Here is a 41833-nt window from a genome sequence, read left to right as displayed (position 1 = left end):
ACCCCCCGCCGACCGCCACCTCCACCACCAAACCCACCGCCGCCAAATACGCCGCGGCCGCCGGAAAAGTCGCCGAAAATGATGGGAGGAACCATACCCCCGCCAAAGCCCCGGTTGCGGCGCCCGCCGCCACCGCCGCCCCGGTTGCGGAGCAGAATGAAGAGTAGCAAGATGCCGATGACAATCCAGAACGTCCAGCTAGAATCTCCGCTGTCTTGGGCACGTGGCCGGTTCTGGGTAGTAGCATCAGCCTTATATTCCCCTTTCGCTAAGGCAATAAGCTGATCCGTTGCGCGGTCTAGTCCTTCATAATACCGCTGTTCTTTGAAAGCAGGTACAACCGTGTTAGAAATAATGCGCTTAGATAGGGCATCGGTTATTGCGCCTTCTAAGCCGTAGCCGGTATGAATTCGGGCCTTGCGCTCCTGCTCTGCTACTAGTAGCAAAATACCATTGTTGCGGCCCTTGTTACCAATACCCCAGGCTTCGCCCAGCTTCTGCGCGTAGTCTACAATATCGTAGTCGCCAATGCTGGGCACCGTCACGATGGCAATCTGGGAAGAAGTACTATCGTCGTAAGCCACCAGCTTCTGTTCTAGGGCGGCTACTTGCTCTGGGGTCAGCATCCCGGCCACGTCGTTGACAAGGCGCGGCGGGTTTGGGCGCGGTGGTATGTCTTGAGCCAGGGCGCTACCCAGGCCAAGTAACACACATACAGCTAGTAGAAAGGGGCGAAGCCAGGTGCGAACTATAGGAAGGGAAGGGGATGTCATACGCGAGGAGGCTGGGATTCGCCACCACCAAAAGAGATAGAGTCGTCGAGCTCATTCTTGTCAGTAGCAGCGTCGTAGGGGAAGTAGCGCCGGAGCTGCTCGCCTACGCGCCGGATGCCTTGCTCTAGGCCTGGCACGTACCGCGAAGCACGAAACTCTTGTAGCACTGTTTCCTTAGTAGTTTCCCAGAAGTCGTCGGGCACGGCAGCATTGATGCCCGCGTCGCCGATGACAGCAAACTGTCGGCTCTGCCACGCCAGGTAAAATAGCACACCATTGCGCTGGGCAGTACGGTGCATATTTAGCTCAGCAAATACCTGGGCCGCCCGGTCGAGTGGTTCGGGGGTGGGGCAGTGGTCTTCCAGATGTACCCGAATTTCGCCAGATGTCCGCAGTTCGGCCTGCCGAATGGCGGCTACCAGTGCTGCTTCTTGCTCGGGAGTGAGAAGGTTATTCATATTCAGTTGCCGATGGCCAGTGGCCAGCTACCGGCCGCGGAAACAAACCGGTAGCTGGCAGCTGGCAACTGAGTTAGAACTGAACGGTAGGTGCTTTTTGCGAAGCAGCATCGGCTTCGAAGTATGCTTTCTCCTTGAAGCCAAACACACCCGCAAACAGGTTGTTAGGGAAGGATTTTACAAAACCGTTGTAGTCGTTGGTTACGGTGTTGAACTTGTTCCGCTCTACGTTGATGCGGTTTTCAGTTCCTTCAATTTGGGATTGCAACTCCTGGAAGTTGGCGTTGGCCTTCAACTCAGGGTAGTTTTCGGATACGGCCAGCAAGCGGCCCAGGCCGCTGCTCAATTGGCTTTGGGCCTCTTGGAAGCGCTGAATGTTCTCGGGAGTTAGCTGATCGGCATTCAGCTGAACGCTCGAGGCCTTAGCCCGTGCATTTACTACATCGGTCAGGGTAGTTTTCTCAAAATTGGCGGCGCCTTTCACCGTGTTCACCAAGTTCGGGATAAGGTCGGAGCGACGCTGGTAGGCGCTTTGCACGTTAGCCCACTGTGCCTTCACGGCTTGGTCACGGCTAACCATGCCGTTGTACCCGCAGGAAGATTGCGAGAGCAGCAGCAGTATACCGGCGAAATAGAGCAGAAAACGTTTCATGTGTGCAGGAAGAATAAGTAGTTGGGAAAAAGGAGAAACAATGGATGACACCAAACCCTAGCCAGGGTGCGCCGGTTTACGCTCGGTGCGCTGCAAAGTACGAATTCAGGCCACAGCGGTTGTGTCGGATGCAGCTCCGGCCCCGATTCACTATTTTGCGTGCTTAGTTACGCTTCTTCTACATGAAAGCAGTCATTCCAGTTGCCGGCATTGGGTCGCGCCTGCGTCCGCACACGCATACCCAGCCTAAATCGCTGGTGCCCGTGGCCGGCAATACCATCTTGGGTCACATCATCGACCGCCTCGTGGAAGCCGGCGTGAGAGAGTTCGTTTTTATCATTGGCTACCTCGGTGAAAAGATTGAGCGCTACGTGCGCCGGCAGTACCCGGAGCTGCTAGCTTCATTCGTGGTGCAGGAGCCGCGCGAGGGTATTGCCCACGCGCTCTGGCTGGCCCGCGACCAGTTCAGGACTGAGAAAGAGGGTATTCTGATTTTGCTGGGCGACACCATTGTGGATGTAGACCTGCAGGAGATGATGCGCACCCCCGGCAACGTGCTCGGCGTGAAAGAGGTGAAAACACCGTCTATGTTTGGCTTGGTGGAGACGAGTGCTACCGGCCGCGTGACCAAGGTGGTAGAAAAGCCGCGCATCCCGAAGTCTAACTACGCCATGGTGGGCCTATACAAAATAGCCAATGCCGATTGGCTAGCCACGGCCCTCGAACGCATCATCGACCAGAACCAGCGTACCCACGGGGAATTTCAGCTCACCGATGCCTGATGCTCATGATTCAGGATGGCGCGGAAATGACCACTACTTCCGTAGATAATTGGTTTGACTGCGGCCGCAAGGAAAGCCTGCTGGAAGCGAATGCGCGGCTACTCAATTTGCCGGAGTTCTTGAAGCGCCGAGAATATCCCGAGTTTCCGGATACCATCATCATTCCACCCGTCAGCATTGGGAATGATTGCCAGATCAGTGGTTCCATCATTGGTCCCAACGTAGCTATCGGCGACCGGACCATTGTTAAGAATACCATTCTGAGTGACTCCATCATTGGGTCGTACAGTGAACTACGCTCAGCCGTTATGCACGACTGCATTGTGGGTTCTGATGCGCTCTTCAAGGGTACTCGTCACAGCCTCAACATCGGCGACAACACCGAGATTGACTACAGCTAAGCGGGGCTATGTTCAACTCCCTGAAGAAACTGCTTGGTTTAGCGGCAAGCACACCAGCAGAGCAGCAAGCCAATTCGTTGCCGACTGAGCATATAACCGAGCAGTTTCGTCAGGGTGTTAAAACTGATTCTGAGGCAAAAGTGCTGGCGCTCGGTGGCCGCATCTGCGACTGGCTGCCGCTGCTAGATGCACCAGAACTACGTGAAGTAGCAGAAGTTTGTGGCCGCATGAGTGTGTTAAATGCACTGATCAATATTTCCTTTCAGGCGCCCGTTGCAGTCATAAGCGCATGGCTCGCGCAAGAAAATCTGCTCGGCCACCTTTCGCCGGAAGAGGCGGCTATACTAGCAAAGGATAATGAGCAACTCACGGAGCAGGAGTTAACAAACCTACGCTGGAGTATGGAGAGCTTGTGGGCTATGATGTGGGCTACGCGTATGGTGCCTACGTTGGACCCCGTGAAGTGGTGCGGCGATAATATGGCGTCGCTGTTACCCAACTTAGAGCGAGGGGAGAGCAATGAAAAGCTTGCGAAACTTCAAGCCCTAAGACCGGCGGCTGAACTGTACCAGATGCTGGACTATTATTATCGGCTACACTGGTACTGTGTAGATGAGCGGCTGCATGGCCGGGCCGCCATCGTATCGGAGTCACTAATATATGAGAGGCGCAAAGCGCTGGAGTGGATTTACAACCGACAGTATGCATGGGACGATGTGGAAATGAGTACGTAACTCTCTTAAGCCGAAGGGTAATACCATCAACTTTAGACAAGGGAAACAGGTAGGCTACAACTTCTCAACCACAAGATGTATCCGGCGCGGGCAGAATGTCGTTACTTTAGCCCGATGCGCTACCTGACTTCCTTTTCCCGTCTTTGGCCCGCGCTGGGCCTCTCGCTTGCCCTGTTGCCCGGCTGCTACTCCCGCTCCGATATGAAAACGGAGGCGGGAACCGCTGCCGGAACCCCTACTGCTGTACCACCCGCTGAGGTTCCTGCGGCGGTGTCGCCTAATACGGCTACCCATACGGAAGCTGCAAACTCCACGCAGCCCCTACAGGCCGTGAACGTGTTTCTGGAAGTGTCGGGGTCGATGGAAGCTTTATGCCCAAAACGGGAGCGAGCGGCGAGAATACTAAGTTTCAGCAGCATGTAGCCCAGTTTCTGTCGGAAGTGAACCGCACCGCTACAGTTCGCCAGAAAGCGTTTTACCGCATCAAGGAAAAGCCCTACGAAGATTCTTACCAAGGCATTTCCAGCACCGTGCGCAGCGGAATTCAGCAGCCCGCAAAAAGCACCGACATCCCCTCGGTGCTTGATACACTGATGAGCAATTACTACCAGCCTGGTACTGTAAGCGTGCTGATTTCGGACTTTATCTACTCGCCGAAAAATGCGGGTGCCATTCCCTACATCAAAACCGACATTACGGACGCGCTGAGCCGCAGTGGTAGCCACCCCGAACTTGGTGTTTCAGTGTACGGGTACACCTCTGATTTCCGCGGTACATACTACCCCGCCCTAAAAGCGGCCGGTAAGAAAACTAACTGCTGCGACACGGAAATTCCTTACTACATCTGGGTGCTAGGGCCAGCCGACGCGGTACGCCGCTTCGATGCCGCCTTATTGGAGCAACAGCCAGCGAAACAGGCTCACTTCGGCGTCACATACCCGCGTCCTCACTACTCCTTACTCAATAAATTTCAGAACAAGGGTAGCTGGTATTACGGCGACGCAGGGGCTAGCAAGCAAACTGCCGATGCCTACCGCGTGGTAGCTGTAAGTGAAGCATCAGCCCAGCAACCCGTCGAGTTTGTCATCGGCATCGACCTAAGTAGGTTGCCCGGCCAGTACCGCGATGTTGCCTACCTCAAGCAGAACTTAAAGCTTCAAGGTGTAGACACCGACGCCACATTGCTGGATGTAATGGCCGCTACCGACCAAACCAAAGCGAGCAGCGGACCGGAAAGTAAGTTCACGCACTTTGCCAAAGTTCGCCTGACTAGACAGCCCAAAGCCGCTCGTCCGCTGGTGCTCCGCCTACAAGACCAGCGCCCCGCTTGGGTAGCGCAATGGACAACCAAAAACGATGCAACACCGGCGTCCAAAACCTTTGCGCTTAGCTCACTGCTAGACGGCTTAGCACCTTCACAAGAAGGCGGTGCCCGGCAGATTTTTGAGTTGCCACTGACCTTACAGCCAGGCGAGTAAGCCTTTGCTTCGTTGCCGCTAACCCTAGCGAACAGCCTGTTTCGGTTCAATCTGGAATGGTTTTCGTTCATTCGGTAGTGGTTGTACCTCTACTTCCCAGTTGTGGGTTCGACTACAATTTCGTTCTGCCCTTATCGTTCAACGATTCGCGAAGTATCTCTTCGCCCTATCTCCTTCCATGAAAGCACTGTTCCGTTCCATTTACGAACTCATCGGCTCGCCCCAACCGCCCGCTGATACCCCCGTGTATCGCGACGTAGTGTTCCCTAACATTGGGTTGCTCAACTTGGGTATTTCGCTGGCCTTAGTGGTAATATTCTACTATGTCATCAACCGGGCAATGGGTGTGGCTACCTTTAATAAAGGCCGGCATTGGGCTATTTTCTTAGTAATGAACGCCCTCATTGCTTTTGGAGTGGCTATTGGGCAAGCCCACGCCCAGCAGGTCACGGATCACAGCTACATCTACTGGCTGGCCACCTGGAACGCCATTCTAGGTATCTTCTGGTTCTTTATCTTCTCCCTGATTCTGCGCAAAGGCTCCACCAACGCGAGTACTACACCGTTCTAGAGTTTAAAAACTAGTTCCTCTTCCCAGATGATGTTGCGCATCAAGCAAGGAGGGGGCAGGGGTGGTTGACCAGGGCGTTGAACGTTACTACTACGGATTGTTCAACCAAATAACATCAGCAATAAGCCAATCACCCCAGTTCAGCTTTGCGGCTGAACAGCTCCTCCTTAGCCAAGGAGGGGAGTTTCGTTCAACATCAGCAACTCATGGCTAAACTCTTTTTATTCGGTATTGGCGGCACGGGCTCTCGCGTGATTCGCTCGCTCACCATGCTGCTGGCCGCGGGCGTAGATTTGCCCAACTGCGACCGGGTAGTGCCCATCATCATCGACCCCGATGCCCACAACGGCGACATGAACCGAACGGTGCAGTTGCTGCAGAGCTACCAGCAGATTTATAAGCGCCTCGGCCCCCGCGAAGAAGGGTTCTTCAAGACTGATATCAGCACTCTGAGCGGTATTTCGCAAGATGTAAACGGCTCGGTGAAGGATACCTTTATCTTCGACTTCGGGGGCATTAACCAGAGCTTCCGGCAGTACCTGAGCTACGATGGCCTATCCGTTGACTCCAAGGGGCTAGTAGATCTGCTCTTCACGCAGGATAACCTCGAAAGCCCCCTGACCATTGGCTTCCGCGGCTCCCCGAACGTGGGCAGCATTGTGCTGAACAAGCTAGTGGAAAGCCCCGAAATGCGGTTTTTCGCCGATAACTTCCAGGATGGCGACCGAGTGTTCTTCGTGTCAAGCATCTTCGGTGGTACGGGGGCGGCGGGTTTCCCGCTCATGCTCAAGAACCTGAAGGACACCAACACGCGCCTCAGCAATGCCCGCTATCTGCGTGATGCACCCACCGGCGCCGTGACGGTGATGCCCTACTTCGCTCTGCAGAGCGAGGACAACGCCGTCATCGACTCCAACAACTTCCTTACGAAAACCAAGGCGGCGCTCAGCTACTACGAGCACAACCTCCAGGGCCTCGACGCGCTGTACTACCTCGCCGATACGCCAGATACGCCCTACGAAAACCAGCCCGGCGGCACCCAGCAGAAGAACAAGGCCCACGTAATTGAGCTGCTGGCGGCCCTAAGCATTGTAGACTTCATGCGCTACTCGCCCGCTGAGCTGCGCACCGGTGGCCCGCACTTCCACGAGTATGGCCTACAAGCGACGCGCCGGAAATTCAGTTCAGCCACCTGCCCGATGAGTCGCGCGAAATCATTGCCAAGCAGCTCACGCAGTTCCTGTACTTCACGCGCTACCACAAGCAGCATCTGCCCACCGACAAAGCGCCCTACGCCGACAACCTGAAGCTGGACTACGCCATGCGTAACGAGCCCATCTTCCGGGAGCTAAACACCTTCCTGCACAGTCAGGACTCGGGCGTAGATCAGTGGCTGCAGGAACTGGCCCAGAACCGTCGTTCCTTCCGCCCCTTCGACCTGCAAACTGACGACTTCAACGCCATGATCCTCGGCAAGCCCGTCGAGAAGAAGTGGAATGACTTTTTCAACAAAGGTCTCAGCCACAACTACCTCCTCGACAACCTCAACAAAACCGAGAAGTCCATCCAGGAGCCCGACAACTTCCGCAAGATGCTGGAGCTGTTCTATGATGTGACCGACAAGGCGTTTGAGGAGAAGATAAAAGTGGTGTAAGAACGAAACCTCCCCTCCTCAGATGAGGAGGGGATGCGGCGGCTTAAGCCGCCGCTGGGGTGGTTGACCTCGTTGCTGATGTTGTTTGGTTGAACTACCCACACTCCTCCGTTCAAGGAGTATCAACCACCCCTAACCCCTCCTCAGCTGAGGAGGGGAACTAGCTCTCTAGTTGTAGTTTCTAGTCTCAAAAGTCACCCCGAATGACCTTCGTCTGGCTCTCCCTCTTCCCAAGGGGAGAGGGCCGGGGGGTGGGGTTCCGATATGGCCAAAGTCCTTCGCTTACATAATAATGGCTCCCAGCAGGTTCAAGGCTGGCAGAAAACGGCGCCGGTAACGAGCACCGAAATCAATACCGTAACGGACCCGGCGGGCGGCAAATCCCGCAACTTGGCCGTGAGCATCCCGACGCCGTTTGCGCGGATGCACCTGTTTGAAACGGCTTTCGACTTCCTGGCCCGCGAAGGGCAGCGCAACCCCGGCTCGGTGTACCACGAGCTGACGACGCACTTCTGGGACTTGCTGGAGCTGCTCTACAACTACCACCTCTACACCCAGGCCGGCCGCAAAATCACGCTACGCCGCTGGAATGCCGAGGCGGAAATCCGCCGGATGCGGCAGGAGGAGGGTACGCGCCTGCTGGGCGAAACCCTGCAGCTCTACATGCAAGACGAACGTTTCCGCGACTTCACCGACATGTACCTGGTGTACTATGAGTCGCCGGAGCTGGCGGGCGGTACGCGCCTGCTGGGCGGCACCTCACCGTTGACGATCCTGTTCACGGGTCCCGAGGTGAAGCCCTTGGATTTGGAGCGTCCGCAGGCCCGCGGCCACTACTTCGATAAGCAAACCGTTCTGCTCGAAGACCGTGACCCGCAGTTCCGGGAGTTCGTGTATGAGCTGTTCCTGGCCTACCCGCAGCTGCAGCGCCGCGAGTTTGCCGGCAGCGTGTACGCCGGCCTCGACCGTAGCAAAATCAACCAGCTTCAGATGCAGGGCGACCGGAGCGCGCAGCAGTTCGCGGCCCGCTACCCCGCGCTGGTAGATGTGCATGGCAACCTGGTGAGTGTGAAAGGCGTGCCGCTGCCCGGCCGCGCCGACCAGTCGGCTGTGACCAGCTCCGACTTGTTCATTCAGCCCACGCGAGAGGCCATTGCTGGTCGGCCTAGGCCACTGGTGCTGCGCCCCAACCTGACCATGCCCGGCGCTAACTACCTCAACGGCCAGCCTTGGGACGACCGCACGCCGGTTCCTTACTATGACGAAGTAGCGCTGGAAAGCCGCGTGCTGCCCGGCAAAGGCTTCAAGTACCCTTATCTGACGGTAGGCGACTTGCTGGAAGACTCGCTGGTGGAGCTGCCCTACGAGTTGAACACCCAGCGTTTCCATACCGGAAAAGTCACGTTCCAGTACGGCGCTGACGGTCAGGGCCGCGCCCGTTTCCCCTACCTGTTGCCGCTGAAACAGGCGTTTTTCGAGTATTTCACGGAGAACGAGCTGGCCGAGCTACTCACCTTTACCATCGACCTAAGTCACGTGCGCGTGCAGCTGCGGGTGCCGGTGCAGGCGGGGCGCTTCATTACGTTTGAACGCAGCTACTACACCAATCCGCAGAACCCGAAGGATGCCCAGGGCCGCGAGATTCTGGAGAAGGGCCGTATTGTGAAGGCTACTGTAGGCGTGGGCGTGTTCCCCTTCTACAAGGTGCGCTATCAGCCTGAGTACAACGACCTCTACAAGGTGATGCTGGTGGATGCGGACAACTCGCCCACTATGCTCAGCCGCCGCTACGACCTGCAGTTCTTCGTGAATGGGGAGCGAATCACGGAGCAGGGTGCCGCCCGCCGCGCTACCCGCTACGAGCGCACCCAGAAGAGCATGGCCACCGCCGGCAGCACCTACTACGAAGTTACCGGTACGCACTTCGACCTCGTGGAGCTGACCTGCCCGCCTGCTACCATTGGCGCCGAGCCAGCCCGTGGCCTGTTCGTGCCGCGCTGGCGCGAGCTGGACCGCGGTACCCGCCGCTTCACCTTCGCGGTGGACTTCGGTACTACTAACACCCACATTGCCTACGCTGACTCGCCCACCGCGCACCCACGCCCGCTGACTATTGGTGAGGCCGATGTGCAGGTGGAGTGGCTGCATGCACCGGTAGCCGATGCAGGCCTATCGGCCGCCCAGCGCTACCGTACCGGCGCCGGCCAGATCTGGACCTACATTGCCACTCTGCAAAACCGCGAGTTTGTGCCCTCATTCGTGGGAGAAGGCGGTTCGGTGTATGAATTCCCGATTCGTACCGCCGTTTGCGAAACCACGTCGTTTGCCAATGAGCCCGCCAAGGTGCTTAGCAACATTAACATTGGCTTCAGCATCAATACCGAAAATGCTTCGGAGCTGCCCCAGAACCGCTTCATCACCAACCTGAAGTGGTCGGCGGAGCTAGACCCCCAGGGCGTTTCGCGCATTGAGGCCTTCTTCAAGGAAATTCTGCTGCTGCTCCGCCACAAAGCGGCGCTGCATGGCGGTATTCTGGAAGATACCCGCGTAGTGTGGTTTGCGCCGCTAAGCTTCGATGGCTTTCTGCGCAACCAGTTCCAGCAGGTTTGGGACGAGTCGTTCCAGCAGGTGTTCAAGACGCGCCGTGCCACCATCTGCCTCACCGAGTCGGTGGCGCCGTACTACTACCTCACGGCCACCAACCAGGTAGTACCCAACCGGGACGAAAACGTGGTGAACATCGACATCGGCGGCGGCACCACTGACTTGCTACTCTTCGCCGACCAGAAACCGGCCTACAGCACTTCATTCCGCTTCGCCGGCGACGACCTGTGGGGCGACGGGTACGCCCGCGTACAAGGCGCGCCCAAGCAGAACGGTCTGCTCCGACTCGGCGTAGGCCACGTGGAAAGCCTGCCCGATTCCGAGCAAAACCAGGAGTACAAAGGCTACCTGCGTGCCGCTCTCAGCAACACCGACTTTGGCTCTGCTGACGTGACTAGCTTGCTGTTTAAATACGATGAAGCGTTGCGCTTTACCCAGGCCCTGGGCCTAGGCAAAGGCCGGCAGCTGCGGGTGCTCTTCTACCTGCATTACACCAGCATCATCTACCACACGGCGCAGCTTACCAAGCACCTCGGCCTGAAAACGCCGCGCTACCTCTGCTTCTCCGGCAAAGGTAGCCTCTACCTGCGTCTGCTGGCCGGCGGCAGCTCCCTGGTAGCCATCGAGAAGATTACGAAAGCCATCTTCCAAGCCGTAACCGGTACGGAGCCGCCGCATAACTTCCGCGTTATCTTGGCCGATAATCCCAAGGAAGCTACTACCAACGGTGGCGTGCTCTTCGAGGAGAAGTCGAATACGGCTGATTACGACAGTATTAAACCCGTGAAGTATAGTGGCGCCGTAGAAGGAACCGAGCTGAATCAACAGCGCCTGAAGCTAAACCAGGTGGACGCCACACTGAAAGACACGGTGCTGGAAAACGTGCGCAACTACCTCACCCTCGTACTGGAAGGCGACGAAGTAGCGCCCTACCTACGTGAAGTAGGTGTAGACGTGGACCGTCAGCGCGTGAAGGACATTCTGCAGCGCGAAATCGAGGATAGCTTGAGCCTAGGCCTGCACCAGTTCCAGCGCCAGCTTTCCTCCGATGAAACCCTGCCGGAAACCCTGTTCTTCCTGCCGCTGAAACAGGCGCTCTACAACCTGAGCCGCGAGTTGTAATTGTGCTAACCAGTAGCCCAGGGCTGCAGCCCTGGGCTACATAGTGCTTGTGCATTGAGGAGTCTTATGATATTCACTCATAGATCCTATGCAGAGCGGCTCTAAAATTAGTGGCTATTTGTAGTCAAATAGCTAGTTACGGTTAGCGTTTTTCTGTCCATACGCTGGCTGAACTAAGGGTTTGACCCTGAGGCCTGCGTTTGCTTTCTCCCCCTACCCAACACCCTATGACCCTTTCCCGCCTTGCTGCTTCTTTACTCGCTGGCTTGCTGCTTATGGCGGCAGGCAGCCATGCCCAAACGCCGCTAGGCCAGCCTACGCTGGATGAGCAGAAGGTGCAGATTTGGTGCGCTACAGTGCGCTACGTGTACGACGACAATGGACGCTCCAACTTGAAGAATAGGCTGCAGTGCGGCAGCTCGTTGAAAGCGTTTGAAAACAGCATCAAGGCCGATAGTCAAAAGGTATACAGCCTGTTGTATCAACCTTTGGAGGGTAGAGGAACCATGTACAAGGGGCTTGGTACCAACCAGTCGAGGTTGCAGAAGCTGACTACGGAAATCATTAACCGGCTGAAGTCATCCGCGGCCCGCCGGGCCGACCCAGTTCGTATGCAGCGGTTGGCTACGCTGGAAAGCTCGCTGAACAACTACGTGGCAAACGGCACGCCCATCAGTGAGCAAAGTACAGACGAGGTAGCCACCGCCGAAACCGTAGACACTACTGCTACCAGTGACGAGGCGACGGCGGCCGCGCCCGGCGATGCTGGCTTGGATGAAGCAGGCGTGGCTACTGCTGCCTCCTCAACCAACAGCGGAGCAGGAGAGAGCCTAATAAACAAATTCTTCGGGCCGCTAGCCCTGATTATGTCTTTGCTAAGCCTAGTGCTCTACTATCTGCTGCGCAAGAACATTGATGGCTTTCAAAAGGAGCTAGGTGCCCGCATTGATAAGCGCCGCGACGAAATCCTGGCCTTGCAAAACGCTCCGGCTGGTAGCGGCGCAAAAGTAGCAGCGGCTTCTGCCACCGCTGACCGCCTGACCCCGGCGCAGCAGCGCGAAGTAGAAAAGCTAGTGCAGCAGCGCGTGGAGGAAGAAGTGAAGAAGCTTCGTAGCCAACTTGTGGGTGCTGCCGCACCGGCTGCTCCTGCGGCGGTGCCAGCATCAGCGCAACCGGTACAGCCAGCGCCTACATCGGCTCCCATTGCAAGCCCAATACCGCAACCCATTCCGGCCGCGGCTCCCGTGGCACCACCTACGGCCGCTATTTACGCCGCCCCGGCTCAGCCCACGAATGTAGTTGCGGTGACACCCGTTCCGCCCGCGGGGCCCCCATCCGATACGCCTCAAGAGGAGTTTGAGAGCCTAGTGCCGCCTGTGCAACTACCAACTCCACCCGTCGCGGCGGCTGATCTGCCCCGGACACGCTACGTAAAGGTGCCCGTAAACGGTACCTTCAACGAGTATGACTTCAGCGACGAGCCCCAGCACGATAGTATCTACGAGATTCATCTGGATCCTCAGTGGCCGGAGCTAGCTACGTTCAGTGTAACCTCTAACCCCGCCGTACACGCGTACGCCATTCAGAGCGCCCAGTACTCACTCCGGGAAGCTTGCAAATATCAGCAGCCGGCTGGCCCGGTTACGCGTATTGTTACGGAGGAAGAAGGGGTGCTGCGTAAGATGGCAGGAAACTGGCAAATTGAACAAAAGGCTGCCATTCGGTTTGAATGAGTTATCGGGCCCACCTACATCGGGCACAAAATACTAGTTTGCCAATAGCATGGCGGCTCAGTTCGTTTCGTTCCTGCCTGGTGTGTTGCATGGGGTTGCTGAGGCAGCACCAACTACTGCCCCGAAACTGGTATGAAAGACAACTGCTAGCGTTTTACAATGAGCAGTTCGAGTTATCCGGCCTAGGTAGGATGCAGGAAAGCAATCTAGCTGCTGATCTGCTTCTACAGAAAGCTACTGAGGATTTGGAGCGTCGTCGCAACATATACCTCGTTCGCCTTCGCCTGTATCAGAAATGGCGTATCCAGGAAAAGGTGGGTGGTCGCCGAATTGGGAGCCTACTTGCAGTACCCTCTCATGCTTTTTGCCTGACGAATGGCTACCACATAGCCAAGTTGCGTAGTTTTAGCCATGCTTGAAATCATACTTGAAGTGGCGGTGGTGGCCGTGGTTGTAGGCCTGCAGATTCGTACGTTTCTGAGGACGAAGGCCAACGCGGTACGCCTCAGCCAGCTATACCCTCCTAAAGAGGCGTTACGTGTCGAGCAACGTATTGTGCTGGCCGATGGCCGCGACCTGCCCGACTACGCCGCCGACGCTCCTCCGGAGTCGTTCGCCTCCAACCTCATCAAGGCGGAAAACGCTTCGCCTGAGTTTCAGGAAATTCTGCTGGATACTAATGACTACCTGCGCCACAACAAGGGTGCGGCGGCTGATTTCGGCATTCTGAAAGATATATCGGAGCGGCAGAGTGAGGTACTGGACAACAGTGTGCAGGCCAACGTGGCTACGCCACTCTACTTGGGCTTACTCGGTACCTTCCTGGGGGTAATTCTAGGGTTGGTGGGCATTGCCCGCAACGGGGTATCGGACGAGAATGCCCTAACGCCCTTCCTAACCGGCGTGCTCATTGCCATGACGGGCTCTTTCGTGGGCTTGCTCTTAACCTTGCTCGGCAATGGCGTCCTGCGCCAGGCCCGCGAGCAGCTCGATCGGCTTCAAAACCAGTACTACACCTTCCTGCAGGCGCGCTTGCTACCCGTGCTGCACGCCGATATGGCCAGCTCCCTTACCAACCTAAAGTCGGTGCTGGATGCGTTCAATCAGCAGTTTGTAGGGCAGGTAGAGTTGTTTAACCCGCTGATGGATAAGGTCACCCAGAACATTCGGGTGCAGAGCGACTTCCTAGAGCGCCTCGATACCATTGGCTACGACAAGATGGCTGCCGCCAACATTCTGGTGTTTGAGAAGGTGCGCGAATCGGCGGAGATGTTTGCAGCCTTTACGGGCTATCAGCAGAAGCTGAACGATATGCTTGCCAAGGGGTATCAGTCGGCCGAGAGCATAAACAGCATCCTGGACCGTTTGCGCGGCTTTGAGAAGGGTATCAATGACTTGGGCCAATATATAGGGGGCAACAACAACTCGGTGCAGCTCATGCTCGACTTCTTCCAGAAGCACCAAGTAGAGCTACGCAACCTCAAGGACCGCGCCGAGCAACATATCGACCAGGCCGGGGTAGGCCTCGCCGACGTGATGAGCCAACGCCTGGCCTACAACGAGCGCCAAGCCCAACTGGCTTACGAGAAATGGCAGCAGTACTTCGACAAGCTCAACGCCGACAACGTTTTCGAGAAGCTGCTGAAACAGCTAGAGCCCTTCCAGAACCTCAACGTGCAGCAAGCCGACCTCAGCCGCGACGTAACCGCCACCCAGCGGGAACTCATGCGCAAAGTAGAGCTAGACTCCCAGATTCAGGCCAAGCTGCTCTCCGAACTTTCCAATCTGAATACAGTGCTGGTGAAAGCCACTTCCAAGAACCGTTTCCAGCGGTTTATGGATAAGCTGTTCGGCGGCGTGCAGCCGCAGTAATTACTTCTTTATTGAAGGTGGTTACCCGCCTCCGCGGCATTGCCTCCGCTCTACTTAAGAAGGCTCTCACCTCATGAAATTGAAAAACTACGCAATTCATAAGGTGATTAATTGAAACGAAGAATGGGCTCGGGTACGCAAGAGGCTAGCTGAATTTCCACCACACTTTCATTCTTATAAAACAATTGAGTTGCTTGATATATGTCGGGCTTCTAGACTTGTTCGGTATTTAGACCCCTACATCAGTCTGAGCCGGCTAGGGTTACATAGATATGACACGTATGAGGCAGGAATAGCAGATGATTTCTTGTGCCTTTATTTCCACCAGAACCAATATGTGGTTTCTACCTATGACAACTACCAGAAGTGGTTCTTTAGCGAGGCTCAAGAAGCAGTTGATTTTGTTAAAAGAAATCTGGAGAAAGAGAAGGTGTTTAGTTGATTGAAAACATCAAACCTGGAAATACAGCTTCCTGCTAAGTATCTAGCATAGACTCAAAACATGAACAATACTACCTCCAACAAACGCCAAAGCAACGACTTCTTCTGGCCCAGCTACGTGGACCTGATGACGTCCTTGTTTGTGGTGATGCTGGTGCTGTTCGTGTACAGCTTCAAGCTATTTAAAGACCGGGAGGGAGAACTAAAGCAGGCCAATGGGGAGCTAAAAGCCAAGGCCATTGAGCTGGAGCAGATTACTAAGATCCGCCGTTCCTTACAGCAGCTAGAAGGCAAGTATTTTAAGTATGACCCTGCTAATGAACGGCATGAACTGCTGGTGCCGGTACAATTCAAGGCCGGTCGCGACGAAATTCAGGAAGCCTACAAACCTGCTCTTTTGCAGGCGGGTCGTACCCTGCGTAAGGTGCTTAAAAGCATCAAAACCGACCAGCCCGTGCGCTACCTCGTGATTGTGGAAGGTATGGCCGCGCGCTACCCCCAAGGCGACCCGCGCAACGCCCGCGAGGAGCAAACCACCTACCAGCTCAGCTACCGTCGGGCATTGAATCTGCTCAATCTTTGGAAGCAGAACGGGCTGAACTTCGGCCAAGACCGTGGCATAGAGCTGATTATTGGTGGTAGCGGCTTCTATGGCACTGGCCGCTACAGTGGCCGCCGCGAGGGCGACAACAAGCGCTTTCTGATTCAGGTAATTCCGAAGGTAGGACGCATGCAATAAGGCCAGGGAAAGCGGGCCAGCTAAGTGCGTACCTACTACTACCAATAGTGGGCTCCACTAGGTGCCTGCCTAGCTGGTGCCGAAGACGATGGCTGGGAGATGATGCGCGAGTAGTAGGTAGTCTTACCAAAAGAATGAACAGGACTAATCAAACCTTCGGTTCTCTGGTTTATCTTCGGCGCCCTCCGTACTACTCTCTGACCATGCAAAAACTCACTATTCCCGTGCTCGCGCTAGCGGCGCTAACCTCGTGCCGCTCATCGCAGCCAGGAACGCCCGATGCTCCTGCCAAGCATTCTGCCGCAACGGGTAGCAGTGCCACCTCTAGATTAGCTTCTGTGCAATACCCTGAAACCAAGAAAGTCGACCATAAAGATGATTACTTCGGCACGCCCGTTGCCGATCCTTACCGCTGGCTGGAAGACCTCGACTCGCCCGAAACCAAGGCGTGGGTAGAGGCCGAAAATAAAGTCACCTTTGGCTATCTCGACAAGATTTCATTCCGTGACCGGATACGCGAGCGACTAACCAAAATGTGGAATTACGAGCGGTTCGGGATTCCGCAGGAGGAAGCCGGCCAGTTGTATTTCTCCAAAAACGACGGCCTGCAAAACCAAGCAGTGCTGTACACTCAGCAAGACGGGCAGGAAGGCCAGCCTGATGTGCTGCTTGATCCCAACAAGTTCTCGGCCGATGGTACTACATCCTTGGCGGGAACATACTTCTCCAATGACCACCGCTACATGGCCTATGCCACCAGCGGCGGCGGCTCCGACTGGCAAAAGCTGAAAGTGCTGGACCTGAAAACCCGCCAGCCCCTCGCCGACGAGTTGCAGTGGGTGAAAGTGTCGGGGGCGGCTTGGTACAAAAACGGGTTTTTCTACAGCCGCTACGACGCGCCTAAGAAGGGTGAGAACAGCCTGGCTGGCAAGAATGAATACCACAAAGTGTACTACCACCAACTCGGCAAGCCCCAGAGTTCCGACAAGCTGGTGTACGAAGACCCCAAAATGGCGCTGGGCTTCCGTACCGTGGGTACTACCGAGGACGAACGGTTTTTAGTTCTCTACCTCACTGATGGCAAGGCCGATGGTAACCGCTTGGCCGTGCGCGACCTCACCGACGCCAAGCAAGCCAACAAATTCACTACCCTCATCAGCAGCTACCAGCACAACAACTCCGTGGTAGGGAACGTGGGCGGCCAACTGCTTGTGCTCACCAACTACAAGGCCCCGCGCTACCGGGTAGTGCTCATTGACCCCAAGAAGCCGCAAGAGGTAAACTGGAAAGTGGTGCTGCCGGAAACGGAACAAAAGCTAGAGGGGGTAGATCAAGTAGGCGGCTATCTGGTGGCTTCTTACCTGAAGGATGCTAGCAGCAACATCAAGGTGTACACTGAGAAAGGAGTGTTTAAGCACGATGTGGCCCTGCCCGCCATTGGTACGGCCGCTGGCTTTGGGGGGCGCCGCAATGCCAAGACGGTGTACTACGCCTTCACGTCGTTTACTTACCCCACCACCATCTACAAGTACGACCTAGCCTCTAATACTAGCACCGTGTTTCGGGCGCCCCAGGTAGATGTAAACCCATCTGACTACGTCACCACCCAAGTCTTTTACGCAAGCAAGGATGGTACGAAGATACCCATGTTCGTCACCCACAAAAAAGGGTTGAAGCTGAACGGGCAGAATCCGGCCTACTTGTACGCGTACGGCGGATTCAATATCTCGCTTACTCCCTCCTTCAGCGTAGCGCGAATGCTCTGGCTGGAAAATGGCGGTGTGCTGGCTGTTCCGAATTTGCGTGGCGGTGGCGAATACGGCGAGGCGTGGCACCAAGCGGCATGACGCCCCACAAGCAAAACGTGTTCGACGACTTTATTGCCGCGGCCGAGTATCTAAAAGTAACGGGCTATACTACCACCGAAAAGCTCGCCATTGCGGGTGGGTCCAATGGCGGCTTGCTAGTAGGAGCCACCATGACCCAGCAGCCGGGCATTTGCCAGGTGGCTTTCCCGGCCGTGGGTGTAATGGACATGCTGCGCTACCAGAAGTTCACTATCGGCTGGAACTGGGCCCCAGAGTACGGCACCTCCGACAACTACAACCAGTTTCAGAATCTGTATAAGTTTTCGCCGCTTCACAACCTGAAAGCTGGCACTGACTACCCCGCCACCATGATTACCACGGCCGACCACGACGACCGAGTAGTGCCGGCACACTCCTTTAAGTTTGCGGCCGCATTGCAGGCGGCCAACGCAGGATCCCGCCCTCAACTAATTCGGGTGGATGTAAATGCGGGCCACGGCGCGGGCAAAAGCACCAAGCTACAAATTGAGGAGTGGGCCGATATCTGGTCGTTTGCGTACCAGAACATGGGCGTAAACCCGTACAAGCGGTAAGGAAAGCTGGTAGTAGCAGTTGCCTCTTGTAGGTGCTATGCAAAAGACGAAAAGGCTTCTGCTCGCTCTTTCCCAACAACTGGCCGCTTTCAACCACCAACTGACGACTCATTTACTGTATCTTCGCGGCCGCAACTCTCGTAATTGCCTCTGTCATTTTGTTTTCAGATATGAAAAAAACGCTCCTGTTCGGTCTGCTGGCCGGCTCGCTGATGCTGTCCGCTACGTCCTGCAGCAACCCCGATTTCAAGAGGATGAAGATATAACCACCCGCACGCTGCCCCCCCTGCCGGAAGCCCCTGATACGACCGGTGGCAAAGTAGCTCCCCCCAACCCAGCTACGCGCGAAATCAATGCGGTGAATGCTACGGAAGACATCAAAAAGATGCAGCCCGTAATGTAATCAACCTGAGCAATCAGGCAACTAGAATGAGCAATGGCCGCCGCGCCGTTGCTCATTCGTCGTTCTAGCCCGTGCTTGCTTACAGTTTACTACCCTTTACTACCCGCTCCCATGCAAATTCGTCGTGGCCGTGAGGCCGATTTACCCCAGGTGCTTGCTCTCATCAAGGAGTTGGCTGAATATGAACGTGCGCCCCAAGAAGTCACGAACACCCTAGCCGATATGCAGCGCGACGGATTTGGCCCAGACCCAATTTTTAAGTTCTTCGTAGCGGAGGAGGAAACGGCCGGTACTATCGTGGGCATTGCGCTCTACTACACGGCTTATTCCACGTGGAAGGGGCGCATGCTATACCTGGAAGATTTGGTAGTGACCGAACAGTTACGCGGCACTGGTCTCGGCAAGCGCCTGTTCGACGCCGTGGTAGCCGAGGCCCGGCATACCGGCGCCTACCGCATGCGGTGGCAGGTACTGGAATGGAACGAGCCGGCCATTGGATTCTACCGGAAGGTAGGAGCCGAACTCGACCCAGAGTGGTTCAACGGTACCTTGTCTTATGAGCAGCTGCAAGCCTACTCCTGCGACGCGACCATCGAAGCACTAGTTCGGGCTTCTAGTCCTTATTAAGCACAAGTACAAAGAACAGAAAGCACACGACTGTTTGCGCTGACTTAAAAGCCGAAAAGGCCGCTCTAGGTAGACTAAAGCGGCCTTTTTTGTGAGTGCGGAGAGCAATTACCCTACTATCTCCAGCATGGTGCGGAAGGAGGCATAACGGCCACCAAAGTGCTTTTCAATTTCGGTGCGGAGGGCTGGTGCTGCCACCTGCTGGTATTCTTCCAGCTGCTCTAAGCTCACGCAGTAGTACTGCGCCGCGTAAGTTATTCCGTCGTCTTCCTCGTTGAGTAAGCGGCACAGCTGAGTTTTCAGGAAGAAACCGGTTTCCATTACTTCCGGCATATGAGTGTCGCGCATGTACGCCACCCACTGATCGGCAATTTCCGGATCGAGGCTGGTCGTAACGTTATAGAGAATCATGAGTTTGGGTCTTGGTGATGGATGGCCGGAAGCACTATGGCAAGTGGTAAGATGGCTTCCGTAGCCTGGTGATAACGCAAAAGTCGGCCAAAAAATCCAAGCCTGCTGTTTGCAGCGGAGATGTTGGCCCGTCAAACGCGCATATGGTCGAAGCGCAAGTCCTGGATTCGGCTCTGAATGTCTTTGGGGGCAAGCTTCTCCTGGATGGCCGTTTGCACTAAATTGGGCAGTTCGGCATCACCCGCAAGGCGCAAGCTCAAAATCTGACGGAGCGTGAGCTGGTCTTCTAGGGGCCGGAAACTTTGCCCCGTGATTTCAAAGTAGCGCTGCCGTACTTCCAGCCGGGCAATGCGATCCTGGAGCGTGAGGGCATAGTGCTGGCGTAACATCAGTAACACTCCTAAGCTTGCTACCGATAGCGCCATAAGCGTAAACCACAGCCGCGAGTCCTCAGAGTCATCGCCAGCCACGTCTAGGTAGCGTCGAATGCTGTACCCTGCAATGATGAATAGAGCCGGCACCAGCACGAAGTGATGCCACGGGTAATACATGGTGGTGTTCTTGGTCGCTGAGAGGCCATAGCGCAATGAGGTAGAAGTAAACAGGTAGGAGGGGTACGAAAAAACTCCAGCCGGGGGCTGGAGTTTTTTGCATCATACGGAAGGCAAGACTAGAGTTTGCTGGCTTTCTTAGCCTCCTTTGCTTTCCGCTTTTCGTCGCGCAGTACCTGCTTAGCAGCTTTTTCCTGGCGGCGGGCCTCTTTGGCCGCGTCCTTCTCACGGTTTAGCTGCAGCTTTTGTTCTTTCATCTGGCGCTTCTGCTCACGCAGGGCGCTTTTTTGATCTTCGAGTTGCGATTTTGTAGCGTCTACGTTGCTGCGCGAGGCAGCCGTTTGCTGCTTTTGTGCTTCTAGGGTAGCCTTTGCCTCAGCGGCGCGTTGCTGCTGTAGTTGAAGGCGTACTTGGGCGGTGTCAACGGCTTGGGCCTTAGTAGTATGACTGCTCATTGCGGCAAAGGCAAGAGCAGTTACAAAAAGAATTTTTTTCATGAGTAGGGCGGGTATAACGTCCAGCCCAGTTTACGCTTCTGATATACAATAGTTTATGAATTATTTCTTGATGATGCTATTCTTCCACGTAGTCAAGGTCTTTCCCAAATGTTTCGGGTAGGGTGCTCACAGCCCAAAAAGCAATGGCTAGTGAGACTCCTCCTACCACCGCCCCACTCAGGATACGGTTGGGGCCCAGGGCCGTGCCAAGCCCCGCTGCTACGGCATTGAAAACCGGTACTAGCACCACCACTGAACCCCTAGCAAAGTTGGGTGCGGTGGTGGCTACCGTGGCGCGTAAGTTGGTGCCAAACTGCTCGGCTGCTACCGTGACAAATAGTGCCCAGAATCCGACTGAAATGCCCAGTACAAAGCAAACGCTGTAGAAGGCCGTGGGCGAAGCGCCTCGCAGCCCAAATAGATACGCACCCACCATCAGGCCGCAAAACACGAGGAATAGCTGAAGAGCCCGGGTACGACTACGTAGCAGCTGGCTGAGGCTACCACTAATAAAGTCGCCGAACACCAGACCGAAGTAGCACCAAAACACACCCAACCCAGCCGTGACGGGGCCCGTGAGGTGAAGCGCTTCGCCAAATTCAGGGGCCAGGGTAATCAGAATGCCTACTACAAACCAGAGCGGTACCCCAATTAGCAAGCATTTGAGGTAGCGCGCCAAGCGCGGACCATTGGTGAACAGCGCGAAGAAATTACCCCGCTCCACATCGGTTTTCTTAGCCTGCTCAAACATCCCTGACTCGTACACGCCCACCCGGAGAGCTAGCAAGGCCAGCCCCAAGCCTCCGCCCACAAAGTAGGCGTTGCGCCAACCAAATTTCTCGCCTACCCAGTAGGCCAGCATGGCTCCCGAAACGCCCACGGTGGCCACAATCATGGTACCATATCCGCGCTTTTCTTTCGGAAGGGTTTCCGATACCAAGGTAATGCCGGCTCCTAGCTCGCCTGCCAACCCTACACCGGCAATCAAACGCAGCCAGGCATATTGCTCAATGCTCTGCACAAACCCGTTGGCGATGTTGGCTAGGGAGTAGATCAGGATGGAGCCGAAGAGTACCGAGAGGCGCCCACGCTTGTCGCCTAACACGCCCCACAGGACGCCGCCGAGCAGCATACCGCCCATCTGCATATTAATCAGGTAGAGGCCCTGGGTCGTAATGGCGTCCTTGGTCGTAATGCCCAATTCTTTCAGGCTATCTACGCGCACAATGCTGAACAGAATGAGGTCGTAGATGTCGACAAAGTAGCCGAGGGCAGCCACCACGACAATAGCACTGAACAGACCGGTGGTTTTGGTGGGAGTAGTGGGGGATGGAGCAGCTTTCATGCGGTAGGAATTGCGAACCGCACATTACGAAAATTTCCGACAGAAAAAGTACCGCTCCCTTGTACTTCGCTGCGGCAGCGTACAAGGGAGCAGTAGCAAGTGGGCGTGCTGTTTAGGCTACGTGCGCTTGGTCGCAGCACCCGTGGGTGCCCATCAGGGGAAGCTCGTCTTCTAGCTGCACAGTGCAGTGGCTGATGTTGAACTCGTGAAGCAAATCGTGCTGAAGGTCGCGCAGAAAAAGGTTGCCGTTCTCACCACTGGGGCGCACCAAATGAGCCGTGAGGGCGGTGTCACTAGTGCTCAGTGGCCAGATGTGCAGATCATGGACACTACTGACTCCAGGCCGGGCTAACAAAAACCGCCGAACCGCCGACACGTCGATACTTTCTGGGGCCGCTTGCAAACCCAGTTGCACCGTTTCGCGCAGCAAACTCCAGGAGCTAACGCCTACCACGGTTAGAATGACGAAGCTGATGGCTGGGTCGAGCCAAAGCCAACTGGTGAAGTACACCAAGGCGCCACCAACTACTACCCCCACCGATACGAGCATGTCGGTGAGCATGTGCAAGTAGGCACCACGCACGTTCACGTCGCCCTTCTGCCCGCTCCGAAACAGCCACGCCGTAAAGCCATTCACTAGGATGCCCAGGCCCGCCAAGCCCATCACTACGGGGCCGTTCACGGGGGCTGGGTTGCGTAGGTGGTCAATTGTATCCCAGAGAATAAAGCCTAGAGCCAAGTACAACAGCGCCGCATTTAGCAAGGCCGCCTGTATGGTAGCACCTTTGTACCCATACGTGTAGCGCTCAGTAGCTCGGCGCTTAGCCAGCAGCGAGGCACCCCAGGCTAGTGCCAAACTCAGCACGTCGGAAAGGTTATGGCCTGCATCGGACAGTAGGGCCGAGGAGTTCGCCCACAGTCCGCCTGCTACCTCGCCCGTCACGAAGAGGAGATTCAGCGCAATGCCCCAGGTAAAGGCCTGACTGAAATTGCCATCGGCCGGCGGGCCATGATGGTGGTGCCCGTGGTCGTGTCCGTGGTGGTCGTGTGGCATGGCAAAAAAGATTTCAGGCGGTAGCGTATGCTAGCAAACCGACTAAGTGACAAGGAGCGTTCCGCAAGCCAGCCGGAATAACTACCCGGAAGTTACTTAAAGCGTACTGGTACTACCAGCTTGATACTCATGGTCCGCCCCATGTTGAAAACGCCCGCGCGGCCCGTGACTGAGTTGACAGCAGTGTACTTTAACCGGCTGAGATGGTTTTGGTAGCCTACATCAAAAATGTTGTTGACGGCCAGGTACATCGAAAACAGGGTTCTATCGGTGCTGGTCACGATATCGGTACCTAAGCCAGCATTTACCAGGGTGTAGCTCGGGGTGCGGGTTTCCGTATCGAAGGCCGAGAAGATGCGGTTCTGGGCGAAATTGTGCTCCACGGTGGTGCGGGCGTACAAATTGTGCAGGCGGGAGTTGCCCACCTTGCGGAAGTTTACGCGCAGCTCCGATTGAAGGCGGTCGGCGGGGATGAAAGGTAGGTACTCCTGCCCTTCGGGCTGGTCGTACTCAATGGCGCGCACCATCGAGAAGGAGTTCTCAAAGTGCAGCCAGTCGAGTGGGTGAGGGTGCAAGTCTACGCTTACTTCACCACCAGCCAAGCGCGCATCACCTTGCCCGTAGCGAAATACCCGGTCGCCCTCGGTGCTAAGCGAATCGGTGCCATTAGCAGCGGCAATGCGGCGGGGGAAGATGTAGTTGCTAATGCGGTTGCGGAATACATCGGCAGAAAAGCTCACGTGGTCGGAGGTGAAAGCCAAACCGGCATCAAGCTGAAAGCTGGTTTCGGGCCGCAGGTTGGGCTCGCCAATCTCGTAACGGGTAGTGCCCTCATGAATACCATTGGAGCCCAGTTCTGCAATATTGGGAGCCCGGAACCCGCGGGCTACATTGGCCTTAATCAGCCACTTGTCGCTGAAGTTGTAAGCGCCACCTACGCTACCACTCACGTTGCGGAAGGTACTCCGAAAGCCTGAAAACTTTTCCTCGCCCTGCCCAGCCGGTACGGGCTGCTCATCGGCATCCAAATACAAGGCGTCGGCATTAATGCGGCGCAGGTCGTAGCGTAAGCCGCCGCTTAGGTCTAGCTTGCCGAAGCTCTTTTTCGTGACGCCAAACACCCCGCCATCCCAAAGCCGGTACGCGGGAATCAGGAATTCCACGCCCTTGTTCTGGTTTTCCTGCTGCATGCCGCTTACGCCCACCGTGGTATTCCAGCCGTTCATCTCGGGCAAGAACCAGCGCAAGGCATAGTCTACGGTGCGAAGCTGGAAGAACAACGACCTCTCGTAGTAGTCCATTGGGTTGCCAAATTCACGGCGCAGGTTCTGCTGCCACCCCACATTCAGCGTCAGGCGATGCCGCCCCAGAATGAAGTTGTTGTCGGTGCCAATGCGCAAGTGGTTGATTTGCTGGCGCGGTACATCCAGTCCATAGCCGGAAAAGCCGCGGCCCGTTACTACCTGGGTTTCGCCGAGGCTATTGGTGCGCAGAAACTGTCCCGATAAGGAGTCTCGCTCGCCCTCAATGAGGCCCAAAATTTGGTTGAAGCTATTGAAGGTGAGATGAGAGTAGCCCCAACTCTTGTTGAGACCTACGTAGCCGCTGGCGTTCAGCTCCCGAAAGCCGGAGTTGTACACGCGGCCATCGTAGCGGTTGCGGTAGTCGGCGGCTACTTTGCCCGAGCCCCGCGCCATCCAGTTGAAGCCGTTCAGGTTGCCGGCGTTCATAACGGAGTAGCCCTGCTGGTAGTTGTTGGTTTGGTAGTTACCCGTCACCGATCCTAGAATGCGGCCGTCTTCCACGGGCTCGGGCGGTAGGAAGTTGATAACGCCCGCCAGCCCATCGGACCCATACAGCAAGGAACCAGGGCCTTTGATTATCTCGGCCCGGTCGATGCTAAACTCGTCAATCTCTATTCCGTGCTCGTCGCCCCACTGCTGGCCTTCCTGCTTCGCCCCGTTGTTGAGGGTAATCACGCGGTTCGAACTCAGGCCCCGAATCACCGGCTTGCTGATGGCCGCACCAGTAGTAATCTGGTTGAGGCCGGGGGTGTGCGCAATGGCATCAATGGCGTTGGTGGCTGCCGTTTGGCGGAGACGCGTTTGGTCTACCACGCTGGTTGGGATAGGGGAGCGGCGCATTTCCGTGCTAGCCGATACCCCTGTTACTACCACCTGGCCAATCTCGGTAGCAGCCGGTGTGAGGGCTACTTCCAGGGGCTGCCCTAAGCTAGTATCTACAGTGCGTACCACGGTAGTATAACCCAGAAACCGCACTTGCACCAAAAAGCGCCCCTTGGGTAAATTAGCGAAGCGGAAGTTGCCGCTGGCATCCGTTGTGGTAGCCTGCCGCAAATCGGGAAATACCACGGTAGCCCCGGGCAAGGTCTCACCGGTGGCCGCATCCGCCACGCGTCCCGTAACGGGCGCTACAGCCGTGGCGGTCCGGGTGGAGCGGGCTGGGGTGGTAGGGGCAGTTTGAGCAAAGGTGCCTCCTGTGAGCAGGAGCAGGCTAGTAGAGAGGAGAAGTCGGGGCATAGAAGCAAAGTACGGAGAAGCCAATGAACGGCTGGTAAGGGAAAAAGGCTGCATGTATGGCTACAACGAAAGAAAACACCGACCAGTGGCCGGTGTCTTCCTGGAGAATCTCCACAACCAAACAGGGAGAAAGTAAGTGGAAGGGCCGTTTGCAGCCAGCCCCTCCGAATGCAGTAAATGGTGCCGGAAGTGGACTAATACTTGCCTAGGCTGCCCGGCACCTTGGCGCTAGCGCACTACCGTTGGGAACGTTACTTCGGCGTCGGTGCTGCCAGGGGTAGCGGTGCCGTCTTTGGTTTCGGGCTGGTGGCGTAGCGTAATTTTTAGGGAGCCCGTGGTGCCGGTAGCATTAGCGGCTCCCGTTACCGCGGTGCTTGACAAGCCAATGGGGAGGTTATTCTTATCCTTATCAGTAGCCGTGATGGTGAGGTTGACGCCCGTAGCGAGAAGACGAACAAGTGCTCATCACCTTCTTCTAGAATCTCGGCACTTGTGTTTTCTGCCGGTGTTTTGGTTTCATCCAGAAGAGCCAGGGAACCAGTGTAGGTAGTGTTTGGCGCCAACACCAGCGTAGCCGGCGTAATGGTGCCCGCCACACCACCGTCGCCGTCGGGGTCCCGGTACTGAATAGAAAGCGGCGTGCCTCCGCCCTGAGGCGTGAGGGTATAAGTTACGGTCGTAATCTGCTCGTTGTCGTCGTCGGGCGTGGGGTCATCGTTGTCGTCCTTACAGGCCGTAAACAGAGCAGAAGAAGCCAGCAGGGCTAGAAAGGCAGGACGGAAAAGGAAGTTGGACATGGTAGATGAGGTATGGAGTTTGAAAAGGAATGGTGACAAAATCAGGTCAGTGTTTTAGTGGCTGGCCCCGCCAAATTCCAGCGGTATGCGCACGCGCAGTGTCACGTTGCGGCCCATCTCGTCGGCGAAATAGCGGTAGCGGTTTAGGTAGTCGCGGTAGCGTTGGTTAAGAAGGTTGCTACCCGCCACACTCACTTCTAGGGGTAGGCGCCCCCAGTGCACAGTAGCGCCCGTTTCTAGCCCCAGCAAGGCGTAGCCAGCAGGGGGGAGGGCATAGTCCTTGCTGGCATAGTCGGCGGGCACGCGCGTTTGGCGCGCCACGGCGTAGCCCGTTAGGTGCACGTACCGCTGCGTAAGACGTGGGCTTGCTGCCTCTGACGCCTCATAGCGCACCGAAAGCTCTGCGCGGTCGGCGGGCATGTATACTTGCCATTGGTCAGCTTTCGTGTCTCGGCCCCGCACCACGGTGGCCTTGCCCGCTAAAGTCCATTGTGGCGTTAGCCCGTAGGTCGCGCCCAGGTCGAGGCCGCGCAACGTAGCGTTGGTTTGGAAATACTGCCAGCTGATAAGCGTGCCCCGAATGTTGATGACGGGTGGTAGGATAGGCTGCTGGTAGATGAAGCCCTGAATACTGGTCTGATAGACCGTTAGCTCCCCGTTGAAACGCGGATTATCGTGCCAAGTAGCGGTTAGGGCAGTATGGTAGGCCGTTTCGGGGTGTAGTGCTCCGTTGCCCGGCACAAGGTCATAGCCTAGTTCGTACTGCGCATTGTGTACTCCGTCGCTAAACCGCTCATTGACGGCTGGGGCACGCTGGGTGAGGCTCGTGGTGAGACTGAGGCTGAAGTGAGGGGTAGCATCGTAGATTGCACCCAGTGAAGCGGCGGGTGTGAGGTAGGTGAACTGTTGGCGGTCCACGTAGAAGACGCTTACTGAGTCGCGCAGTTCGCGTGCAGCACGGCGGGTGGCGAGGTAGCGGTAGTCGGCCCGTACGCCGGCCTCTACCTGCCACTTCTGCTTCTGCCAGCGCTCTATAGCAAAGGCCCCGCCTACCGTGTTGTTGTAGTAAGGAATAAAGCCTTTGGTGCCGCTGGCGTAGCGGTTTGCTTGGTAGGTGCCCGCCAAGCCTACGCTACCGCTAAAGTGGCCCAAGGGCTTGTGCTCCCACAGCAGTTCGCCGGTAGTTGTGCGATTCGTGTAGCTGAGTGCCGGCCGGTTGCGCGCCGCGCGGTCGTCGTTGCGAGCATCATACAAGTCATATTCATTGCGGTAGTCAACCTGCTGAGCCACCGTAGCCTGTAGGCGCCCTATGCTCCCAGTTTTCACAAACCCCGTTGCTTTCAGCAGATCGTGCCGAACCTGCTGGTATGCCCGGTTGATGTCGTAGTTGAAGGAAGTCGTTTCCAGCGGCCTTTGTCGGGCAATGGCGGCGTACAAGTCGGTAGGGCTTTCGGCATGAGCAGCGGGCAGAATACCCAGCTTCGTGCTGAAACGGCTATAAAAAACCTCGACCCCATATGTGTCCTTGTGCCAGCCTAGCGCCCCTGAGAAGTCGTACTCGGAAAAGCCTGAATTCTTGAGGTAGTAGCCCGGCGCCCGCATAGTACCTGCTCGTTTGGCCGTGCCTTGGGCGCGCCAACTCAGGGCGGGCAGGCGGCGCAGGTTGCCTTCTACCGTACCTGAGGCCGCCCCGAGGCCATTGTTGCTCATGCCCACCAGCTGTAGCTCGCCCCCCGTTCCTACTGAGTCGCGCAAGGGCTTGGGTTCTACCAGTACTACGCCCCCAATAGCATCGGAGCCGTACCGCACGCTGGCCGCGCCTTTCACCACCGTCAGCTGGGAAGCAATGAAAGGGTCGATTTCGGGGCCGTGCTCCTGCCCCCACTGCTGCCCTTCCTGCCGCACCCCATTGTTCAGGATGGTGACGCGGTTGGAGTGCAAGCCGTGGATCATGGGCTTGAAAATGCTGGGCCCCGTTTGAATGGCTGTTACCCCAGAAATCTTTTGCAACGCTTCGCCCAGGGCCTGCCCGCGGGTCTGCTGCAGAGCTTGGCCGCTAAGGGTAGCCGTAGGTTGTGGGCTAGGCGCCGTTACGTGCTGGCCTTGCACTACAGCTCCTTGCAGCACTATTGCATCCGGGTGCAGTTTGAAGTCGCGTACCACTGCCGCTCCTACCTGTAGTACGGCAGTTTCGGAGGCAAAACCCACAAAGGAAACCTGCACGTGGTACGTGCCTGGGCAAAGCTCAAGATGATAATGGCCATCGGCCTCGGTTTGCGTGGCTTGCTGGGTTTCCAGCACCACTACCGTCGCGCCAGCCAGCGACTCCCGACGCTCATGGTCGGAAATGCGGCCGCTTAGCGACAGGGCGCACGATGCAGACTGGGCGTTTGCTGGGGCTGCCCAGCATCCTAGTAGGAGAAGCAGCCACCATGCGCAAACAGCCCGGCCCGGTACGCCCGGAACACGGAAAAGCATAGGAAGACAAAAAGAAGCCAGATACTAGACTGGCTACCGTAGCCTCACACGCTAGTGCGCTGAATGTGAGAAAGCAACCTCTGCGACGAACAACGCAAGAGAATAGCTATGCCAAATCCTTCCGGAAGGCATGAGCCGCTACGGCAAGCCACACGGGTACTAGTGCTGGCTTGGGGGCCCGCGTAAAGCGAGCGTAGGTGCGGGTGCCGTTGCCACTGGTGCCAGCCGAGGCGTTGCAGTAGGGTGGGCATACGCAAGAACTGGAGCGGGCAACAATAGCGGAGCCGGAGTTTGGAAGGCTACGCTGTAAAAGTTGTCCGCATCGCAATGCTGGTGCTTGCTGGATAATAATGCTTTGCCCTTGGACCAGCCTACCTGCTCCGTTGGCTCATCAGTAGTGTGCGTGTGGGCGTGCATGGCCAGAACCCACGTGTCGGGCAGCAGCACCCGCACAAAGCACAGGAGCAGCACAAGGGCCAGACGGGAACGGAGGGTACGCATTTGCAACAACGTAGCAGGTATTGGGCAAATGTATAATAAAATCTGGTTAAGTCTTATGCGTACTCGCTTTCAGTCAGAATCATAAAAGCATAATCATGCGGCAACACCTACCACATATGCACTGTCGTCCTTTGTGGCATCATCAAGCAGTCATAAGATCTTGAAGCCATGAAACATCTCACAAATCGTCTGCTCCGCCGTTTAGCCGCCGTCCTGCGGCCCACACGCCAGTCCGATAACTTGTTCGTATGACCGGTAGCGCTGTGCGGCCCTTTGGCTACCGGCCTAGCCAGTATGGGTATCGACGCTCAATGCCCTCTATTCCCAAGGAAAAGGCCCTAACTGCCTCCTTCCCGCTACCTGTCGTTTCAAAGCAGGAAAAACTAGCGGCGTAAAAGCCTTCAAGCAACAAAATGGCGTGTCTAACGAGGTTCTAGCCGGAACGAACGAATTTCGCCCCCGTGAGTGTATGGGTAATCTAGGTTTGCGGTGCTTACTAGCTAGATGGCTAGCCTATTGTGCACCGCGTTATGATTCACATTCACGATTCTCTCTATTTACAAGTTTCCTCTCCGCTACACTTACTACGCTGGGAGTGGCACGATCTACTTTCCTACGACCGTTTCCGGGCCGCTTTCAAGGAGCTGCTGGTACTATCTAATAATTATCATATCACGAATTGGCTAGCCGACCTGAGCACAATGCCGCTGGTGGGAACTGATGAGCAGGCATGGCTCAGCGACGAGTGGCTTCCCGAATTTGCTCGCCTGTCGATACAGCACTTGGCAATAATTCAGCCGCCTACTATGCACAATCAGCTCGTTATCGAGAGTGTGCTTAGTGACGGCCGCCGTTGCAACAATGCCGACGTGCAATTCTTCTCCGATATTCCATCGGCCCTAGACTGGCTGACTTCTTCCTCTAGTGTGGCTACGCAGCTTGAGCAGGAGTGGCTTGCCAATACGCGGATGATTCGCTCACCGAGTCTTTTGTCGCGCATGTGGATATAAGCCGCCCTATTAAGTAGCTGCCTGCGCTGACAAGCTGACAGCCAATATGGACTTGGAATATGGTTTGAAACGGAAAACAAAGCGAGGCTGGCCGGGCCACCGGCTGGCAGACTGTCTGGTTTTTTGTTTTAACCCCTCTTTTCTACAGCGTTATGCAAGAGAAAGGTAGCATCTCGATTCATACCGAGAATATCTTCCCCATCATCAAGAAGTTCCTGTATTCCGACCACGAAATCTTCCTCCGGGAATTGGTGTCGAATGCCGTGGACGCCACCCAAAAGCTGAAAAGCTTGGCCCAGTTGGGCGAGTTTAAGGGTGAGCTGGGGGACCTGAAAGTAAAGGTGAGCGTGGACAAGGAAGCCCGTACCATCACCATTGCAGACCGTGGCCTAGGCATGACGGGCGAAGAAATCAAGAAGTATATCAACCAGATTGCCTTCTCTGGTGCTTCTGAGTTCGTTGAGAAGTATAAAGAGAAAGATGCCGCTGCCAAAGACCAGATTATCGGTCAGTTTGGCCTGGGCTTCTATTCTGCTTTCATGGTAGCCAAAGAGGTAGAAATCTTCTCTAAGAGCCACAAAGAAGGCACCGAGGCGGCGCACTGGGTATGCGACGGCTCGACCGAGTTTAGCCTAGAAACCACTGAAAAGGCTGAACGTGGTACCGATGTAGTATTGCACGTAGCAGAGGATTCGGACGAGTTTCTAGAAGCTGCCCGCTTGCGGGGTATCCTGAACAAATACTGCAAGTTCCTCCCCATCGAGATTGAGTTTGAGGGTGAGGTAATAAATCAGACGGCTCCCATCTGGACCAAGCAGCCTTCGGAACTGACCGACGAAGACTACACCAAGTTTTACCAGGAGCTGTACCCCTTCTCGGAAGCGCCTCTGTTTTGGATTCACCTCAACGTAGATTATCCCTTCAATCTGACGGGTATTCTCTACTTCCCGAAGGTGAAAGACGAGCTGCAGTTCCAGCGCAACAAGATTCAACTTTACTCGCGTCAGGTGTTCATCACTGATGAAGTGAAGGATGTGGTGCCCGAGTTCCTGATGCTGCTGCACGGCGTTATCGACTCGCCGGACATCCCATTGAACGTGTCGCGTAGCTTCCTGCAAGCTGATGCTGCCGTGAAGAAAATCAACACTTACATCACCAAAAAAGTAGCCGATAAGCTAGCGGAACTGTACCGTAAGGACCGCACTGGCTTTGAGGAGAAGTGGTCGGATATCGGGCTGTTCGTGAAGTATGGCATGCTTTCCGATGAGAAGTTCTACGAGAAAGCCAAGGACTTTGCGTTGGTTCAGAACGTAGCCGGTAAGTTTTTCACCCTGTCGGAGTACCAAGAGTTCGTTCAGGCCAATCAGAAAGACAAGAACGATCAAACCGTAGTGCTTTATACCACCGACTCAGAAGCGCAGCACGCATTTGTGCAAGCTGCCCAGGAGCGGGGCTATGATGTGCTTAAGCTTGATGGCCCGCTAGATGCGCACTTCATTGGTCAGCTAGAGCAGAAGTTAGAGAAGGTGTCGTTCAAGCGCGTAGATGCCGATACCGTTGGTAAGCTCATCGAGAAAGAGGAACAGACCGAGAGCGTACTAAGCGACGACGACAAAACGCGTCTGCAGGACTTGTATAAGCAAGCCATCAGCAACGAGCAGATGCAGGTACAAGTTGAAGCCCTCTCCCCTCAAGATGCTCCCGTCATTATTACGTTGCCAGAATTCATGCGCCGCATGAAGGATATGCAGCGTGCGGGCGGTGGTGGTGGCATGCAGATGTTTGGCTCCTTACCAGATAGCTACACCGTCAGTGTAAATGCTAATCACCCGATAGCACAGCGCATCTTGCAGGCTGAAGGAGAAGCAGGCAATAAGCTAGCACGTCAAGCATTTGATTTGGCTTTGCTAGCCCAAGGCATGTTGAAAGGAGAGGCCTTAACCGCCTTTGTGAAGCGCAGCACTGACTTATTAGCTGCTGAATAGTCTTAGAAAGTCTTAAGAGTTTTAAGCAGTACAAAACCCCTGGCTATTTTGGTAGCTAGGGGTTTTGTTTTTCTAGGCTCCCGGGTTTGGATAGTCTGTAACTTGTGGCGTCGCTACAGCAGACAGCTTTCCTACCACTTTCTTTAAATATGTTCGAGCACTTATCGTATTCTGGAAGCCTACGAAAAACTATTGTCTGGTCTGGTGTAGTGACCTATATCGTGCTGGCAGTGCTAGCAATAGTGTTTTATAAGGAGAGAGTAGCATTTGTAGACTTGTCATTTCACTTGTTTACTATTCTGCAAGAAGATACCCTTACAATTCAGAACTACCGGTTTGGGTCAGCTATAACACAGCTAGTGCCGTTGCTGGGCGGCCGATTAGGGTTGAGCTTACATACTGTTACAATTCTCTATTCATTGGCATTTGTGGGATGGTACGCGTCCGTGTTTGCCTTTTGTGTATGGGGCGCACGTGCTGTGCGCTGGGGAACTGTAGTAGTGCTACTGAGCACTCTAATGGTGACTCACACTTTTTACTGGGCGCAGTCTGAATTGCAGCAAGGACTGGTGTTTATGGTGCTGTTCCTAGCGGTTTACCAACGGTGGCTGGTAGTAAAATGGCCCGGTTGGGGAGTACCAGCCCTGAGCATAGGTTTGTTTACCTTATGCTTTTTTCATCCGACCCTGTTCATTCCCTTTAGCTTCTGCTGTCTATTCTTTGTATTGCGTAATAGGGATAGTTATACTAGTTACTTGTGGTTGTTGGGAGCAATGCTGGCTCTAACATATATCAAAAACAAAGTATTTCATACGCCTTACGATATCGATAATATCAAGCGTACAGATAAGCTATTCAGCTTATTTCCAAACTATTTCAACACGTATGCATTCCAGAGATTTCTTAACTGGCTAGTATACGATTACTATTTGCTCTCACTAGGGCTTATACTGGTAATAGCCCACTATGCTTGGCAAAAGCAGTGGCTAAGAATGGCGTTATCTGGCGGCGCCTTTCTTGCATATGCATTACTAGTTACTGGCTCTTATTCTGAAGGGCAGGAGCCACAGTTTTACATGGAAAATCTGTTGCTGCCCTTGGCCGTATTTGTGGCAGTCCCTTTAGCATTTGATGTATTGCCTAGCCTGCCAGCACGATGGGCAGCAGGTATGGTAGTAATGGTCTTGGCGCTTCGACTGTTGAGCATTGGGTTTGCCCACGTTCCTTACAGTAACCGAGTAGCTTGGGCCCAACGTCTATTGCATCACACCGAGAATCTTCCCAATCGTAAACTGCTGTTACCAGAGCAAGGGGTACCCATGGATACAGTAATGATGACCTGGGCCACACCTTACGAATTTTGGCTTCTCTCCTCTTTAGAAGAACCTCAACAGGCGCGCTCTATCTGCATAAGCTCGAACCCTGACGAGAAGATGCCTTTCTTGAATAAGCCCCAGTCCTTCCTTGCTACCTGGGGCCTATTCGACTATAGTCAACTGCCAGCGCGTTACTTTCCCTTTCCTACAACTGATACTACTAGTTACAAGCGTACTACATATGCCGAGCTAATGCCCTCGGGGGGACCAGTGTACCGCTGGTAGACAGACCGCCATGCCGGCCATGAGCACCAAATCCATCTATCTTTACGTTTGATGCTGCGAACTCTGCCTGCTAAGTTTATGCGCTTGTTTCATCCGCACGTTTTTCTCCTGTCGCTACTCCTGCTACTCGCTGCGGCTTGCTCTAAAAAAACTGTTTCATTTAATAGTAAGCCTGAGTCAGTAGGCGTGAAGCTAAGTGCCGATACCTTGGCTTCCACTCAGGATACTACCAGCTCACCCTCGTTGTCGGCGAAGCGTGCCAGCTTAACTAAAGAGCAGGAGCGTGCTGCCAAGGAGAAAGAAAAGGCTGCTCAACGTCAACCGAACAAGAAGAAAAACATCTTCTTAGGGGAGCGAATTAAGAAGGCCTATGTGAAGTCGGGGGCAAAAGGTAAAAACCAGGTAATAGAAGTCTTTTATTACCTCCGCACCTTCCAGCAGCCCAATCCATTTGCCCCTGCCCGCTACGCCTACGACCCCAAAAAGCGCCGCCTGTTTAAAGCGCCGCCCGGCGAATTAGATCCAAATCAATTTAAGGTCTTGCACGGCCCGTATAAAAAGATGCAGGGTGGAAAGGTGGTAGAGACTGGGTTTTACGCCTTGGGTACGCGCCATTTACGGTGGGAGAAGCTCACGCGCGACAACATATTAGTCAGCAAGACCCATTACGAAATGGGGTTCCCGCGCGACGCGAATGTGACGTACTACGATGCGGGCCAGAAGCAAGTCAAAGAAATAATTCCGTTTGTGAATGGTAAGCTAGAAGGGGAGTATGTGCGCTACAACGAGAACGGCCAGTTAGAGTGGGACGGTCAGTTTGAGAATGGCAAACGCATTGGCACTTGGAACAGGTATTGGGGCTTCCGCAACACTCGCAACCGCCTACGTTACGAGTATGAGTACGGCGAAACAGGGTATGACCCTGAACTAGCGGAGCCTGTTCTGGTAAAGGAATACAACCGGAATGGCGTGCTTATTTATGAGAAGGATAAGCTTGACAAGCGAAACCAGCCTGATACAGCTCGGCCAGGTGCTAGAAAGTAAAGTGGCCTACTAATGCCGTACTAGTTTGAGGTTGCCACCAGGCTTAACTAGTAGAAAGCATCTTTGAAATGCTCAATGTGTAGTCCTTGCTTAGTCGTAATTAGCGCAAGAATATCAAAGCGGATATCACCGGTCCAATTCAGTTCATACTGCACTTGGTCGGCAGCTAGCCGGAAGAGCTGCTGTTTACGAGCAGTAACGAATTCTTCTGGATGCCCAAAGCGAGTAGAAGACCGAGCTTTTACTTCCACAAAAACTAACAGCTGCTCGCTGAGCCGCATAATCAGATCTACTTCAGCCCGTTGGTATCGGTAGTTGCGATGCACAACTGTGTACCCTTGTGCGAGCAGGTAGGCAAGGGCAGCTTCTTCTCCAATGTGGCCAAGAGCGTGCGAGGCAGTAGACATAGATAGAAGGAAAGAGGCTAAAATAAGCTCAGCAGTACACTGTATGAGCGAAGGTGTAACAGCGTCTTGGTGTAGTATGCTTATTGGCGGTGGGTCTAAATCTAGTACCTTTGCGTGCTTTCTGAACAAGAAATAAAAACGGCTAAATTGCTGAATGGCTGAAAGCAGTTGCCAGGCCATTTTGTGAACTATAGGCTGTTTTGTCGGTGGCAGCACCACGCAATATCTGATCCATGGATTTTCTCTCAGCTTGTGCTACGCCTACGCCTGTTACTCATAGCGTTGTTACGCCGGCAGTAACACTGGGCCAAAACCGAAAAATACAAGTTCGGCGTTTAGGGCTTGTACCCTATGAGCCAACGTGGGAGTTGCAAGAGCAATTGTTAGCCAGCACCCTAGCAATTAAAGCAAGCAATAGGGAAGCCCAGGAGGCTGACGCACCTACCCAAGGTACTCCTAACTACTTGTTGCTATGTGAGCATCCCCATGTCTACACCTTGGGTAAAAGTGGTAAGCCAGAGCACCTCTTGCTTGACGAAGCTTCATTAGCAGAGCACGGAGCAACTTTTCACCGCATCAACCGCGGTGGAGATATTACCTACCATGGACCTGGGCAGCTGGTAGGTTATCCTATCTTTGACTTAGATAATTTCTTCACTGACATTCATCGGTACTTGCGCGTACTGGAGGAAGCAGTAATCCATACTTTAGCAGAGTATGGGTTGGTAGCAGGCCGTATTGCCGGCCTCACCGGAGTTTGGCTTGATTTTGAAGAGGGGGCGGCTAATCCGCGAAAAATCTGTGCCATGGGAGTAAAGTGTAGCCGCTGGGTTACAATGCACGGCTTTGCTCTCAATGTTAATACGGACCTGGCTTACTTCTCGCACATCGTGCCCTGTGGCATTGCTGACAAAGCAGTGACTTCACTTCAACAAGAGGTTGGCCATCCAGTAGCATTGAGTGAAGTACAAGAACGTTTGTTGCAGCATCTCACCACACTATTTGGTGCTGAGGTGCAGCCAGAGTAATCATTTTCATGAAAAAAGATATTTCCTTTAATCCCGTTCAAGGCGTATCAATAGCTATTGTACCCGACGATAGTGTTATTACGCAGGAAGGTAAAACTGGCTGGCAGGTATATTTACTGAATACCAATGACTCTGCTCTGCAGAATGTCATCGTCAGTTCAAATGGCTATGGTACCAGTCTTGAAGATGGAGAGCCAGTTCGGACATCTACTCTCCGCCATGTACTTCTAGAGGTAGAGCCACAATCAGCAGTACCTATTGAGCCTATTGATCCAGCGTTGTTCCATCTGAACAATCAGTACTGGGTAAGCTATTATCAGGGCCAGCAAATCTTCGACAAGAAGTTCATTTTCGTGCCCGACTCTATCGTTGCTGATAGTCTATTATATATCCCCCTGCTGGACCGCAAGGGTGTGCTGCACAGTTAGTATTTCTTTTTACCCCCTGTCTCCTTGCCGAGGCATTATTTACCGTTAGCGCCGAACCGCATGAGTCACCTTGCAATTCAGTTGGGCCTGTCCTCACTTTGGGCATTTTTGGTTTCGTTATTCGCGGTGCCATCAATCATTTATATCGCCCACCTGAAAAATATGCTCGATACGCCTAACGTGCGTACTGTACACGAGTCCCTCACACCTCGTCTGGGAGGAGTAGCAGTATTTGCGGGCTTTATGTCGGCTCTTACCATCTTCGCTGACCTGAGCAACGGCATTCAGCAACTTCTAGCCGGTTGCATTGTGCTGTTCTTCGTGGGCCTGAAAGATGATTTGGTCAACATCTCGGTAGCCAAAAAATTCGTGGGCCAGTTGCTGGCTACGGGAGTCGTCATGATCATGGCAGATGTGCGTATCACGAGCTTCCAAGGCATTCTCGGCATCCACGAGTTGCCCATTGGTATTAGCTATGCCTTCACGTTTTTTGCCATTGTAGGTATTACCAATGCCATTAACCTCATTGATGGGCTAGACGGACTAGCTGGTACCATTGTGCTAATTATCGTAAGCACATTTGGTTACTATTTCTATCAGTATGGCGGGCCTAGCTTCCAGAACTATGTCTATGTATCCGTATGCGTGATTGGCGGCATGCTTGGCTTTCTACGGTACAACTTTCACAAGGCTAGCATCTTCATGGGCGATACTGGTTCGCTGGTATGTGGCTTTATTGTCTCTATCCTTGCCATTCAGTTCATTGAGATGGGCTTAAAAGTTGGTCAGCCCTTTGGTGCATCGGCACCATCTGTAGCTGCTGGTATCTTGTTTGTGCCTCTTTTTGATACCCTTCGGGTGTTCATTGTGCGCATGATGGCTGGCCGTTCTCCCTTCTCGCCCGACAAAAACCACGTTCACCATCGGATTCTAGCCATGGGCTTTCAGCAAATCAGCACCGTGTTGCTTCTCGGGCTGTTGAACCTGATTGTAATTCTATTTGTGATCAACTTCTCCCAGTTGGGCAATACCATCCTGATTGCTGGCTTAGTGGCGTTTTCGTTGCTGTTGAGCGTTTTCTTGGGAGTATATCACAGCCGAACTGCCCGCCAGCGCGTGGCATCCTAATTAACGCTCCTAGGGTCTTAAACTGTGCCTATTCGTAGCTTCCTGCGCCGCATTCTGCTGCTGAGCCTGCTACTAACTCAGTCGTTGGCACAAGCCGCCGAGTACCGTCTGTTGCCGCCCGCACCACGTGGCGGCCTTACCTCTGATTGGCTGATTCACGACGAAGTTCAGAATAGGCTCGTTCTGTATCTTCCCGATTATCATGCTCCGGCCCAGGCCTACTACCAGTGGCTGACCATCAGGCCCAAGAAGCCCCTTCGAATTAGCTTTACTGCGCGCCAGAAATTAAGCTTGTTTCTTGATAACCAGCTTGTGTTTACGGCGCCTCGGCCTGCTTTTTACACGGTAGATTTAGCCCAGTTATTACCTGCCAAAGCTATTGCAGGGCCGCATCTGCTGTGCGTATGGCAACCTGAAGCCATTCCTAACCTTGCCTCTTTTACTAATGCTATTACAGTACCAGTAGTAGAGAAGGGTAAGGCCAAAGGAACAGTTGTAGCAGCTCAGCCTCGTTTGCGTGGGCACCAAGGTCAGAATGTATTCTTATGCTTCTTGCTCTTGATTGGGCTAGCGTATGGCGGTTTGCGAGCTACGTATCAACCAGGTTTTGCCCGTATATATCAATTTGAAGGGTTATGGGGGCAAAGCTCTCAGGAGCAAGACTTCTTAATGAAGCCTACTATTACATGGCTCAATATTGTCTTAGTATTACTCTTTTCCTTATCATTTGCTCTACTACTAGTAGCCATTCATACCAATATCCAGAGCATCGTAATTCTGCGGCGATTATTTGATGTGCCTGAATCTGCCATTGTCCTACGGGTACTGTTATATACAGCCCTCGTAGCTGGCTTCGTGCTTGGCAAATACCTGTTCCTGGAGCTTATGGGGTACATCTTTGATGTGACCGACCTAGTGATGGTGCAGTACCGAGAATTTATTCGCACGGTGCTGTTTATGGGGCTGTTTCTTCCACTGGTCATGTTCCTATACCTAGGACTCAATCAGCGCCTTCCTGAAACGGTATTATGGGTATCCAACGGTGTGGTTTCCTTGCTGTTGGTGGGTACTGTGCTACGGGTCGCGCGTACGCTGCACCGTAAGGGGTCGCTACTGAATCTACATTTGTTTTCGTACCTTTGCGCCACAGAAGTGATTCCCTTGGTCATTCTGTTGAAGCTGATTGTTTTTACTTATTGATTCCTACTACCAGCTTTAGAGCTGGTGTTCTGCACTGCTCCTATTGCCCTAGCCTTACCATTTTTCTACCCTATGGCCGAGAGTAACGACAAACCGGGGACGGGCCGTCACGCCAAGCGCATCTCCAGCATTCTTGTCACCCAGCCGAAGCCCACCAATGACGTATCTCCTTATTTCGCCATTGCCGAGAAATACGGCATCAAGGTTGACTTTCGGGAGTTCATTGATGTGCAGCCGGTTTCCTACAAGGATTTTCGTAAAGAGAAAGTAAATATTCTCGAGCACACTGCCGTCATCTTTACTAGCCGCAATGCAGTAGACCATTTCTTCCGCATTTGCCAAGAAGCGAAGATTGAGATGCCTGCAGAAATGAAGTATTTCTGTATCTCTGAGCAGACGGCTAACTACCTGCAGAAATACATTGTGCTACGTAAGCGTAAGCTATTCGTGGGTCAGCGGACAGCAGTAGACCTGTTCGAGGTGATAAAAAAGCACAAAAGCGAAAAGTTCTTGTATCCGTGCTCTGACATTCGGAAGGATGATATTCCCGAGTACATGCGAGCAAACGGCTTTAAGTTTACGGAAGCTGTTATTTACCGTACCGTTGCTAGTGACCTGTCAGACCTCTCCGATGTGAAGTATGATTGCATCGCTTTCTTCAGCCCCTCAGGTATTAGCTCGCTTTTCATCAATTTTCCTGATTTTGAGCAAAACAATACTCGTATTGCTGCTTTCGGACCGACTACAGCAAAGGCTGTTCGGGATGCAGGGCTAGAGTTAGATATTGAAGCGCCCCACCCAAACGCTCCCTCTATGACAGGAGCTATTGAAGCTTATATCCGACACCATCACGGGACGGATGCTGGCAAAGAAAAAACCAAGAACGGTAAGCAAAGCGCCTGATTCTAAACGCGGTGAAGTCGGTAAAAGGGCTTCACCGCGCGTTTTTACGCTGAGGTTTGTTGCAGCCCGTTTTTTAGCTACATTTGAAAAGACCATGTTTCTCAAATGTGCGCCTGTAACTGACCCAAAGTCAGCCGCTTCTATGAATAAAATATTACTTTCTACTCTGCTGTTGTCGGCGGTAGCAGGATCTGCTATGGCCCAACAGCAGCCCCAGTTTAGTCATTATGGCTTCAATGGGATGTATCTAAACCCTGCTTATGCCGGCATCAAGGGCCAAGGGGAAATTACAGCTATAGGTCGTTCTCAGTACTATGGCTATGATGGCACATTCGATAGTGGCGGCTCTCCTCAAACCCTGTCCTTAACAGCTTCTCTACCTGTTGCCGCTATTGGAGGAGGCCTCGGCATCGGTGTATATCGCGACAAGATTGCTCAATTGGGCACCACGAATGCCCAGCTTTCTTACTCAAAGCATTTCAAGGTGGGGGAGGGGCGCCTAGGTATCGGCGTCCAGGGTGTGCTGAATAATATTCACCAGGGTACTTATCGTGCTAATGATGAGGACGACGTTAAAGTACCACGAGAAGGGTCTGATCAAAAGTTTGACGTAGGGGCTGGAGCGTGGTATGAATCAGATCAATTATATGTTGGTCTAAGTGTGAATAATCTCCTGCGCTCTTCGTATAAGTTCAATAGCCAGGTAGCCGGAGGAAGGACAGCAGAGTATATCAATGAAAATCACGCCTATCTGACGGCTGGTTACAATATCGAAGCTTCTTCTTCCGTTGTCATAACACCTACCGTGCTGGTGAAAATGGTGATGCCTGGAAAGTTTGGGGACAGCAATAAGTTTACGTTCAAAAACAACTCCTACGAGCTTGGCGCACGTGCTACATTCAACGACCGTTTTTGGGGTGGCATTGGTTATCGCTACGACGAGTCGTTCACTGGCATGGCTGGCCTGAGTTTTGCTAAGGATAACGCAATGCGCGTGGGATTGGCTTATGACTTAGTTGCATTTAACCAAGATGCACGCGCACTCAGCTCGTTCGAGTTGATGCTCTCCTATCGCCTACCCAAACCGGGTATGGCCGTACGCCCGGCAATTCGCACTCCACGTTACAGCTTCTAGTAATTAGAGGCTTTAAGTGAGCTAATCCGGCATTCTGATACTGTGTTGAATGCGAATTACAGATTGCACGTACTAACTCGTTGCTTTCCATCGTTTAACTAACCCTACAGCTGGTTCGTAGACAATCGGAAAGCATTGAGCGATAGGCTTGCGTACGAACGTTCGAATAGCTAGATTTGCAGACTCATAGAATTGTAATCTAAGGGTATCGCCGCCTGAACAGTCTTTTTCTTCCTCACATGAACAAGTTTCTCTATTTGCCTCTCGTTGCGTTTTCTACGCTCTTGCTGGGAGGCTGTGGTTTCGGCAAAGGACCGCAAGGCGACCTGGTCGGGGCAGAAGATC

Annotated in this window: 41 protein-coding genes (1 of these 41 cut by a window edge); 27 read left to right on the top strand and 14 right to left on the bottom strand. The window is 54.1% G+C overall.

The window, feature by feature from the left end; translation table 11 throughout:
• The 3 genes from VI25_RS04445 to VI25_RS04435 form a co-directional block, all read right to left on the bottom strand.
• Positions 1–773 (bottom strand): TPM domain-containing protein (locus VI25_RS04445; protein ID WP_055562304.1); only part of this gene is annotated, 773 nt, incomplete at its 3' end.
• On the bottom strand, positions 770–1231 hold the full coding sequence (locus VI25_RS04440) for a TPM domain-containing protein (protein ID WP_045688041.1): 462 nt from the start codon (positions 1229–1231) through the stop codon (positions 770–772). The genes VI25_RS04445 and VI25_RS04440, both read right to left, overlap by 4 nt.
• A gap of 73 nt (positions 1232–1304) precedes the next feature.
• Positions 1305–1883: a LemA family protein gene (locus VI25_RS04435; RefSeq protein WP_045688040.1), complete on the bottom strand. Its 579-nt coding sequence runs from the start codon at positions 1881–1883 to the stop codon at positions 1305–1307.
• 182 nt (positions 1884–2065) lie between these two features.
• Between VI25_RS04435 and VI25_RS26490 the strand changes: the two genes are divergently transcribed.
• The 16 genes from VI25_RS26490 to VI25_RS04365 all read left to right on the top strand — a co-directional run bounded on the left by VI25_RS26490 (position 2066) and on the right by VI25_RS04365 (position 19445).
• A complete protein-coding gene (locus VI25_RS26490; protein ID WP_236704883.1) occupies positions 2066–2665 on the top strand; it encodes a nucleotidyltransferase family protein in 600 nt (199 codons plus the stop codon).
• Positions 2665–3066, top strand: a complete 402-nt coding sequence (locus VI25_RS26485) for a hypothetical protein (RefSeq protein ID WP_236704882.1) — start codon at positions 2665–2667, stop codon at positions 3064–3066. Before VI25_RS26490 ends, VI25_RS26485 begins: the two co-directional genes overlap by 1 nt.
• 8 nt (positions 3067–3074) lie before the next feature.
• Complete coding sequence (locus tag VI25_RS04425) at positions 3075–3800, top strand: DUF4272 domain-containing protein (RefSeq protein ID WP_052695119.1); 726 nt, start codon at positions 3075–3077, stop codon at positions 3798–3800.
• A gap of 114 nt (positions 3801–3914) precedes the next feature.
• Positions 3915–4223: a hypothetical protein gene (locus VI25_RS24600; RefSeq protein ID WP_152981488.1), complete on the top strand. Its 309-nt coding sequence runs from the start codon at positions 3915–3917 to the stop codon at positions 4221–4223.
• Positions 4172–5278 (top strand): hypothetical protein, encoded by a 1107-nt coding sequence (locus tag VI25_RS04420; protein ID WP_055562301.1) that lies wholly within the window; start codon positions 4172–4174, stop codon positions 5276–5278. The genes VI25_RS24600 and VI25_RS04420 overlap by 52 nt, the downstream gene beginning before the upstream one ends.
• A 178-nt stretch (positions 5279–5456) precedes the next feature.
• Positions 5457–5849: a hypothetical protein gene (locus VI25_RS04415; protein WP_045688037.1), complete on the top strand. Its 393-nt coding sequence runs from the start codon at positions 5457–5459 to the stop codon at positions 5847–5849.
• A gap of 206 nt (positions 5850–6055) precedes the next feature.
• Positions 6056–7156, top strand: a complete 1101-nt coding sequence (locus tag VI25_RS04410; protein ID WP_236704881.1) for a hypothetical protein — start codon at positions 6056–6058, stop codon at positions 7154–7156.
• A 14-nt stretch (positions 7157–7170) separates the two neighbouring features.
• Positions 7171–7503 carry a hypothetical protein gene (locus VI25_RS26480; RefSeq protein ID WP_236704880.1) on the top strand — a complete coding sequence of 111 codons (333 nt, stop codon included), beginning with the start codon at positions 7171–7173 and terminating at the stop codon, positions 7501–7503.
• 264 nt (positions 7504–7767) lie between these two features.
• Complete coding sequence (locus VI25_RS04405) at positions 7768–11229, top strand: hypothetical protein (protein ID WP_045688036.1); 3462 nt, start codon at positions 7768–7770, stop codon at positions 11227–11229.
• Positions 11230–11456: 227 nt separating this feature from the next.
• Positions 11457–12962 (top strand): hypothetical protein, encoded by a 1506-nt coding sequence (locus tag VI25_RS04400; protein WP_055562300.1) that lies wholly within the window; start codon positions 11457–11459, stop codon positions 12960–12962.
• A gap of 411 nt (positions 12963–13373) precedes the next feature.
• Positions 13374–14834: a hypothetical protein gene (locus VI25_RS04390; protein ID WP_055562299.1), complete on the top strand. Its 1461-nt coding sequence runs from the start codon at positions 13374–13376 to the stop codon at positions 14832–14834.
• A gap of 502 nt (positions 14835–15336) precedes the next feature.
• Positions 15337–16014, top strand: coding sequence for a hypothetical protein (locus VI25_RS04380; protein ID WP_045688030.1), 678 nt, complete (start codon positions 15337–15339; stop codon positions 16012–16014).
• 203 nt (positions 16015–16217) lie between these two features.
• Positions 16218–17861: a prolyl oligopeptidase family serine peptidase gene (locus VI25_RS04375; protein WP_262489916.1), complete on the top strand. Its 1644-nt coding sequence runs from the start codon at positions 16218–16220 to the stop codon at positions 17859–17861.
• Positions 17858–18415 carry a prolyl oligopeptidase family serine peptidase gene (locus tag VI25_RS27605; RefSeq protein ID WP_262489915.1) on the top strand — a complete coding sequence of 186 codons (558 nt, stop codon included), beginning with the start codon at positions 17858–17860 and terminating at the stop codon, positions 18413–18415. Before VI25_RS04375 ends, VI25_RS27605 begins: the two co-directional genes overlap by 4 nt.
• A gap of 37 nt (positions 18416–18452) precedes the next feature.
• Entirely contained in the window at positions 18453–18818 is a 366-nt protein-coding gene (locus VI25_RS04370) for a hypothetical protein (protein WP_045688028.1), read from the top strand.
• Between the two features lie 111 nt (positions 18819–18929).
• Positions 18930–19445, top strand: a complete 516-nt coding sequence (locus VI25_RS04365) for a GNAT family N-acetyltransferase (protein WP_045688027.1) — start codon at positions 18930–18932, stop codon at positions 19443–19445.
• A gap of 108 nt (positions 19446–19553) precedes the next feature.
• On the opposite strand, the gene VI25_RS04360 is transcribed toward VI25_RS04365, so the two are convergent.
• The 10 genes from VI25_RS04360 to VI25_RS04320 all read right to left on the bottom strand — a co-directional run bounded on the left by VI25_RS04360 (position 19554) and on the right by VI25_RS04320 (position 29619).
• Positions 19554–19856 carry a DUF4286 family protein gene (locus VI25_RS04360; protein WP_045688026.1) on the bottom strand — a complete coding sequence of 101 codons (303 nt, stop codon included), beginning with the start codon at positions 19854–19856 and terminating at the stop codon, positions 19554–19556.
• A 131-nt stretch (positions 19857–19987) separates the two neighbouring features.
• Complete coding sequence (locus VI25_RS04355; RefSeq protein WP_052695118.1) at positions 19988–20443, bottom strand: DUF6526 family protein; 456 nt, start codon at positions 20441–20443, stop codon at positions 19988–19990.
• An 83-nt stretch (positions 20444–20526) separates the two neighbouring features.
• Positions 20527–20904, bottom strand: a complete 378-nt coding sequence (locus VI25_RS04350) for a hypothetical protein (protein WP_045688025.1) — start codon at positions 20902–20904, stop codon at positions 20527–20529.
• A gap of 76 nt (positions 20905–20980) precedes the next feature.
• Positions 20981–22249, bottom strand: a complete 1269-nt coding sequence (locus VI25_RS04345; protein ID WP_045688024.1) for an MFS transporter — start codon at positions 22247–22249, stop codon at positions 20981–20983.
• 112 nt (positions 22250–22361) lie between these two features.
• Complete coding sequence (locus VI25_RS04340) at positions 22362–23303, bottom strand: cation diffusion facilitator family transporter (protein WP_045688023.1); 942 nt, start codon at positions 23301–23303, stop codon at positions 22362–22364.
• A 92-nt stretch (positions 23304–23395) separates the two neighbouring features.
• Positions 23396–25843, bottom strand: coding sequence for a TonB-dependent receptor (locus tag VI25_RS04335; RefSeq protein WP_055562303.1), 2448 nt, complete (start codon positions 25841–25843; stop codon positions 23396–23398).
• Between the two features lie 228 nt (positions 25844–26071).
• A complete protein-coding gene (locus VI25_RS26475) occupies positions 26072–26224 on the bottom strand; it encodes a hypothetical protein (RefSeq protein ID WP_236704879.1) in 153 nt (50 codons plus the stop codon).
• Positions 26206–26640 carry a hypothetical protein gene (locus VI25_RS04330; protein WP_052695180.1) on the bottom strand — a complete coding sequence of 145 codons (435 nt, stop codon included), beginning with the start codon at positions 26638–26640 and terminating at the stop codon, positions 26206–26208. Before VI25_RS04330 ends, VI25_RS26475 begins: the two co-directional genes overlap by 19 nt.
• 54 nt (positions 26641–26694) lie before the next feature.
• Positions 26695–29118, bottom strand: a complete 2424-nt coding sequence (locus VI25_RS04325) for a TonB-dependent receptor (protein WP_045688362.1) — start codon at positions 29116–29118, stop codon at positions 26695–26697.
• 159 nt (positions 29119–29277) lie between these two features.
• Positions 29278–29619 (bottom strand): hypothetical protein, encoded by a 342-nt coding sequence (locus VI25_RS04320; protein WP_045688361.1) that lies wholly within the window; start codon positions 29617–29619, stop codon positions 29278–29280.
• Positions 29620–30149: 530 nt separating this feature from the next.
• Between VI25_RS04320 and VI25_RS04315 the strand changes: the two genes are divergently transcribed.
• The 4 genes from VI25_RS04315 (at position 30150) to VI25_RS04300 (ending at position 35259) form a co-directional block, all read left to right on the top strand.
• Positions 30150–30629 (top strand): hypothetical protein, encoded by a 480-nt coding sequence (locus tag VI25_RS04315; RefSeq protein WP_045688360.1) that lies wholly within the window; start codon positions 30150–30152, stop codon positions 30627–30629.
• Between the two features lie 152 nt (positions 30630–30781).
• Complete coding sequence (gene htpG / locus VI25_RS04310; RefSeq protein WP_045688359.1) at positions 30782–32614, top strand: molecular chaperone HtpG; 1833 nt, start codon at positions 30782–30784, stop codon at positions 32612–32614.
• A gap of 149 nt (positions 32615–32763) precedes the next feature.
• On the top strand, positions 32764–34215 hold the full coding sequence (locus VI25_RS04305; RefSeq protein ID WP_045688358.1) for a hypothetical protein: 1452 nt from the start codon (positions 32764–32766) through the stop codon (positions 34213–34215).
• Positions 34216–34266: 51 nt separating this feature from the next.
• On the top strand, positions 34267–35259 hold the full coding sequence (locus VI25_RS04300) for a toxin-antitoxin system YwqK family antitoxin (protein ID WP_052695179.1): 993 nt from the start codon (positions 34267–34269) through the stop codon (positions 35257–35259).
• Positions 35260–35306: 47 nt separating this feature from the next.
• On the opposite strand, the gene VI25_RS04295 is transcribed toward VI25_RS04300, so the two are convergent.
• Positions 35307–35666, bottom strand: a complete 360-nt coding sequence (locus VI25_RS04295) for a YraN family protein (RefSeq protein ID WP_045688357.1) — start codon at positions 35664–35666, stop codon at positions 35307–35309.
• Between the two features lie 233 nt (positions 35667–35899).
• Here VI25_RS04295 and lipB point away from each other — a divergent pair, with 233 nt between their 5' ends.
• The 7 genes from lipB to VI25_RS04260 all read left to right on the top strand — a co-directional run.
• Entirely contained in the window at positions 35900–36694 is a 795-nt protein-coding gene (lipB, locus tag VI25_RS04290) for a lipoyl(octanoyl) transferase LipB (RefSeq protein WP_082455391.1), read from the top strand.
• 8 nt (positions 36695–36702) lie between these two features.
• Positions 36703–37122 carry a hypothetical protein gene (locus tag VI25_RS04285; RefSeq protein WP_045688356.1) on the top strand — a complete coding sequence of 140 codons (420 nt, stop codon included), beginning with the start codon at positions 36703–36705 and terminating at the stop codon, positions 37120–37122.
• A 60-nt stretch (positions 37123–37182) separates the two neighbouring features.
• On the top strand, positions 37183–38250 hold the full coding sequence (locus VI25_RS04280; protein WP_045688355.1) for an MraY family glycosyltransferase: 1068 nt from the start codon (positions 37183–37185) through the stop codon (positions 38248–38250).
• 24 nt (positions 38251–38274) lie between these two features.
• On the top strand, positions 38275–39450 hold the full coding sequence (locus VI25_RS04275) for a DUF4271 domain-containing protein (protein WP_052695178.1): 1176 nt from the start codon (positions 38275–38277) through the stop codon (positions 39448–39450).
• A 72-nt stretch (positions 39451–39522) separates the two neighbouring features.
• Positions 39523–40353, top strand: coding sequence for a uroporphyrinogen-III synthase (locus VI25_RS04270; protein WP_045688367.1), 831 nt, complete (start codon positions 39523–39525; stop codon positions 40351–40353).
• Positions 40310–41488, top strand: a complete 1179-nt coding sequence (locus VI25_RS04265) for a type IX secretion system membrane protein PorP/SprF (protein WP_236704878.1) — start codon at positions 40310–40312, stop codon at positions 41486–41488. Before VI25_RS04270 ends, VI25_RS04265 begins: the two co-directional genes overlap by 44 nt.
• A gap of 239 nt (positions 41489–41727) precedes the next feature.
• On the top strand, positions 41728–41833 hold the beginning of the coding sequence (locus tag VI25_RS04260; protein ID WP_089333293.1) for an SUMF1/EgtB/PvdO family nonheme iron enzyme. It continues 914 nt past the right edge of the window; the window shows 106 of its 1020 coding nt (coding positions 1–106); the start codon lies at positions 41728–41730; its stop codon lies beyond the right edge, outside the window.

The organism is Hymenobacter sp. AT01-02, assembly GCF_000961955.2.
Classification (GTDB): Bacteria; Bacteroidota; Bacteroidia; order Cytophagales; family Hymenobacteraceae; genus Hymenobacter; species Hymenobacter mucosus.
This window is presented reverse-complemented; position numbering and strand designations above follow the sequence as displayed.

Excerpts from the sequence above, each read along its gene's own strand:
- VI25_RS04440 (WP_045688041.1), bottom strand. The coding sequence starts at position 1,231 with ATGAATAACCTTCTCACTCCCGAGCAAGAAGCAGCACTGGTAGCCGCC.
- VI25_RS04435 (WP_045688040.1), bottom strand. The coding sequence starts at position 1,883 with ATGAAACGTTTTCTGCTCTATTTCGCCGGTATACTGCTGCTGCTCTCG.
- VI25_RS26490 (WP_236704883.1), top strand. The coding sequence starts at position 2,066 with ATGAAAGCAGTCATTCCAGTTGCCGGCATTGGGTCGCGCCTGCGTCCG.
- VI25_RS26485 (WP_236704882.1), top strand. The coding sequence starts at position 2,665 with ATGCTCATGATTCAGGATGGCGCGGAAATGACCACTACTTCCGTAGAT.
- VI25_RS04425 (WP_052695119.1), top strand. The coding sequence starts at position 3,075 with ATGTTCAACTCCCTGAAGAAACTGCTTGGTTTAGCGGCAAGCACACCA.
- VI25_RS24600 (WP_152981488.1), top strand. The coding sequence starts at position 3,915 with ATGCGCTACCTGACTTCCTTTTCCCGTCTTTGGCCCGCGCTGGGCCTC.
- VI25_RS04420 (WP_055562301.1), top strand. The coding sequence starts at position 4,172 with ATGCCCAAAACGGGAGCGAGCGGCGAGAATACTAAGTTTCAGCAGCAT.
- VI25_RS04415 (WP_045688037.1), top strand. The coding sequence starts at position 5,457 with ATGAAAGCACTGTTCCGTTCCATTTACGAACTCATCGGCTCGCCCCAA.
- VI25_RS04410 (WP_236704881.1), top strand. The coding sequence starts at position 6,056 with ATGGCTAAACTCTTTTTATTCGGTATTGGCGGCACGGGCTCTCGCGTG.
- VI25_RS26480 (WP_236704880.1), top strand. The coding sequence starts at position 7,171 with ATGCGTAACGAGCCCATCTTCCGGGAGCTAAACACCTTCCTGCACAGT.
- VI25_RS04405 (WP_045688036.1), top strand. The coding sequence starts at position 7,768 with ATGGCCAAAGTCCTTCGCTTACATAATAATGGCTCCCAGCAGGTTCAA.
- VI25_RS04400 (WP_055562300.1), top strand. The coding sequence starts at position 11,457 with ATGACCCTTTCCCGCCTTGCTGCTTCTTTACTCGCTGGCTTGCTGCTT.
- VI25_RS04390 (WP_055562299.1), top strand. The coding sequence starts at position 13,374 with ATGCTTGAAATCATACTTGAAGTGGCGGTGGTGGCCGTGGTTGTAGGC.
- VI25_RS04380 (WP_045688030.1), top strand. The coding sequence starts at position 15,337 with ATGAACAATACTACCTCCAACAAACGCCAAAGCAACGACTTCTTCTGG.
- VI25_RS04375 (WP_262489916.1), top strand. The coding sequence starts at position 16,218 with ATGCAAAAACTCACTATTCCCGTGCTCGCGCTAGCGGCGCTAACCTCG.
- VI25_RS27605 (WP_262489915.1), top strand. The coding sequence starts at position 17,858 with ATGACGCCCCACAAGCAAAACGTGTTCGACGACTTTATTGCCGCGGCC.
- VI25_RS04370 (WP_045688028.1), top strand. The coding sequence starts at position 18,453 with ATGCAAAAGACGAAAAGGCTTCTGCTCGCTCTTTCCCAACAACTGGCC.
- VI25_RS04365 (WP_045688027.1), top strand. The coding sequence starts at position 18,930 with ATGCAAATTCGTCGTGGCCGTGAGGCCGATTTACCCCAGGTGCTTGCT.
- VI25_RS04360 (WP_045688026.1), bottom strand. The coding sequence starts at position 19,856 with ATGATTCTCTATAACGTTACGACCAGCCTCGATCCGGAAATTGCCGAT.
- VI25_RS04350 (WP_045688025.1), bottom strand. The coding sequence starts at position 20,904 with ATGAAAAAAATTCTTTTTGTAACTGCTCTTGCCTTTGCCGCAATGAGC.
- VI25_RS04345 (WP_045688024.1), bottom strand. The coding sequence starts at position 22,249 with ATGAAAGCTGCTCCATCCCCCACTACTCCCACCAAAACCACCGGTCTG.
- VI25_RS04340 (WP_045688023.1), bottom strand. The coding sequence starts at position 23,303 with ATGCCACACGACCACCACGGACACGACCACGGGCACCACCATCATGGC.
- VI25_RS04335 (WP_055562303.1), bottom strand. The coding sequence starts at position 25,843 with ATGCCCCGACTTCTCCTCTCTACTAGCCTGCTCCTGCTCACAGGAGGC.
- VI25_RS04330 (WP_052695180.1), bottom strand. The coding sequence starts at position 26,640 with ATGTCCAACTTCCTTTTCCGTCCTGCCTTTCTAGCCCTGCTGGCTTCT.
- VI25_RS04325 (WP_045688362.1), bottom strand. The coding sequence starts at position 29,118 with ATGCTTTTCCGTGTTCCGGGCGTACCGGGCCGGGCTGTTTGCGCATGG.
- VI25_RS04320 (WP_045688361.1), bottom strand. The coding sequence starts at position 29,619 with ATGCGTACCCTCCGTTCCCGTCTGGCCCTTGTGCTGCTCCTGTGCTTT.
- VI25_RS04315 (WP_045688360.1), top strand. The coding sequence starts at position 30,150 with ATGATTCACATTCACGATTCTCTCTATTTACAAGTTTCCTCTCCGCTA.
- htpG (WP_045688359.1), top strand. The coding sequence starts at position 30,782 with ATGCAAGAGAAAGGTAGCATCTCGATTCATACCGAGAATATCTTCCCC.
- VI25_RS04305 (WP_045688358.1), top strand. The coding sequence starts at position 32,764 with ATGTTCGAGCACTTATCGTATTCTGGAAGCCTACGAAAAACTATTGTC.
- VI25_RS04300 (WP_052695179.1), top strand. The coding sequence starts at position 34,267 with ATGCTGCGAACTCTGCCTGCTAAGTTTATGCGCTTGTTTCATCCGCAC.
- VI25_RS04295 (WP_045688357.1), bottom strand. The coding sequence starts at position 35,666 with ATGTCTACTGCCTCGCACGCTCTTGGCCACATTGGAGAAGAAGCTGCC.
- lipB (WP_082455391.1), top strand. The coding sequence starts at position 35,900 with ATGGATTTTCTCTCAGCTTGTGCTACGCCTACGCCTGTTACTCATAGC.
- VI25_RS04285 (WP_045688356.1), top strand. The coding sequence starts at position 36,703 with ATGAAAAAAGATATTTCCTTTAATCCCGTTCAAGGCGTATCAATAGCT.
- VI25_RS04280 (WP_045688355.1), top strand. The coding sequence starts at position 37,183 with ATGAGTCACCTTGCAATTCAGTTGGGCCTGTCCTCACTTTGGGCATTT.
- VI25_RS04270 (WP_045688367.1), top strand. The coding sequence starts at position 39,523 with ATGGCCGAGAGTAACGACAAACCGGGGACGGGCCGTCACGCCAAGCGC.
- VI25_RS04265 (WP_236704878.1), top strand. The coding sequence starts at position 40,310 with ATGCTGGCAAAGAAAAAACCAAGAACGGTAAGCAAAGCGCCTGATTCT.